Below are 56,430 nucleotides of genomic sequence, written 5' to 3' on the forward strand. Positions count from 1 at the left end.
GTGCCAGGCTCTTGTGCAAGTCTGGCCGACCATTCCGACAGCAACTCCCGCAATTCCTTTGGCTGCACCTCGCTGACCGGCGCTTCGCTTAGCGCCAGCCCGAAAGCCGCCCACCGCAAGTCGGCATTCTCCGTGCGCACCATGCAACTGCGGTCATCGATCGGATCGATCTCGAACCACCGGCCAATGAGGGGTGCCAGCGCTTTCGCGCTGGCGTGCACCCGTGCGCTGACTGGTTGCACTCCGGAGCCGCGCAGCCCATTGCGGACAAACTGGGCTGCATCGCCGCCGGGGATCTGCCGCGGCGCAAAGCGCAACGCCCGCGGATCTGCGTTCTCGGCGCGGTCCACGCGGAAGCTGCGCCAATCATCGCGATCCAGATCAAAGGCCACCAGGTAGTAGCGGTTGCCGACATTCACCAACTGGGCCGGCTCGACCCTGCGCGAGCTCGCAACTCCCTTGGCATCCTTGTAGTCGAAGGCGATTCGCTCATGGTCGCGGCATGCCTGGGCAAAAGCCACCAGAACTGCCGGGTCCACGGGATCAGGTGAGGACGACGGGGAGTTCAGCGGGACGGTGCTGGAAGCCAGCGCCTGCACCCGCTGCCGGAGCTTGGACGGCAGCACCGGGACCACCTTGGACAGGGCACGTAGCCCCGCCTCCGCAAGCGCATCCTCGCCGCCGTGGACCGTCGACTGCAGTCCGACAACCAGCGCGACCGCTTCCTCGTCGTCAAGCACCAACGGAGGCAGTGCGGCGCCAGAAGACAGCTGGTAGCCGCCGCCCACACCGCGATCCGCCTGCACCGGGTAGCCCAAGTCGCGCAACCGGTCAATGTCGCGGCGAACGGTGCGCAGGCTGACGTCCAGGCGTTCGGCCAGCTCGTCCCCGGACCAGTAGCGGTGGGTCTGCAGCAGGGACAGCAAGCGCAAGAATCTTGTACTGGTACTCATGCAACAAGTCTGCCTTGATTTAGGACAAAAACTGGCACTTTTAGCTTCTACTCTGGTTACTACCAGCTGGAAATACCCGCTGCAGCTTATGCCAGGAGGAAACCATGAGCACCATGGTCAACACCAACACCACCCTCACCGGGGAACGCGCCGACCTGTTCCAGGCCCTTGCCAATGCCCGGCATTTCCTGCGGTTCACCACCCAGAACCTCACCGATGAGCAGGCAGCCACTCGAACCACCGTCAGCGAGCTGACCCTCGGCGGGCTGATCAAGCACGTGACCGGAGTCGAGCAGCAATGGCAGGAATTCATGGTCAAAGGACGGGCCGCCATGGCCTGGGACGGCATTGACTTCTCCGAACCGACCTCGGAGATGATCGAAGCCTTCCAGAACGAATTCAACATGCAGCCACACGAGACGTTGGACGAGCTCCTGGAAAACTACGCCCTGATAGCCGAGCGGACCGATGCCCTGCTGGCAGAAATCGACCTGGACACGGTTTACGAATTGCCCTCCGCCCCGTGGTTCACCGACACGCACTGGTCGGTGCGCCGCACTTTGCTGCACATCATTGCGGAAACCACCCAGCACGCCGGGCATGCGGACATCATCCGCGAATCCCTGGACGGGCAGAAATCGATGGGCTAGCCCCCGATGTAGGACATTTCGATGCGCTTGCGGTTGCCCGGGGTCAGTGCGGCGCGCAGTTCCGAATAGTTGTCATCGCGCTTGCGCCAGTGTCCGGCCAGTGCGTTGGCCAACTCCTCATCGCTGATGCCGTCGCGCATCAGGGCGCGCAGGTCATAACCGGAGCCGGCGAACAGGCAGGTGTATAGCTGGCCTTCGGCCGAGACCCGGGCGCGCGAGCAATTGCCGCAGAAGGCATTGGTGACACTGGAGATCACGCCGATTTCCCCGGCGCCGTCGGTGTAGCGCCAGCGGTTGGCGGTTTCACCCGGCTCGGTCTTGCTGACCGGTTCCAGCGCCCAGCGCTTATTGACCATGGCCACAACCTCGGAAGAGGGCAGCACCTCGTCCAGCTTCCAGCCGTTGGTGGTGCCCACATCCATGTATTCAATGAAGCGCAGGATCGCACCGGTGCCGCGGAAATGCTCGGCCAGCGACAGGATCTCCGAATCGTTGACCCCGCGCTTGACCACCGTATTGATCTTCACCGGGCCCAGGCCCACCTCTTGAGCCACATCGATGGCGTGCAGCACCCGGGACACAGAGAAATCCACGTCATTGATCGCCTTGAACTTCTCGTCATCCAGAGAATCCAGCGAGATGGTGACACGGCGCAGCCCCGCGTCCTTGAGCTGCTGGGCCATGACCGGCAACGCCGAGCCGTTGGTGGTCATCGCCAAATCCACCGGCTGTTCCTCGGGGGTCTTCAGCTTCGAAAGCATGCTAACCAAGTCCACGATTCCGCGGCGCAGCAGCGGCTCGCCTCCGGTCAGGCGCAGCTTGGTGACCCCCAGCGAAACGCTGATACGAGCCAGCCGCTCGATTTCCTCGAAGCTGAGCAGCTCGGAGCGCTCGCGGAAGACGAAATCGCGCCCGAAGATCTCCTTGGGCATGCAATACACGCAGCGGAAATTGCAGCGGTCAGTCACCGAGATCCGCAGGTCGTGCAGGGGCCGTCCACGGGCATCGCCCAGAGCGCCGGCCGCTTGTGCTTTCATACTCTCCACAGTAGCTTCCGGCATCCTCGCGTGGAAGACGGTTAACCTGAAAGTAACAAATCAGCTACGCAAATGGATCGGCATGGCAGGTGCGACGGTAGCATTGGCACCAGCCCCGATTTCAAGGAGAACCCATGCAGCACCGCCCTTTCCCACGGTTCCGAGCCCTTGCCGGGCTGGCGGTGGCCGTGCTGGCGGTGGCGGGCTGTTCGGCCAGCGCGCCTTCCGAGAATGCAGCAGCCGAACCCATCACCATCTCCGCGGCGGCCTCCCTGCAAAGCGCCTTCGAGCAGATCTCCGAAGAATTCAGCGCAGAACACCCCGAGGTGCAGATTTCCAGCATCTCCTACGACGGCTCCTCGACCCTGGCCACGCAGATCCTCGAAGGCGCCGACGTGGACGTCTTCGCCTCGGCCGATGAACGCAACATGTCCGAGGTAACCGAGGCCGGGTTCGGCCACGAGCCGGTGATCTTTGCCAGCAACACCCTGGTGATCGCGGTGCCGCAGGACAACCCGGCGGATATCGATTCGCTCGATAACCTGGCGCAGGCCACCACGGTGCTGTGCGCGCAGCAGGTGCCATGTGGCTCGGCCTCCCGCCAGCTGCTCGAAGACCAAGGGGTTCAGGTGACCCCGGCCAGCGAGGAGCAGAACGTCACCGCGGTGCTGCAGAAGGTGGCCGCCGGCGAAGCGGATGCCGGGCTGGTCTACGCCACCGATGTGCTCAACGAAGAAAACGTCGCCTCGATTGTCCCGGACGGAGCCGAGGACGTAGTGAACACCTATCCGATTACGACGCTCGGCGAGAATCCCGGCGCGCAGGCGTTCATGGATTTCGTGATCAGCGAGCGCGGCCAGCAGATCCTTGCCGAGCACGGCTTCGGCACCGGCGCTGAGCAGGCCAATGGCTAGCGATACCGGGGTACGGGTTCCCGGCTTCGCCATCGCGCCGGCCCTGCTGGGCGTCGGGCTGCTGGTGCTTCCGCTGCTGGCGCTGATCACGCGCGCCAGCTGGTCCACGCTGGTGGACGATGCAACCAGCCCCCAGGCCCTTTCGGCGCTGTGGCTGAGCCTGCGCACCGGGGTGGCGGCCACCGTGCTGTGCGTGCTGCTTGGCGTGCCGCTGGCGGTGCTGATGGCCCGCAGCCCGGCCCGGATAGCCCAGCTGTTGCGGGCGCTGATCGCAGTCCCGCTGGTGCTGCCGCCGATGGTAGGCGGCGTCGCCTTGCTCTTCCTCTTCGGACGCACCAGCCCCATCGGCCAATTCATCGATTCCCTGTGGGGGATCACCCTGCCCTTCTCCACCGCGGCGGTGGTCATCGCCCAGAGCTTCGTGGCCCTGCCCTTCCTGGTGCTCTCCGTGGAGGGCTCGCTGAGAGCCGCCGGCGCCGGCTACGAGCAAGCCGCCGCCACCCTGGGCGCCGGACGCTGGATGGTGCTCACCCGCATCACCTTGCCGCTGGCCGCCCCGGGCCTGGTAGCCGGGGTGATCCTGTGCTTCGCGCGGGCCATCGGCGAATTCGGGGCCACCGCGCTGTTCGCCGGCAACGCGCCGGGCATTACCCAGACCATGCCGCTGGCCATCTACACCGCATTCAACGGGGCCGGCACCGGACGGGATTCCGCGGTCGCCCTGTCGCTGCTGCTGCTGGCCACCGCCGTGGTGGTGCTGCTGCTGGTGCGCGCCTGGCGTCCGGGAGCGGTGAAATGACACTGGAGGTTGCCCTGCGCGTGCCGCGCACCGGATTCGACGTGGACGTCGAATTCCAGGTGCCTGCCGGCAGCACGCTGGCGATGATGGGACCCAGCGGCTCAGGCAAGTCCACCATTGTGCATGCCATCGCCGGGATCCAGAAGATTGCCGCCGGGCGCATCGAGCTCTCCGGCACCGTGCTGGCCGATAAGACGCAGCACCGCCCGCCGCACCTGCGCGAGGTCGGCCTGCTGGGCCAGGACCCGCACCTGTTCCCGCACCTGGATGCGCTGAAGAACATCGCCTTCGGCGCCCGGGCCGGGGGACTGGACAAGGCTGCCGCCAAGGCCGCGGCCGCCGAATGGATCGCGCGGCTGGGCTTGGAAGAAATAGCCACGCACCGGCCCGAGGCCCTCTCCGGCGGCCAGCGCCAGCGCATCGCGCTGGCGAGGGCCTTGGCCGCCGCGCCCAAGATCCTGCTGATCGACGAGCCGTTCGCTTCGCTGGATGTCGAAGCGGCCATGGACATGCGTGCCCTGGTGCGCGAAGAGCTGGAACGCACCGGAACCAGCGCCATTGTCGTCTCGCATTCGGCCGCCGATGCCCTGGCGCTCGCCGATGACCTGCTGGTGCTGGAGCGCGGAAGAATCATTGCGCAGGGAACAGTGCAGCAGGTTTTCGCTGAACCTGCCAACCGCTTTGTGCGTGCGGTGGCGGCCACCTTGCCAGCACAGCATCCGATGAGCATCCAGGAAGAGCAACCATGAGTACCGGCATCCAACCAGTGGAACTTGAAGTGCACCGTGAGCGGCTTTTGTCGCAGGTTGTGCCGTTGGCCCCGCGGCGGATTGAGGTGGCTGGAGGCTTCGCCGCACTGCACGGCGCGGTGCTGGCCGAGGATGTGCGCTCCACGCATCCGCTGCCGTTATGGGACAACTCGGCCATGGACGGCTATGCGGTGCGCTCCGTGGATACCGTTGCGGCGCCAGTTGCGCTGGACGTCATTGGCGAAGTGCCGGCCGGAAGCGGCTGGGACCCGAAACTGGAACCGGGCCAGTGCGTGAAGATCATGACAGGTGCCCCGATCCCGAGTGATGCCGATGCGGTGGTGCGCATCGAGGACACCTCCGCCGCGGTGACCGGCTGGGATGCGGCGACCGTGCAGATTCACGTGCCGGTGCAGCCGGGCAAGGACCTGCGCCGCCGCGGCGAGGACAAAGCCGCAGGCCAGCCGGTGGCCCATGCCGGCGAACAGCTCACCGCCGCCCGTCTTTCGGCCCTGGCGGCCGCCGGGGCCAGCCGCTTGCCGGTGCGCACCGCTCCCAGGGTGGCGGTGCTGATCACCGGAGCGGAATTGCTTGAACCCGGCACAGCGCTGTCGCGCGGGCAGATCCCGGAAACCAACTCGCTGCTCATGGCAGGGCTGCTGGCCGAATCCGGGATCCAGGCAACCACCGTGGTGCACTGCGTGGATGACATCGGCGCGGTCCGCGAACAGCTGGAGGAGCTCGGCTCCACGCATGACGCCATCCTGAGCACCGGGGGAGTCGGCCCGGGCGCCTATGACGTGATGCGCCAGGTGCTGGATGCCGAACCCGGGGTGCAGGCGGCCCGGGTGAAGATCCGCCCCGGCCAGCCGCAATGCGCTGGACGCTTGCAGGTTGGCGCGATGGTCTTCGCGCTGCCGGGCAACCCGGTCAGCGCTGCGGTCAGTTTCGAATTGTTCGTGCGCCCGTGCCTGCGGGCCATGCAAGGGCACGGCGAGGTGCTGCGCCCAACGTTGCGTGCTATCGCCGCGGTGGGTTGGAAAGCTGCGGCGGGACGCCTGCAGGTGATCCCGGTGGTCTTCGAGCATGGGGAACAATTGCGGTGCGCCCCGGCAGTCCAAGCCAGCAGCATCTCCCACTCGGTGGGCGGTTTCGGCGCCGCCGAAGGCTATGCCCTGGTCCCGGCGGGCATCGACCGGGTCAATCCGGGCGATGAGGTCGAAGTACTGAGGATGATCCCATGAGCGCCGCACAGGTTCTCGGCTTCAACGCCCTGGTGCTGGCCGGCGGCAGGGGCACGCGTCTCGGTGGCGAGGGCAAAGCTGAAATCCAGCTGCACGGCCAGCGCTTGGTTGACCGCGTGGTCGCCGCGGCCCGCAAAACCGGCGCACGACGAGTGGTTGTGATCGGTCCGGAATCCACCGGTATCCAAGCCGATTCAGTCGTCCGGGAGGACCCGCCATTTGCCGGTCCGCTGGCGGGAATCGCCGCCGGGCTTGCCGAACTTGCTGGCAGCGTCCACGCGGAATGGACCATGGTTTTGGCTTGCGACCTGCAACGGCCGGTCGCTGTGGCCAGCGCGCTGCTCAGGGGCTTCGGGCAACGCGCAGACGACGGCCTGCTGCTGGTTGACGCGGAAGGACACACCCAATGGCTGGCAGGAATCTACCGCACTTCGGCACTGGCGGCCATCTGCGCCCAGCTGGGCGCGGACTTGGTCAATGCCCCGGTGCGCCGGGCTTTGAATCAGCTGCAGTTGGCGCGGGTGCAGGTGGATGATGGAATCAGCAGTGACATCGATACGCCGCAGGCGCTGGAAAGCGCCCGCATGAACCGAAGGGAAGCCATGGCACAGCATCTGCCGCCAGAAGCATTGAACGATTGGCTGGAAGCAGCCGCCAAGGAATTGGGCTTGGACTCCGGCGAGGTTGACATCGCCACCGTGCTTGATGTTGCCAAGCATGTAGCCCACGAGGTTGCCCGGCCGGCAGCCCCGTTGAGCACCTTCCTGCTCGGACTGGCCATGGGCAGCGGCAAGGGTGAGCTTTCTGGCTTATCCGAGCAGCTGGTCTCGCGCGCCCACCGCTGGGCTGACGAGCACCCGGACGAATAGCCTAGTCCGGCTGCTCGCAGCCTCTCCGGAATCGCAATTCTCCGGACAGCCGGCAACCCGCGGTACTACCGGCTGCGCCGGCCGCGGGGCTGCGGCGGCGTGGTGATTGGATCCCAGCCGCGGCGGATCGGACGGCTGCCGGCGCCGCGGGAATCATCCCGCGAGCGGTACACGATGTAGGGGCGGAAGAAGTACGGGATCGGCGCCGAGAACACGTGCACCAGCCGGGTGAACGGCCACAGAGCGAACAACAGGCAAGCGGTGATCACGTGCAGCTGGAAGAAGAGCGGCACCTCCAGCATCATTTCCGGGTGCGGCTGGAAGATGATCATCTGCCGGACCCACGGCGAGATCGATTCGCGGTAGGAATAGCCAGGCCCGAAGACCTGGTACACGACCGTCGCCAAGGTGCCGAAGAACAGCGTGGCTCCCAGGAACACGTACATGATCTTGTCCATCGGGGTCGTTGCGAGGAACACCGGCCCTACCGTGCGGCGGCGGTAGACCAGGATCGCCAAGCCGGCCAGCGTCAGGATGGCCGCCGCGGTACCGAGCCAAGTGGCCCCGAGGTGGTAGATATGCTCGTTGATTCCGATGGCGTACAGCCATTCGCGTGGAATCAGCAGGCCGACCACGTGCCCGGCGATCACCATCAGGATGCCCAGGTGGAACATGGGCGAGCCCCAGCGCAGCAGCCGGTTCTCATAGGTCTGGCTCGACCGCGTGGTCCAGCCGAATTTGTCGTAGCGGTAGCGCCAGATATGCCCGACGATGAACACCACCGCGCAGGCATAGGGCAGTACGACCCAGAGTAGAATCGCTGACGTACTCATCCGTTCCCCCTCGGGTTGAATGGCGGAAGATTTCCCAGGAAGGACAGACCGACGGTTTCCGTCGGCGGTCCCTCGCTGACCAGGGCCAGCACCCGTTCCTGGGTTTCCTGGTCGACTGGCGGCAAGGACAGGGTGATGCAGCGGACCAGGACAGCCCAGTGGCTGTCCATGGATTCAAGTGCCGCGCGCAGCACCTCGATGCCCTCGATGTGCGCCGCGAGGAGTGCCTCGGCGATCGGGTCATCGCTGCGTGCGGAGAATTCCAGCACGGCCGGCAAATAGTCCGGCAGCTCCTCGGCCTCGAATTCCCAGCCCGCGGCCCGGTAGGCCTCGATGAAGGTCACCAGCGCGGTGCCGCGCTTGCGGGTATCCCCGGTGGCGAAATAGCTCAGGTACAGGCTGCACTTGCGCTTCAAATCGAAGGTCTGCACGTAGCGGCGCTGCACCTCGGCGGCACCCAGCTCGGTGGCGGCATCGATGAATTCGGCCAGCAGGCCGGCCAGCGGCTTCGGCACCGCGCCCAGATGGCGCTCCAGTTCGGGCAGCCGGGCGAACCATGCCGCGTCCGGGTAATCCAGCAGCAGGGAGACCAGCATGTGCACCTGGGCGCGTTCCCCGCGGGCCATGGACACCGGTTCCAGGGCGCCCGGCAGCCGGCGGCGCGGGGTGCCCCGGTTGAACAGTCGTGGAATCACTTTTCATCCTCCGGTGGAAAGAGTCCCTCGGGCCGGCCGTTGCCGTCCCAGTTCAGCAGGTTCACGCGTCCCGGGCTGGAAGGCCGGTCCGCGGTCTGCCGGTTCTTCAGCGAGTGGAAATTCTCCACCGCCACCGGCACCGAGTCGCCCGACGAGGAACCGAACGGGCCTGCCCCGCCCATGCCAGGGCCGCCCTCGAAGTCCAGCGAGCAGCCCATTTCCTCCAGGTCGTGCGCCTGCTCTGCGTGGGCCGGCGGGATCACATAGCGTTCCTCGTACTTGGCGATGGCCAGCAGCCGGTACATTTCCTCCATGGCCGGCCCGTCCATTCCCACCGCCAGCGCGATGGACTCGTCGCGCACATCATCCAGCGAGATGCCGCGCATGTAGGAGCGCATGGCTGCCAGCTTGCGCAGGGCCAGGTCCACCGGGGCGGTGTCCCCGGCGGTGAACAGCTCGGCCAGGTAGCCGATCGGGATGCGCAGCTTGTCGATGGCGGCGAAGAGGTTGTTGGCATCCTCGCCGTCGTTGCCGGTATTGGTGACCACGTCCACTACCGGGGACAGCGGCGGGATGTACCAGACCATCGGCATGGTGCGGTACTCAGGGTGCAGCGGCAAGGCTACCTGGTAGTCGCGGATCAGCTTCCAGATCGGGCTGGCTTGGGCGGCGGCGATCCAGTCTTCCGGGATGCCTTCGGCGCGGGCGGCCTCGATGACTGCCGGGTCGTTCGGGTCCAGCAGGACATTGCGCTGGGCGTCGAGCAGCTCGTGCTCGTTCTTGACGCTGGCCGCGGCGGCTACCGCATCGGCATCGTAGAGCACCAGTCCGAGGTAGCGCAGGCGGCCTACGCAGGTTTCGGCGCAGACGGTCGGCAGCCCGACTTCCACGCGCGGGTAGCAGAAGGTGCACTTCTCGGCCTTGCCGGTGCGGTGGTTGAAATAGACCTTCTTGTACGGGCAGCCCGAGACGCACATCCGCCAGCCGCGGCAGGCGTCCTGGTCCACCAGCACAATCCCGTCCTCGGCCCGCTTGTACATCGCCCCGGAGGGGCAGGAGGCCACGCAAGAGGGGTTCAGGCAGTGCTCGCAGATGCGCGGCAGGTAGAACATGAAGGCCTTCTCGTATTCGGCCTTCACCTCTTCGCTCATCTTGGCCAGCAGCGGATCCTGGTCCATGGTCTCCAGCGAGCCGCCCAGGTTGTCGTCCCAGTTCGCCGACCAGCCGATCTTCATATCCTTGCCGGTGAGCAGCGACTTCGGGGTGGCTACCGGGGTGTGTTCGCCGGAGGGCGAGTTCAGCAGCATGTCGTAGTCGTAGGTCCACGGCTCGTAGTAGTCGTGGATCTCGGGCAGCTTCGGGTTGGAGAAGATGCGGCTGATCTTCTTGAAGCGCCCGCCATCGCGCAGGGTCAGCCGGCCGCGCTTGTTCAGCGTCCAGCCGCCGCGCCATTTCTCCTGGTCCTCGTAGGTGCGCGGGTAGCCCACGCCGGGACGCGTCTCGACATTGTTGAACCAGACGTATTCCACGCCGGTGCGGTTGGTCCATGCCTGCTTGCACGTGACGGAGCACGTATGGCAGCCGATGCACTTGTCCAGGTTCATCACCATGGACATCTGGGCCATGACCTTCATCGGTACTGCACCTCCTGGTTGCGGCGGCGGATCGTGGTGACCTCGTCGCGCTGGTTTCCGGTGGGTCCGAGATAGTTGAACGCCCAGGCCAGCTGGCCGTAGCCGCCAATCAGGTGGCTGGGCTTCATCAGGATGCGGGTCAGCGAGTTGTGGATGCCGCCGCGCTTGCCGCTGGTCTCCGCGATCGGCACATCCACCGTGCGGTCCTTGGCGTGGTACATGTACACCGTGCCCTCGGGCATGCGGTGCGAGACGATCGCGCGGGCCACCACCACGCCGTTGCGGTTGTAGGACTCGATCCACTCGTTGTCCTTCACCCCGATCTTCGCCGCGTCCTGCGGGGACATCCAGATGGTGGGCCCTCCGCGGGAGAGCGAGAGCATGAACAGGTTGTCCTGGTACTCGGAGTGGATGGACCACTTCGAGTGCGGGGTCAGGTAGCGCACGGCGACCTCGGCATTGCCCGACTCATGCTGGCCGGTGGCGCCCAGCTTGGCGTCGTTGAACAGCCGGTGCATGTCCAGCGGCGGCCGATAGACCGGCAGCGACTCGCCCAGTTCCTGCATCCAGTCGTGGTCCAGGTAGAAGTGCATCCGCCCGGTCAGCGTGTGGAAGGGCTTGAGCTGCTCGACGTTGATCGCGAACGCGGTGTAGCGCCGGCCGCCGTGCTCCGAGCCGGACCACTCCGGTGAGGTGATGACGCTACGCGGCTGGACCTGCACATCGTGGAAGGAAATCCGCGAGCCCTCATGCTCCTCGGCCAGGAAAGCCAGCTTCTGCCCGGTATGCTCTTCGAGCTGCTTGAAGCCCGCGGTGGCCAGGCGCCCGTTGGAGGTGCCGGAGAAGGCGAGGATCATTTCGCAGGCCTTCTTGTCGGTATCCAGCAGCACCGCGCCGGTGGCCGAGACCCCGTTGGCGTGCTTGAGCGCCTCGATCTCAGGCCCCACGCGGTAATTGATGCCCTTGGTGACCATGCCCAGTTCCTGCGTCAGGGGACCTAAGGTGCTCCACTGCCGGTAGAGGTTAGGGTAGTCGCGTTCCACGACCTTGAGCTTGGGCATGCTCAGTCCCGGAACCAGTGGGGCGTCCTGTGCCACCTTGCCCTTGACGGTGGCCATGGCATCGGGGGTGTCATGCTGCAGCGGGGACGCCACCAGGTCCTTGCGCACACCCAGGTGCTTGGCGGAGTACTCGCCGAAGCGCTTGGCCATGGACCCGAACAGCTCGAAGTCGGTCTTCGTCTGCCATGGAGGGGCAATGGCCGGGTTGAAGGAGTGGATGAACGGATGCATGTCCGTGGAGGACAGGTCGTATTTCTCGTACCAGGTGGCCGCCGGGAAGACCAGGTCGGAGAACAGCGTCGTGCTGGTCATCCGGAAATCCGCGGTGGCCAGCAGATCCAGCTTGCCTTCCGGCGCCTCATCGTGCCAGGCGATGTCCGCCGGGCGGTGGCCAACGGCAGCTTCCGGGGCGCGTACCGACGCATCGGTGCCCAGCAGGTGCTTGAGGAAGTACTCATTGCCCTTGCCGGAGGAGCCGAGGATGTTAGCCCGCCAGATCAGCACGACCCGCGGGAAGTTCTCCGGGGCGTCGGGGTCCTCGCAGGCGAAGGACAGCGAGCCGTCGTTCAGCGAATCGACCACATGCGCCGCCGGATCCTTGCCGGCCGCTTCGGCCTCATCCACCAGGTCCAGCGGATTGCGGTTGAAGGTCGGGTAGTCCGGCATCCAGCCGCGCTTGATCGACTCGACCAGGCAGTCCGCGGTGGTGCGCCCGTCGAATTGGCCCTTGGCCAGCGGCGAGGCCAGCTGGTTGGCCGGCAGGCCGTCGTAGCGCCACTGGTCGGTTGCCAGGTACCAGAAGGCGGTGCCGATGGTGTGGCGCGGCGGGCGGTTCCAGTCTCCGGCCGAAGCATATTGCTGGTAGCCGGTGAGCGGGCGAACCTTTTCCTGGCCCACATAGTGCGCCCAGCCGCCGCCGTTCACGCCCTGGCAGCCGGTCATCATGGTCAGCGCCAGGAAGGTGCGGTAGATCGTGTCCGAATGGAACCAGTGGTTGGTGCCGGCACCCATCAGGATCATCGAACGGCCGCCGGATTTCTCTGCGGTATCAGCGAATTCGCGGGCAATGCGGATGGCCTGCTCTGGCGGGACCCCGGTGTGCTCTTCTTGCCAGGCCGGGGTGCCGACAGTGGAGGCGTCCATGAAATCAGTTGGCCACTGGCCGGGAAGGGATTCGCGGCCCACACCGTACTGGGCGAGCATCAAGTCGAAGACCGTGGTCAGCGTCTTCCCGGCAAGCTGCACCACCGGGACGCCACGCTGCACGACGCCCGAGCCTCCGGCATGCTCCTGCCCGGTCTCCGGTGCCAGGTCGAAGCGCGGCAGGCTGATTTCTGCCGTTGCGCCATCCCAGCTGTCCAGGTCCATGACCGACAGGGCAGGGGTGATATCGCCCAGGTCCAGATTCCACTGCCCCTTGTCCTTTTCGGAGTAGCGGTGGCCCAGGGTGCCGCGCGGAACCCGGGCGGTGCCATCGAGATCAAGCAGGGCAGGCTTGAAGTCTGCGTTCTGCTCGTCGGACAGCCCGAGGTCGGTGGCGGTAAGGAACTTGCCGGGTATCGCTGTGCCCGTGGCCGCATCGATTTCCACCAGGAACGGGGAATCGGTGTAGGCGCGCATGTAGTCCTCGAAGGCCTTGGTGCGCTTGTCGACGTAGTGCTCCTTGAGGATCACATGCCCCATGGACAAGCCCAACGCCGCATCGGTGCCGGGCTGCAAGGCCACCCATTCGTCGGCGAACTTGGTGTTGTCCGTGTAGTCCGGGGACACCGTGACCACCTTGGTGCCCTTGTAGCGCGCCTCGGCCATGAAGTGGGCATCAGGGGTGCGGGTCACCGGCACATTTGAGCCCCACATGATCAGGTACTGCGAATTCCACCAGTCGGCAGATTCAGGCACGTCGGTCTGGTCGCCGAAAACCTGCGGGCTGGCGACCGGAAGATCTGCGTACCAATCGTAGAAGGAGAGCATGGTGCCGCCGACCAGGTTCATGTAGCGAGAGCCGGCCCCATGGGAGACCATCGACATGGCCGGGATGGGGGAGAAGCCTGCAATGCGGTCCGGTCCGTACTTCTTCACCGAATAGACCTGCGCCGCACTTGCGATCTCCAGTGCTTCATCCCAGGTGGTGCGGATCAGCCCGCCCTTGCCGCGGGCCTTCTTGTAGCGCTTGGCCTTGGCAGGGTCCTCGACAATCGATGCCCAGGCATCGACAGGATCCGGATGCTCCTGCTTCGCGCTGCGGTACAGCTCGGCGAGCACATCGCGGATGTAGGGGAAGCGCACGCGGGTCGGGGAATAGGTGTACCAGCTGAACGCCGCGCCACGCGGGCAGCCGCGCGGCTCGTATTCGGGGGAGTCCGGGCCAACCGAGGGATAGTCGGTCTGCTGCGTTTCCCAGGTGATGATCCCGTCTTTGACGTAGACCTTCCAGGAGCAGGAGCCGGTGCAGTTCACCCCGTGGGTCGAGCGCACCACCTTGTCATGGGACCATCGGTCCCGGTAGAAGACATCGCCCTTGCGCCCTCCCTGGAGGAACATGGCACGCAGGTCGTCACTGGTGTCACCGCGGCGCAGGAACTTTCCCATCGAAAGCAGTGAATCAGCAACCGGTCCATCAGTGGCAGGCTGTGTGTGGTTTGGTCTATCGCTCATTGCCGGATCTCCTCCAACTGTGGCTAGTATCCCTAGCTTCGCCTTTTGGATCGCGAGTTTCAAGAGTATTTTCCAGAATTACCCGTTAATGTTTTTCCCTGTCATTCGGTAAATAATTAACCGGATCAACTCTTCCAATTCGGTGATGGAAAGGAATAGAATACTGGCTTAAAAGGCTCTTCGACGTTACTTGAACCGTGCGACCAGGGGGTCCAATGAGCGCAGGATCTGACGCAAACACCACTGTGAATGAGCCTGATTTGCGGGGAGGATTTTTCCAACTGCTGCTGGCCGCTTTTGCAAGCGCCGTGGGCTTCTGGGCATGGATGCTGATTTCACCGATCCAGCGTTTCTATGCTGAGGGGATGGATCTGAGCGAGGGACAGGTGTCGCTGATGCTGGCAACACCGGTGCTCGTAGGCGCTATCGGACGCATTTTCACCGGTGCGCTGACTGACCGCTTTGGTGCCCGGAAAATGTTCACCGCTGTGCTGCTGGCGACGATTCCGGCGGTGCTGCTGGTGGCGCTCGCCGGCAGCATTGGCAGTTTTGCGCTGCTGATTATCGCCGGAACCTACCTTGGTGTTGGCGGTTCGATCTTTGCAGTGGGCGTCCCCTTCGCCAGTGCCTGGTATCCGGCCAATAGGCGCGGCTTCGCCAACGGCATCTTTGGCATGGGAATGATTGGCACCGCCATTTCGGCCTTCCAGACACCTCGTCTGCTACAAGATTTCGGCTACTGGGGAACCCACCTGTTCCTGGCCGGTCTTCTGCTCGCCGCCGCGATCCTGGTGTGGTTCTTGATGCGCGAGTCTCCGGCATGGAAGCCGAGCAGCCAACCGCTGTTCCCGAAGGTTTTCGGTGCATTGAAGCTGGCTATTACGTGGGAAATGTCCTTCCTCTACGGAATAGTCTTTGGCGGTTTTGTCGCATTTTCGACCTTCTTGCCCAAATACCTGATGACCATCTACCCGGAGAATGTCGACCCGATCGGTGCCGGTACGCGTACGGCGTTGTTCGCTGTGGCCGCAGTGATTGCTCGACCTGTCGGCGGCGTGCTGGCCGACAAATTCGGTCCGAAAGTCATTGCGCTGATTTCGCTGGCCGGCATCGTTTCGCTCGCCTATATTGTTGGACAGCAACCTGCTGAAGGCATCCTGACCGGTGTTATCTTCATCTTGATGGCTTCGGCCATGGGCCTTGGAATGGGCGCGGTCTTCGCTTGGATAGGCCCGTCGACACCTCCGGAAAAGGTTGGCGCGGTTTCCGGTGTCGTGGCGGCTGCCGGTGGCCTGGGCGGTTACTTCCCGCCGCTGGCCATGGGCGCCACCTACCATGCTGAAACCAATTCCTACGCATTGGGTCTCTGGCTGCTGGTGCTCGTGGGAACTTTCGCCTTGGTGGTTGCCGGCATGCTGCGCGGCACCAAGGCCCGTGATGGAAAATGAATCGTGGAAGAACAAGCAGCGTTATTCGATGAGCACGGGCAGGTAATCGGGCAAGCCCCGCGCTCACGCGTCAGAGCGGAAAATCTGCGCCATGGCGCTACCGGGATTCTGGTGTTCAACCCGCAGGGCGAGGTCTTTGTGCATCAGCGCACGATGAGCAAAGACGTGTACCCCGGACTCCTCGACTTCACCGCTGGCGGTGTGATTCAAGCAGGCGAAGATCCCGATGAATCAGCAATACGCGAAGCTCAGGAAGAATTGGGCATCGACAGCGAGCTCGTGCGCTTGGAACCAGAGAACTACGCAGATGCGCATACCCGGTACCGGGCTTTTCGGTATTGGACGGTTGCCCGCGGGGAGCTCAGCCTGCAAGCTGAGGAAGTCGCTAGCGGACGCTGGATGGAGCATCGTGAGCTGCTGGCAGACATTGAGCGGAATCCCGGCAGCTATATGCCCGATGCTGTTGAGCTCTTTGGCCAATGGCTCAAAGACCTGGATGGAAAGTTCCCACCTGCTGGTTAGATCAATCATTTGCGCGCTGGGTCAGTTAGGGTCTAGTTATGAAAACCCTGTTCATTGTTTCCGCGATCCTTTTTGCTGCGTTTTCGGTACTTTCGATTGGCGGGAATCTGCTGGTTGGCATAGTTGCAGCCGTGGCCAGCTTGTCTTCGCTGGCAGGTTTCTTCGTAGTTCGAAGCCGCGGGGCGAAAGCCTAGAAAGCCGGCTGCTCGTCGGACGGGCCATGGCATTCGCGGTAAACTCGATGACTATGGCTATCGGCGCGACTATGCACACCTTTGAAATCCAGCTTGCTGATGTGGATCGCGGGGTTTACGAGGATCTTTCCCTGCGGGTTGCGCAGCACCCTTCGGAAACCGATGCCTATCTGGTTACCCGCGTGCTGGCCTACTGCCTCGAATATGAGGAAGGCATCGCCTTCTCGGCCGGAGGCGTTTCCACCGGAGAAGAGCCTGCCATCTTGGTCAAGGACCTGACCGGCCTGATCACCGCGTGGATTGAAGTGGGTGCTCCTGATGCCTCTCGGTTGCATACGGGAAGCAAGCGGGCAGGGCGCACCGCGGTCTACACGCATCGCGACCCTGCCAAGCTTCTGGCCTCCTGGCGTGGAAAGACGATCCACCAGTCGGAACAGATCATGGTGCGTTCCTTCGACCCCAAGTTCGTCGATGCGGCAACCCAGGCATTGACACGTCGCAACACCATGTCCGTCTCGGTGACCGAGGGGCAAATCTATCTTGAATTGAACGGAACGAATCTCGAAACACAGTTCAGCTTGCATGAGATTGAGTAGCAAAGGTTAATCTCTGATTTAGCTCAGTGTGCCGCCGCTGTCATTAGCGAGCGGAAGCATGGCCGGTGTACATCAATGTCACCAACGGAAGAGCTCCATGAAACTGCGCAAAATCACCCTCGGCACAGCAACCCTGGCTTTGGCCGTCACCTTGGCCGCTCCTGCAGGCGCCGCACCGATTGAACCGACTGGTTCCGATCCACTGATCATCGGCCACCGCGGAGCAGCAGGCGTGGCCCCGGAGAACACTTTGCCAGCCATTAAGGCAGGTAGCCAGTCCGGCGCCGAATTCATTGAGATCGACGTGCAACTGTCCAAGGACGGGGTGCCGTTCATCTTCCATGATGGAACTCCTTCGCGCACCACGAACGTGGCAGAGGTATTCCCTGACCGCGTCAATGATCCCATCACGTCATTCACTTGGGAAGAACTGCAGCAGCTCGATGCAGGATCCTACTTCTCGGACGAGTTCAAGGGAACCAAGATTCCGCATTTCGATGAGGTCCCAGGTGCACTGGCCGGTGGCACCGGTGTCTTCATCGAAATCAAGGATCCAGCCAAGTCCCCTGGCGTGGAGAAGTTGGTAGCGGACGCGTTGGCCGAGGATCCGGAGTGGAAGGCGCTCGCCGACGCGAACAAGATCGAGGTGCTCAGCTTCGACGCGGCATCCAACCAGATCTTCGCCCAACTGGCTCCAGAAGTTCCGTTGCAGCAGCTGACCGGAACCGTGCCAACTGCCGCGGAACTGGCAAACTACGCGACCTATGCTGACTCCTTCGGCACCAACTACCGCACGCTTGATGCTGCCGGTGCCCAGCGCGTGAAAGACGCAGGCTTGGGCCTGGGCGTCTACACGGTCAACGCCACCGAAGCTGCCGACGATGCCATGGCTCTGGGCGTCGAGCGGATCACCGGCGACTTCCCAACGCAGATTAACCGCCATATCGGTGGACAGAAGGACTTCCCGGCCAACAACGGCGTGGTGATTGCCGACGCTGTCAACGACGTGCCTGGAAACGACGTCGCTCCGGAAAATGGCGAGCACGTGATCCTGGAGAACACCGGCAAGCGCACCATCGATGTCAGCGGCTACGTCATTCGCGATGCCGCCAACAACATCCTGGAAATCGGCAAGGGATACGAGCTTGAGCCAGACGAGCAGCTGCGCGTGTACTCGGGTCCGGGCACCAATAGCGAAGAAGCCTTCTACATGGATGGTCCGGGCATCTTGAACAATGCCGGCGATTCGCTGGCACTGTGGGATGCCAAGGGCAAACTCACCGATACCTTCGCGAACTAGCGCAGGACAAGGCAAAACCCCGGTTCTCTTTGTGCTGTTACCGTTGGAACAGACTGCATCATCTGCGTAGCTGGTTTCCCCGCTGTTGCTGGCGCATCCGTAGGACAGTGCCTAAGCGGTGTCAGTTAGGCACGAGAAAGGTAACGGCTAATGACAAAGCAACCTAGCAATTCGTCTGCCGCCAGGAAGAGCACCGCAGTGGTGTTTCTGTTCCTTGCGGTAGCCGCGATCAACTTGCCTCGGGTCCCTCAGCTTACTGACTACGCCGTGGTTGGATGGGCTGTCGGCGGAGTACTGCTGCTCGCAGCGCTGATCCTTGCTTTCACCAACTACCGGCACCACTCGAAGACCAGCACTTCAGGGTAGTAGGTAACGCCGGCTCGTTCGTCGAATGGGACGAGACGAGCAATGTCCAGATCCGCTGAGCCTAACCCGAAGAGATCCCCTTGCCGCATCCAGCAGCAAGGGGATCTTTCTCTGTGCCCGGCTTCCTGAGGGCAAGCGCGCGTAGCGCGTTCGGCAGCCCGTTCTTTTTGATAGCCCCCCCAACAAGGGGATCATGGGGACTGTCGGCCGACCAGCCTCGGAATGGTGTCTTGTCCCTGTCTAACCAATGATACGGGTGTTGCCACCGAGGCCGGGATGGCAGCGAGGTGATTGCTATTTAGGGGCGCGGCGCCAAAACTGGACGCCTGTCATAACGTGGGTGTAAGACTTTGCTACCTGCGGTTGGCCGACCAAATGAGGGACCATGCGCAAAGGAGCCAGCCTCATGAAAAACGTAACCTGCACTGATTTTCTTTGGAAGCGTCATTGTGTAACACGCGATAGCGTAATTGTGCGCACAGTGATTGATTATCGAAACAATACGAGCGATACGAAGTCGTTTGGCGTAGTTACGTCCCACTGTCTTACACGGGTTGTGAAATGCCCTAATTACGTCAAGAACGCAATCAACCAGATTTAGGGATTCAAGAAAGATCTTCGATTTGGCCATCTGTTCATGGAGCTCTCTGCTCTCGAACGAACGCAGGGCGATTTCCTACTTGAGTGGGTTTAGTGTCACTGAATTAGGATACGTTGCTGTTAAAGTTTACAACGAGTGGGTTCCATGCTCCCGTGAAGCTAGTAGGTCCGACATTGAATCCCTGTTACTCCGAGCGGGCTACACCGTTAGGCCAGCGTGGATCCAGGAATTACCTCCGTTGAATCTGGAACCTAAAATCCACGATTTTTGGGTCGAACTGCTGCAGGATCTGGGCAGCTAAGAAACCGAGATGAAAGACATCTCTCCTGGATTGTCGTATCAGCGGATCGAAATCTTTGACCTCACGGTTAAGATCTCGCTCAGCAATGGGGAAAGAACTAAAATTATTCAAGTCAGGTTAGATCGTGGAGAGTATCCGGCGGCCCTACCTGTCGATTTCGCTTTTGAATTTTATAAATGATCGAAAGTGCTACCACGATGGTGAAGCCCATGCGCGTCTTGTCGATGGCTAATATTGCGATCTCTGGTAACCCGCCTGGCTGATTTGCGACGATCGTCTTTCCCTGAAACCTGCACGCTCTTGCTCACGCGCTGTGCGACCCGCTCGCCGAAATGGTTGCACCACTCTGCGTCGGCATTCCGAAAGCCCCGCGATTGCTAGAAATTTCATCTAAGAACAATTAGATCAGCCGCGCGCCCAACGCGTGGCACGAGTGTCGCCGAATGGTGGAATCGGATTTACCCCAAGGGAGCAAAGAACTGCTTCAAAAGCACTTCTGTCCCTCGGAGTCAAGCACCCAACCTTCGTGTTTTTGGATGATATACAATTCGCTTTATTAATGAGAAGCTGTAAAAGTCCTAGTTGGCATGAATATCTCATTGGAGGAAAATTGAAAATTCGAAAAGCGGTTGGTGCATAAACTGCAGTCATGGTGGCTTCGGCGCTCATGATGACAATTATCGGTCCGGCTAATGCCGCGCCACGAGTTGCGGAACTTCCGGCGCAGCCCGTCACCTCTGTAGTGGGTTCGTCTGTCGGCGAGGCCCAGCAGGTTGAAGAGTTGTTGCGGGCGATCGACCAGATCCCCGAGTCGGTTCTTCTCCAGGGAGACGAGGCGACACGACTCTGGGTGGCTCAGAACCTCCAAGAGAAGCCATCGACTATCGGTGGTATCTTTGTGGGCAAACCCGCTGGCTTCCTAGAGTGCTCGGGTGCCATTCTGCTGGCAATTGGCACCACCGCAATCCCGGTTGCCAAGATCCTGAAGATTAAGAAGCTGATGGATTCTTTGGGCGGTGTGACCAAGGCAATTAAGCTCATGTGGGGAGCAAGCTTCTCCCACGAGAAGCTGAAGGCGCTCGGTGGTGCAGCCGCTGCGCTGGGAGCCGAACTGCTCGGCATTGCGGCTGTCAAGAAGGCCTGCACCTAATTAGGGGCGAGAAAGTAGGGGCAAAATGAAACAGAACCTCAGATACACATTGGTGTTCGCCTGCCTCGCGGCGGCAGCTGTCGCCTTTGTATTGCTTGATATCTGGCTCGTGCCGGCGATCTTTGGAGCGTGGGCCATTATGATCCTGGCGTTCTTCGGAGGCAAGCAGGAGGAAGTCAGGCCAGGCGCTGCCGATGGCATCGATCCAAAAGCTGTCAAGGAATACCGGAAGCAGCATCCAGAAGTTTCGATCGTTGAAGCCGTGAACGCAATCGGCTCGTAAGAGTTTGTACGACAGACCCCGGAGCGGATTATAAGACCGCTCCGGGGCTTCGTTGTACGTGGGCTCATTGCTGGGCGATGGCTCCTGAAATAGCTCGACCGAGCTGGGTGCCACTGCTATAGGGCAAGCGTCGCGGAGCGATGTGCGGCAGCCCGCCGGGAGGCTACTGGTCTTCGAGATTCTGCGCGCGATGAGACGCCCAATAGGGGCATTCTTCGTCATGGTTGCCCCAGTCGCGGGCGTGCGGCCCTGCATGGTGGTGGAAGCCGTGTTTGCAACGCGTGACAGGCATGTCTCGACTACCTTCCGCTGAAATTTGCACCATAAGTGCACCACGGCAGATTCTTAAAAAAGAAAACCCCTGGTTGACCAGGGGTTTTCGTTGGCGGTGACGGTGGGATTTGAACCCACGGTACGGGGTTACCGTACACAACATTTCGAGTGTTGCACCTTCGGCCGCTCGGACACGTCACCAGACCTGATAACTCTATAACGAACAACAGGTGAAAACAAAAACGAGAGCGCCATTTTTGGTCTGAAGTGGTCCGAAACACATCAACGTCAGCTTCTACCGCGTTTGCCTCGGAAGAATTCACGCAGCAGGTCGCCGCATTCGTCTTCCTTGACCCGCGAATGCACCTCGACCCAATGGTTCAAGCGTGGTTCGCGGACGATATCGAAGACCGAGCCGCACGCGCCGGCCTTTTCATCCCACGCCCCGAAGACCAGCTGGGGAATGCGCGAGAGGACGATGGCCCCGGCGCACATGGCACAGGGCTCCAGGGTTACCACCAGCGTGCAGTCCGATAAGCGCCAGCCATCGTCTTGTCCCGCGGCTTCCAGGGCTTTGACCGCATTGCGGATGGCGACCACCTCGGCGTGCGCTGTCGGATCCTTGACCGCCTCGCGCTCATTTCGCCCGGTGGCCAGCACTTCGCCTTCGGGGGAGAGGATGACGGCGCCGATGGGCACATCATCAGTAGCCAGCGCTTTGCGCGCTTCAGCCAAGGCGAGGTCCATCCAAGCATCAAATTCGTGCACCATAGTGCTTTCACTTTACGTGTTTTGCGACGGTTGCCGGGAGCAGGGAGTCTGCTGCGCTGCCCACTACGCCGAAGTTTGCTGTTTCCTTGGGCACACCAAAGACCTTTAACAGCGGGAAATCGAGGATTTCTCTCGATTTGCCTGAGGCGGTGCTGATAGATTTCTACTTATGCGCGTACAGGTAGTCGACCACCCACTGGTGGCACACAAGGTTTCGGTTCTTCGTGATAAGAACACCCCATCCTCGATTTTCCGCCAGCTGACCGACGAACTGGTCACCCTGCTGGCTTATGAAGCCACCCGCGAGGTGAAAACCGAAAACGTTGAGGTGCAGACCCCGGTCGCCACCACCATCGGCACCTCGATTGCCAAGCCAACCCCGCTAGTTGTCCCGATCCTGCGTGCAGGCCTGGGCATGCTTGAAGGCATGACCCGCCTGGTTCCAACGGCTGAAGTCGGTTTCCTGGGCATGGCCCGCAATGAGGAAACTCTGGACATCATCACCTACGCCGACCGCGTGCCAAACGACCTGACCGGTCGCCAGGTCTTCGTGCTGGATCCGATGCTGGCCACCGGCGGCACCTTGGCCGAGTCCATCAAGTTCATTTTCGAGCGAGGCGCGGAATCCGTCACCTGCATCTGCCTGATCGCCGCTCCTGAGGGCGTCGAGCGCCTGAAGGAAATCCACGGTGGCGACGACCGAGTGCACATCGTGCTGGCGGCGATGGACCAGAAGCTGAACGAGAAGTCCTACATCATCCCAGGCTTGGGCGATGCCGGCGACCGCCTGTATGGCGTGACCCCGCCGATTGCCTAGCATCAGCTAAGCCATGCGCCCGGAGGCCGCGGTGATTACACCGCAGCCTCCGGCGTTTCTTCATCGGTTTCGGGTTCGTCCAGCGGCAGGCGGACCTCGAAGACGGTGTCTCCCGGCGTGGACGCAACCGTAATGCTGCCGCCATGGGCTTCGACGATGCTCTTGGCGATTGGCAGGCCCAGCCCGGTGGTGCCGTCCGAGCCGGAGCGCGCCTTGTCGGCTCGGGTGAAGCGCTCGAATACCCGGGGCAGGAATTCGGGGGCAATGCCTTCGCCGGTGTCGTGCACCCGGATGACGGCTTCATCGGCGTCCTCGTCGCGGTCCACCGATACGGTGACGGTGTTCCCGGCGGTCGTGTGCTTGCGTGCATTGGCCAGGAGATTGGTAATCACCCGCCGCAACGAGGACGAATCGCCGTAGACGAAGGTCTGCGGCGCCTGGCAGTCGAACTCCCAATGGTGGTCGCTCGCGGTGAGCTTGAAGTCTTCGGTGATATCCGCGGTGAGCGAGCACAAATCGATCTTGCTGCGCTTGAAAGCATTCTCTTCGTCCAGGCGGGCCAGCAGCAGCAGATTCTCCACCAGCGAGCTCATTCGGCTGCTTTGCTGCAGCACCCGATCCACCGAGCGCTGCCCGTCTGGGGAGAAATGCTCGGTAGCGGAGAGCAGTTCGGTGTAGCCACGGATCGCCGAGAGCGGCGTGCGCAGCTCGTGCGAGGCATCGGCGACGAACTGGCGCATCTGGGCCTGGGATTTCTCGCGGGCGGTCAGGGCTGTGGCGACGTTGCTGATCATCGCATTCAGCGCATTGCCGACATTGCCCACCTCGGTGCCGGGGATGGCATCGCGTGCGGGCACACGCTGGGTCAGGTCCACTTTGCCCGAATCGAGATCTTCGGCGGCGACCGAACTTGCCACGGCGGCCACACGCTTGAGCGAGGCCAGCGAACGCGAGATGAGCCATGAGCCGGCCAGGCCTGCACCGGCGATCAGGATCAAGGCAATGAACAGCGTCAGCCACGCCATGCCGCGCAGTGCCAGATCGGTGCCGTGCAGGGGCAAACCGACGATCAGGATGCCGTTGGAGCCGGAGTCCTTCACGGCGACCAGGTAGTAGTCTCCCACGGTCAGGTGGGCGCGTACCGGCTTGAACTGCCCTCCGGCACGCAACGTGCTCAGTTCGAGATCCACCATCGGGATGGCGTCTTCCTGGCTCAGCTGCTTCAGTTCGCCGGTGCGTTCATCCAGCACGCCACCGTTGAAGACGTACTTGTCGACGAATCGGGCGGTCAGCGTGCCGGCCGCCTGGCCCGGGGCGTCCAACCGGGAGTTCACCGCTGGCGCGCCCTGCGAATAATTCAGCGCGCGTTCGGTGGTGAGCCGCAGCTGGCTGTTGAGCTGGTCCATCAACGTCTGGCGCATGCCGGCGTTGTAGAGCAGGCCGAGCAATACGGATACTGCGGTGACCGAGGTCAGCAGGATGAGCAGCAGCTTGCGTTGCAGCGCGTGCGGCGAGCTCACCCTGGTATTCGGGGAAAAGAAACTCATGCAGCCGGCTTCAGCACGTAGCCGACACCACGCACGGTATGGATCATCGGCTCGGCATCAACATCGATCTTCTTGCGCAGGTACGAGATGTACAACTCGACGATGTTCGCCTGCCCGTCGAAATCGTAGTGCCAGACGTTGTCCAGGATCTGCGACTTGGACACCACACGGCGGGCATTGCTCATCAGGTAGCTGAGCAGATCGAATTCGGTGGCGGTCAGCGAGATTTCGCGGCCTGCACGCGAGACATCGTGCGAGTCCATGTTCAGCACCAGGTCGCCAACTACTAGTTCAGCGGAATCCGCGGTGGCCGCGCCTGAACGTTCCACGAGCCGGTGCAACCGGATCAGGACCTCTTCGAGGCTGAAGGGCTTGGCGACATAGTCGTCTGCACCGGCGCCCAGGCCTTCGATGCGATCCTCGACCGCGTCCTTGGCGGTCAGGAAGAGAACGGGGATCTCCGGGAAATGGGTGCGCACCTTGCGCAGCACTTCCGGGCCGTCGAATCCGGGCAGCATCCAGTCGAGAACCAGGACGTCAGGGGCCAAGGAGCGGGCGGTTGCTACGGCTTCCGGCCCATCGTGGGCCATCGTGGCTTCCCAGCCGAGCATGCGGGTTCCCATGGCGACCAATTCTGCCAGCGAAGGTTCATCATCGACCACGAGAACTTTGATTGCCGTGCCGTCAGGGTGGGTCAGCCGAGGCAATTGCGAAGGTGAAAATCGAGATTCATTCATGTTTATCAGCTTGTCCTATTGCCATGGGCTGAGAATATGTTTTTGCTGTGTGCGAGCTATGACTGTATGTCAATTTTATGCGGAGAAAACCGAAACCGATAGTGGTTAATTTGGTCAACCCCTAAGAACGACGAATGATTGAAGCGTGGACAAGCCGTAGTGATGAATGGATATTCAGGCCTCTGAGTGGGCTAGGCAAAATGACGAAGATCAACTGATGGCTTGAGCATATTGTTTAGTTAAGCGCTTGGGCAGTCCAGAATTGCCTAAAGTGGCGTGTGTCACGTTTGGAAACATTCGTCTCACTATGTGGACATGAGTGTCCATTGTTACTTGCAAGTTGCCAATGTTACGAGGAAACTAGAGATGTGAGTACGGCGCAGAACAGCAAAGGCACCTCGAATAACCACCTCGAATTGCCCGCGATTGTTCTCAAAGAATGCTCGGCATCCTTGGCGTCCAGATCGAATTGCGAGTGATTCGCAATCCGGATTCTGGGTGTTATTGACGGGAAACCCAACTGCTGAACGTGGACGAAGGCCGCGGACAGCGCAAGCAAAACCCGAAGCATGAGCGCCAAACCACTTGGCCTTCGCACTAAAAGAGGAAAAAGATTATGTCGGCTGGTTCCGGATACGTCCACGTTTCAATTCGCAATGCGCAGAACCGCGCAGCAGCTGCCCAGCGTGCAGCTTCTGGCAACTATGCACCAGCGGGCTATCGCCCACTGCGCGCAGTTTCCAATGTTCATGAAACTCGTGATCCATCGCATCAGCCAGCTCAGGCTCCAGTGCAGCCAATCGGCCAGCCGAGCGCCGATACCTCAGCGCGCGGCTTCGTGCTCTACGTAGGCCTGGATGAAACCGCAGCTCAGGCGCAGGGCACCTCGCTGGGCAAGCTTGCCACCCAGGTGCGCGCCTTCCTGGCCACCCTGTCGCCGCAGGCGCAGACCCACGCTGCCGTAGCGCTGGCACCAACCAGTGCGCAGGGCGAGCCAATCGATGTTGTTCGCCAGGCACTGGGTGACCCGACGGTTTCCCGCCGGCCTCGCGCTGAAGCCCGCCCATCCACCCCGCGCCCATCGGGTGTGCTGATTGACCTCTCGCGCCGCGAAGTCTACCTCGATGGCGAAACTCTGAACCTGACCTTCAAGGAATTCGAGCTGCTGAACTTCCTCGTGGAAAACGGCACCCGCACCGTAGGCCGCGAAGAGCTGCTGGAAAACCTGTGGCGCAACGCCGAAGAAGTCCCCAACGAACGCACCATCGACGTGCATATCCGTCGCCTGCGTTCGAAGCTGGGACGCCTGGCCAACACCGTGCGAACCGTGCGCGGCCAGGGCTACCGCTTCTACGAGCACCCAGAAGTAGTTGTCTGGGCTGCTCCGGAATACTCCATCTAGTAGTTGCCGACAGCAGTGGCGGGCAAACCGGGTTCGGTTTGCCCGCCACTGCTGTCTTAAGCTGGGACAATGAACACCATTCACTCCCGCAAGCTCATTCTGATGCGCCACGCCAAAGCCGACTACCCGCTAGGCGTCGCAGATCACGACCGGCCGCTGGCAGCCCGCGGCCACCGCGAGGCTCCCGCTGCCGGAGCCTGGCTTGTGGAGAATGACCTGATCCCGGACTACATCATCTGCTCCGATGCGCTGCGTGCGCGCGCCACCTGCGCGTGGGTGCTGTCCGAGCTTGGGGAAAAGGGTCCAACCCCCTACATTGACTCGCGCATCTTCACCGCGGGCGTCTCCCAGTTGTGCTCCATCATCAATGAGGTGCCGGATACGGTCAGCTGCCTGCTGGTGATCGGGCATCAGCCGGTGCTGCAGGAATTGGCGTTGCGCTTGGCCGCTATGGACTCGGATGAAGAAGCCGTCTACGAGCTGGCAATGAACTATCCGACCCTGGGGACCACGGTGCTGGAAACTTCGCACCCGTACTCGCATTTGGATGCCCGTGATGCGCGCGTCACACATTTCACCGCACCCCGGCCTGCATGAGGGAAGTCTCATAAAGATTTTTCTAACGCACTAGTCAGCCTGTAAATAAGTGATGATCTGGATGTATGAGAAGCAGATGATAACCCTCTCATCGAATCCACCTCGTCGTCTCATGAACCGTTCATTTTGAGTTCACTATTGCTCGTTTCACTAGGAATCGTTGGCAGCACAGCCAGCACCGGCACACGGAAACCGCAGGCCGGAAACAGTGAAAGAGGAACAGGCAAATGGCCATCATCGCAGAATCGCTTCCAACGCAGACCACCGCAGCCCGCAATGAAGTGCAGCAGCAGATCGATGCACAGCGTGCTCGCGCCATCCGCGCCGCCTACACCACCCGCTTTGTCGCAGCCGAGCTGCAACGCAACCCCCAGGATTTCCAGGTCGTGCGCCGCACGAACATGGCGCCTCGTGCCGGCGACGTCGTGATTGCCACCGTCACCGAGCTGGGCAAGCACACGCGCCTGCAGTCCCCGGTCTCCCGCCGCCAGCTGATGTTCGTCGGCCAGGAGATCATGGTCGCCTACGGCGACCGCTACGCACCGGACCAGTTCCTTGCCCACGTGCCGCAGAACCTGGGCCCCTGCCAGCTGGTGGCAGGCGGCGGCGTCGCCAGCGAAGTCATCGAGCAGCACGCCTCGATCGACATGGCGACCCAGCTGCAGCCAACCGGCCTGCTGATGCGCCACGGCAAGGTCGTGAACCTGGCGGACTTCGCACCGCTGGGCATCCAGGACGATTCCCCGCGTCCAGTGCAGGCCGGCGCCCAGCGCCCGCCGGTGATCGCGGTGCTGGGCACCTCGATGAACTCCGGCAAGTCCACCACGCTCGGATGCCTGGTCAACGGCCTGGTCAACTCCGGCATGGCAGTTGCCGCCGGCAAGGCCACCGGCACCGGAGCCGGCAACGACCCGGACCTGTTCACCGATGCCGGCGCCTTCAGCGTCTGCGACTTCACCGACTTCGGCTTCCCGACCACCTACCGCCTGGACTACGAAACCGTCCGCGACCTGCTGGTGGCGATGATCCGCGAGCAGAGCGCCACCGGAGCGGACGCGGTGGTCATCGAGATCGCCGACGGCCTGTTCCAGGGCGAAACCTCCCGCTTGCTGCTCGACCCGGTCTTCTCCGAGCACGTGGACCGCGTGCTGTTCAGCGCCCAGGACGCGCTGGGCGCACTGGCCGGCGAACGCATCCTGCGCGAAGCAGGCCTGGATGTTGCCGCGGTGTCAGGAGTGCTCACCGCCTCCCCGCTGGCCGCGAAGGAAGCCCAGGCGAAGCTGGCCACCCCGGTCATCGGTACCTTCGACCTGTGCCAGGCCGAGGTTGCCGCCGCGCTGCTGCCAACCCGCTAGGAGCCGCAATGCTGGACCAGAAGACCGCCGCCGCGCAGGTGGCCCAGCCCGAGCGCCTGCCGCCACTGGTAGCTCCCGGACGGCGGATGCTCCTGGCCGGATTGCTCAGCCTAGGGGTTCTCGCCGGCCTGCTCTCGATCGCCATTGGCTGGCTGATCGGACAGCTTTCGGCCAGCCTCAGCGCCGGGGCGCTAGCCGCGGTGCTGGGCCTGGTCGGCTGTTTCTTCCTGGCCAAATACGCTGAACGGGTGCTGGCCGAAAAGCTGGGCCAGCACTATGTGGCCCAGCTGCGCCGCGGGCTGGTAGCCCACGCTTTGCGCAGCGCCCGCGGACCGTCCATGGGCATCACCATCGCCCGTTCCACCAACGACCTGTCCTCGATCCGCAACTGGATAGTGCAGGGCATGGTCCCCCTGGTGGCCGGCCTGCCGCTGCTGCTGGTCAGCGGTGCGGGCCTGGGGTTCTTGCATCCGCTGCTGGCCGTCAGCCTGGCCGTGACACTGGTGCTGGAAGGCATCTTGCTGGCGGGCCTGGCCGGCGGAACGTTCCTCAGCGCCCGGACCCTGCGCCGGCACCGCGGGAACCTGGCCGCGCGCATTGCCGATACCGTGGCCGCACGGACCGCGATTGCCGCCGGCGGCGGCATCGAGAGGGAGGTGCAAAGGGTGCAGGACACCTCGCAGAAGGTGGTTGACGCGTCCGTGCATCGCGCCCGGTTCGCCGCAGCCCTGCGCGGCGGAGCTTTGGCCATTCCGCTGCTGGGTACTGCGCTTCTCGTGGCCGCGGCCGCGCAGGCGCAGCTTCCGGCAGCCGCCGTGGCGACCGCGCTGACGCTGATGGGAATCTGCGCGGGAACCCTGGGTGAATGGGGCCGCGTGGTGGAGTACAGGCAGAATTACAAGGCTGGCCGGCGCATCATCGCGCCGCTGCTGGCCGAGCAGGATCGCTGGCAGGCCAGCGAAGCATCGCCGGTGAGCACCCGCGATGCCAAGGAGCTGATGCTCCAGTCGTCCTCAGTGCGCATCCAGCTTCCGGAATCGATGGCCGGGAATTTCCCCACGCTGCGCGCCCAGCCCGGGCAGCGCATCGCGGTGCGCGGAAACCAGGGGGACTGCGCCACATTGCTCGCGGCCATCGCCACCGGCAGCCTGGCGCACGACGCCGACCCGCAGGCAGGGGTGTGGATCGCCGAGGGGCGCAGCGAGGATTTACCCGCGACCGGCCGCCGCAAGCTGATCGGCGCCGCCTTGGAGTCCATGGTTCCCGAGCGCGGCAGCGTTGCCCGCGCGCTGCGCTACCGCCATCCGGGCGCGTCGCTGCGCAAGGCAGTGGCTCTGGCCGAAACCTGCGGGCTCCAGATGGCCCACCTGCCCGATGCGGAGGAAACCCGCTTGCGCCGGGGCGGAGAACCCCTGAATTCCGCGCAGCAGGCCTCGCTGCTGGTGGCGCGGGCGCTATTGCGCGAACCGCCGCTGCTGGTTCTCGATTCGCTGCTGGCCCGCCTGCCCGATGATGCCTATGCCACGGTGGCCGAATTGCTCAACGACTATCCCGGGGTGCTGATCTTCAGCGGCGAATTGCCGGGCATCAGCGAAACCGCCAGCTGGGACGCGCGGGCCTAATTGCTGGCTGGTGGACGGGTGGCACGCAGCCCGTCCACGGTTAGCAGCACGGCGCGCACCGTCTGCTCGCGGTCCAGATCAGTCCGTCCCGAGGCGCGCATGCGGGCGGTGAACAAGGCTGAGCCGAAAATGCTCGTGGCTACCGACAGCTTCTGCTCCGGAGCGAGCACCACGAGGCGCTCGAGGACCTCGATGATCAGCCCGGTCACCTGCGTATTCAGCGGGGTGCCGGCGAATGCATTGGCGGTGTCGGCATCCAGCTGCTCCTGCATCCACAGATGGGCGAAGGCCGGGTAGCTGGCCACGAAATCCATGGCGAATTCCAGCATCTGGCGCAGCGCCAGGTAGGGGTCTTCCGCGGAAGCAACGCGTGCCAGTTCGCCCATGAGCTTCTGCGCGCCGTAGCTGAGCAGCTGGCTGACCAGCTCGTCCTTGGAACCGAAATTGTAGTAGACGGTGCCCTTGGAAACGCCGGCGGCCGCGGCGATCTCGTCCACCGAGACGGACTCGGGGGAGCGCGAACCGAGCAGCCTCATGGCCGCTTCGAAGAGCTTTTCCTTCGAATCCGTGGCGCGCACGCGGCGGCGCTGGCCGGTTAGCGTTGTCATTCCTTCAACTCCGGCTGCAGTGTTTTCAGGGTCCAGGTCTTGCCCTTACGTACCGCAAGCATGCTCAGCAAGAGCCCGATCGCGGTGTAGATGAGCAAGGAGCCTGCGACCGCGGAGAGCACATTCAATTCCGCTCCGTACACCAGGTGACGCAGTCCGACGACCACATTACCCATCGGCAAGATCTGGTGCAGGAAGTGCAATGGCGCTGGCAGGGTCTCCCACGGGAAGGTACCGCCGGCGGTGACCAGCTGAAGCACCATCAAGACGAGCACCACAAACTTGCCGGCAGTTCCTAGCAGGGCGAAGCAGCCTTGGATGAGGGCGCTGAAGCACAGGGCGGCGAATACCAGAAGGAACCATGCCATCCATGGGTGCGCGGTGTGTAGACCCAGTCCGAAGTGCACGACCGCGTAGAGCAAGCTGGTCTGGATCACGGCAACGGCCGCGAATGGTATCCAACCACCGAGCGAGATCTTCCAGTTGCTGCCGTTGGACAGCAGTGCGCGCTTGGTAATGGGGCGCATCACCTGGGTGAGGATCAGTACACCGATGAAGGTCGCCAGCGTCATGAAGAATGGGGCTAGACCCGCACCATAGACTTGGGCTTCGGACTGCTTGGTGTTCTCTACCGTCACCGGGTTACCGATCACATCGGAGAGCTCTTCACTGGTCTTCTTATCGGGGTTAGGAACCTGCTTGACGCCGTCATCCAGGCCCGTGGCCAGCTCGTTGGAGCCATCTTGGAGCTTGGTGGTACCGTCGGACAGATCGCCGACACCATCGGAAAGCTGGACCAAACCGCTGTGGAGCTGGTCGGCGCCGGTCACCAGGGAACCGGCTCCGGAATCCAGCTTCTTGGCACCCTCGGAGGCCTGGGTCGCACCGGTCAGCGCGGACTTCTGGCCTTCGGCCAACTGCTTGGCACCGTCGTGGGCGCTGTTCGCGCCGGTGGCAAGTTTCGCTGAGCCGTCAGCGGCCGAGGAAATTCCGTCAACGAGGCTTGGTACCGCAGCGTTCAGTGTCTTGGTGCCCTGGGCAAGGGTGCCCAGGCCGGTAGCGAGCTGTTCGTTGCCATCGGCGACCTTGTCGGCACCATCCGAGAGTGTGTGCAGATTATCTTGCAGTCCTGCAAGGCCGGTGTTGACCTCGTCCACCTTGTTCTTCAGGGTGTTGCTCAGCGTCGAGTTCTCCACGCTGTCGCTGACCTTGGACTTGATGGTGTCTGCCTGCTCTTGGGTCAACACTCCGTCGGTCACCAGCTTGTCCAGCTCGGCCTGCGTATCGGTCTTGACGTTCTGCAGCTGCTTGCCGGTTTCGTCCTGCAGCTCGTTGATCACCGAGATGGCGTCATCGGCGGTGTCGGAGAGCTGCTTATTTCCGTCGGCGACCTGGCGTGCGCCGGTGGCCAGCTGGTCGGCAGCGCTCTTGGCGCTTTGGGCACCGTCATTGAGCTGTTTGACCGAGCTTGGCAGGGTCTTGGTCTTGGACTTCATGGTGCTCAAACCATCGCTGAGCGTATCTGCACCGGTGGCTAGCTCTCCGGTGCCATCGGCCAGGGAATTGCTGCCATCGAGCAGTTTCTTCTGACCGGTGACCAGCTGAGAAAGGCCACTGGAAAGTTCGCTGGTTCCATCCTTGAGCTGGACAGCACCGTCGGAGAGTTCACTACTGCCATCAACAAGCTTGGTGGTGCCATCGGCCAGGGTCACGATGCCATCACCGAGGGTGATCGTGCCGTCGTAGAGCTGTTGTGCGCCGTCCGCGGCTTTATCCATAGAGCTGTGAATGTCTACAAAGCCGGCGATCATCGCCGATGCGGTTTCGGTGCCGACTTCTTCGGAGACCGAAGTGCGCACCGAGGTGGTCAGGGTCCGTGCGAAGTTGGAGACCATGAAGTTATTCGCGTCATTGGTCAGCAACTCAATATTGGCCTGGCTGGCATCTTTGAAGTCGCCGGGGGACAGCAGCGCAGCGGTGAAATTATCGGGTAGAACGAGGGCGAAGGCGTATTTGCCGCTGGCCACCGCGTCGGCGGCTTCGTCTCTCGAATCGAGATGCGCCCAGCTGAAGGTCCCATCGTCTTCGAGGTTCTCAACGACATCGTCGGCGACACGGGTGAATTTGCCGTCCTTTTCCCCGCCGTCATCGAGATTAACGACGGCCGCGGTGACCTTGTCTAAGTTTCCCTGGGGGTCCCAGTTGGCGTAGAGGTAGAGAGCACCATAAAGCAGAGGCACACAGGTCACCGCGATGAGCGCCAGCTTTGGCAGGGTGCCACGGGTCATGCGCTTTAGCTCGGAGAGCGCAAGTTGCAAAGTGGTCATTCTTTTTCCTTCGCGTCGCTATCCTCTGCGACAGTTGGTACTGCGTCGCTGTGTTCTGTCGGTGTGGATTCTTGCTCCGCGGACTTGGGCTCCACTGTTTCTGGAACGTCTAGATCCAGCTCATCTTGAACAGATTCTTGCGACAAAACCTCTGTTTTATCGGGTTCCTCTAGTTCTGCAGGCGCTTCAGAATTTTCGGGCTCTTCTGGCTCTTCTAGTTCTTCGGGTTCTTCTGGCTCTTCAACCAGAGGTTCTCCGGAGATGAGCGCGGTGGCTTCTTCCGGTGATTCAAATTCTTCGTACTCGTTGGATCCCAGGTAAGTGATCGGTCCATCCCACTCGTAAGGGGCGTTACTGACAATGGCGACGATCGCGAATGCGCGGTTCGAGCCAGCAAATTCAAGCAGGAGATCCAGCCAGACATCATCTTGCATGTCGTGGCGATCAGGGGAGTCAAGGACTATAAGTTCGATGCGGGAGTCTTCTGCGGCCAGTAAAAGTTGCAGTTCCAACCGGCGGGCGGGATCTAGGGAATCTGCCCAATCCTTGGCCACATCATCGAATCCGTGCAGTGCCGTCCACTTTTTATTGCGTGGTTTTTTCCAGATCGGGCCCGGCAGAAGGGCGAGGTCTTCGGCGATGAGATCGCGGACCTTCATATGTGATTCAGGTTCGTTGACCTCTGGAGAATCCAGGAGGGCAGTGTGCTGGCGCAGGGTTTTCAGGGAGTCAGCGTGACCCCACGAGACGGTCCCCGTAGATGGTTTCATGCGCCCGCTCAGGGCTAGGGCCAAGGCGGTACGTGAGATTTGCGGGTCGGCCACCACAAGGTGTACCTCTCCGCGAGTTACTTGAAGCGAGGTGGGGGACACCAGTAAATCGTGGCGTCCCTTGACGGAAACTGAATCTGCGATAAGCACAAAACAAGACTAATTGAACTGACCGGTCAGTTCAAATAGGGAAAATATTCCTTTAATCACGTCTAGACGTAAACCGCTTGATGCTCTTGGATGGTTCTTGGCTAAGCCTTATAAACGCGGTGTGGAGTTCACGAGTAGTTCACTGAACTCTGATTACCTCGAAGCCTAGTCGCCATTGGCGGTTCTGACTACCGCCCAACGATCATCAACCGAGGGAAACTATGAGCAAGAGACGAACTACCAGTATTGCGGCAGTTCTGCTGTCCGGGGCTGTTGTTGCATCCACCTTCACCGCAGCTCAGGCTGACACGGTGGAGATCACCCCCATCGAGCAGGTGCAAGGTACGGGGGATACCTCCCCATTGGTCAGCCAAAAGACCACCGTGCGTGGCGTGGTGACCGCCGCCTATGCAGAGGGTGGAATTCGCGGATTCTACCTACAAAGCGCCGGTAGTGGGGCACAGATTCCAACAGACGGAAGCTCGGCGGTGTTCATTTACGCCCCGGACGATGTAGCTTCAGTTGAGGTCGGGGACCACCTGCAGGTCTCTGGAACGGTCAGTGAGTACTACGGGCTCACCCAGATCAAAGCCCAGAGTGTGAAGTCCCTGAGTGAGCCGGCCGAAAGCATTAAGCCATTGGCCATCACCTTGCCTAGCGACGAAGCCGGGCGCGAGCAGATCGAATCCATGCTCATTGAACCTCAGGGTGAGTTCGCTGTCTCGGATAACTATTCGCTGAACCAATATGGTGAACTGACCCTAGCCATGGGAACAAGCTCGATCCTCCCAGGCGAAAAGCTGCTGCGTCAGCCCACCGACGTCTTTGCTCCGGGCAGTGCGCAGGCCGCTGAGCTGGGGAAAGAAAACGAGCAGCGCTCGATCGTGGTGGACGATGGTGCGACCTTGAATTTCAGCACCGCCAAAAACACCACCGTTGCCCTGCCATATATTGATTCTGCCCATCGCGTCAGTGTTGGAGCGGAAGCCACTTTCACCGGACCGATGATTCTGGACTACCGGTATGACCTGTGGCGACTACAGCCTCAGGGGCAGGTGATCGGCTCCGATGACGCAGATATCGCCTTGCACTTTGAGCAGATCGATAATAGTGCCCCACAGGATGTCGGCGGCAACGTGTCCGTAGGTAGCTTCAACGTACTGAACTACTTCACCACTACCGGCGATGAACTTTCCGGTTGCAGCTACTACTCGGACCGCGAAGGTAATCCAGTGACCGTCCGTCAAGGATGCGACGCTCGTGGAGCTGCCAACCAGGCCAGTTTTGAACGTCAGCAGTCCAAAATTGTTGCTGCGTTGAGCAAATTTACCGCGGATGTCGTGGTGCTTGAAGAAATTGAAAACTCGGCCCGTTTTGGTCAGGATCGTGATGCTGCCCTAGCTCATCTGGTTGATCAGTTGAATTCGGCAGCCGGTTCAAAGATCTGGAAATTTGTCCCAAGCCCGGATGCTACCCCGGCTGATGAAGACGTGATCCGCACCGCGATCATCTACCGCAACAAAGCTGTGAAGCCGATCGGCGAATCGGTCATTCTCGAAGACGAGGCCTTTGATAATGCGCGCGAACCACTGGGCCAAGCCTTCCAGAAGGTCGGCGGAAATCAGAAGACTCGTTTTGTGGTCGTAGCCAATCACTTCAAGTCGAAGGGCTCAGACCCGAAAGACGGTTCGGGCAACGCTGACTCCGGCGATGGCCAGGGTGCCTGGAACGCCGATCGAGTAGATCAGGCTAAGGCGCTGGTCAGTTTTGCTGATCAGCTGAAGAAGTCACGCAACACCCAGAAGGTCTTGCTCGCTGGCGACTTCAATTCCTACGCTGCCGAAGATCCAATTCGAGTGCTCGCCGAGGCGGGCTACGTTGATCTCGGTGCCAAGGCTGACTCGCAGAGCTACGTTTATGGTGGGCTGAGCGGTTCCTTGGATCATATTCTGGCTTCCCCAGAGCTGGCTTCCAAGGTCACCGGCCAGGATATCTGGAATATCAACGCCATCGAATCCGTCGGCTATGAATACAGCCGCTACAACTACAACATCACCAACCTGTTTAGCTCGAACCAGTACCGTTCATCGGATCATGATCCGGTTCTGGTTGGATTGCAGTTGAACAAGAAGGGCTAGTTTCAGCTAGTTTTATCGGCCAGGCAACTCCCAATGGGGCAGTTGTCTGGCCGATTCTTTCGTTAAGGGTTGACAAGCAGAATCCATTGTGGAAAATTATGGAAGAAGTTTTGTGAGAGCGCTCACAAAATAGCTAAGCGGAGTTGCTGTCATTGCTATGGCAAATGGGGTTCAGGAAGAACCCTCATATTTTTGCCACATTTTGAGAGCGCTCTCAAAATATGTTGGTCTCACCTCACTCGCACAAACAAGACTTGAATGGAGTCACCGTGAACCCCTCACGAACAGCTCGGCTAGCCAAGGTTGTAGCCCTGAGCTCAAGTATTGCCCTGCTCGCAGCAGGCTGCGCATCGGGCGATAGCAAGGACGCCGCCCAGCCAGCCTCCGCGGATAATCCTGTCACCCTGACCATCACCACCTTCGGCACCCAGGGTTTGGATCCTCTGTACAAGCAGTACGAAGCCGATAACCCAGGCATCACCATTGAAGCCACCAACATCGACACCGGTGGCAACGCACTGACCGACTGGAAAACCAAACAAGCCGCGGGCGCAGGCCTGCCGGATGTTCAAGCTGTGGAAGAAGGCTGGCTCGGCCAAGTCATGACCGTTTCAGATAGCTTCACCGACCTCAACGAATACGGTGCCAAAGATATCGCCGGCGACTGGGTGGACTGGAAAGTACAGCAGGCCACCGACGCCGATGGTCGCACCATCGGCTACGGCACCGACATCGGACCTATGGGCTTGTGCTACAACAGCAAGCTCTTCAAGGCAGCCGGTCTGCCCAGCGATCGTGAACAGGTTGCCGAACTCTTCGGCGGCGCCGACTCGACGTGGGATGACTTCTTCTCCGTGGGCGAGGACTACGTGAAGAAAACCGACAAGGCCTTCTATGACCAGTCCGGCTTCGTCTGGAACGCCATGGTCAACCAGCTCGATGAAGGCTACTACAAGGCTGATGGCTCACTGAACATTGAGGGAAACACCGCACTGCGTGAGCGGTGGGATCAACTGTCGGCTGCAGCGTCCAAGGGCCTGTCCTCGGCGCAGACCCAATGGGACTGGGGCAAGGGACAAGCATTTGTCGACGGCTCCTTCGCAGTGATGCCATGCCCAGGCTGGATGTTGGGCAACGTCAAGGGTCAGGTTGAAGGCGCCGGTGGCGACGCATCGGACGGTTGGGACTTTGCCGATGTCTTCCCTGGCGGCGCAGCCAACTGGGGCGGTGCATTCCTGACGGTGCCAAGCACTTCCAAGCATCCCGCTGAGGCGGCCAAGCTCGCGCAGTACCTGACCAACGCCACCTCGCAGGCGACTTCCTTCGAAGAAGCAGGAGCCTTCCCAAGCAACATCGAAGCACAGAAGTCCAAGGCTGTGACCGGTGAGAACGACCTGACCAAGTTCTTCAATGGTGCACCGATCGGTGAAATTCTCTCGAACCGTGCCGAGGGCGTAAAGGCACAGTACAAGGGCGCGGATGATTCGGTGATTCAGGAGCAGGTCTTCGGTCCAGCAACTATCGCCATTGACAAGGGCACTGACGGGGACACCGCGTGGAACACGGCTCTGTCAACGCTGCAGGAACTGGAAATCAAGTAATCGGATTGGCCGACATAGCGCCCTGTGGGGTCAGCGTTCATCACTGACCTGGCCCCACAGAGCGCAACTGCAGCAGAAAAGAAGACACCGATGAGCACCACGACACCCATGTCACGGCCGAAACTACGGGCCGAAAAACCCAGTACGCCCACCCCAGAAAGGCTGCAGGAAGCCAAGGCAGAACGCAAAATGCGACGCCAGCACCTGCGTGGCCGACTGGATTTTAAGTACTCCCCATACCTTTATATCTCGCCCTTTTTCATCCTCTTCGCGCTGGTTGGGCTCTTCCCACTGATCTACACCTTCGTGGTATCAATCAACGACTGGGACCTGCTAGGTGGAGCCGGTGACTGGGTGGGGCTGAAAAACTACCAGGCAGAACTAGCCTCACCGCTGTTCTGGAATTCGCTGTTCAACACTTTCAGCATCTTCCTGCTCTCTGCGATCCCGCAGCTGGTGGTCGCCACCTTCATCGCAGCGATGCTTGATCAAAATATCAGGGCCAAAACTTTTTGGCGGATGAGCGTGCTGGTTCCCTACGTGGTGACTCCGGTGGCTGTCACGCTGATCTTCTCCACTGCCTTCGACGAGAAATACGGACTGATCAACAACCTGCTCGGTGCACTGAACCTGGACACGATTGCCTGGAAAACCGATGTGTTCCCCTCCCACATGGCTATTGCCACCATGGTGAACTGGCGTTGGACTGGGTACAACGCGTTGATCTTGCTGGCGGCCATGCAGGCCGTACCTCGCGAATTACACGAATCGGCGGCGATCGATGGGGCAGGAATGATTCGCCGTTTCTTCTCCATTACCCTGCCAAGTATCCGTCCCACCATGATCTTCGTGATCATCACAGCGACCATCGGCGGTTTACAGATCTTTACCGAGCCCAAACTCTTTAACCCCAGTAGTTCGGTTCCGGGCGGACCTGATCGGCAGTATCAAACCACGGTGCTTTATCTGTGGGATCTGGCCTTCAACCGCGGGGACTTTGGGCGGGCCTCGGCCGTGGCTTGGATGCTGTTTTTGATCATCATCGTGATCGGAGTGATCAACTTCTTGATCTCCGGCACCATCGCCTCGTCTTCAGATAAGCGCGGACCTCGACGGATTCCAGGCCGAAAAGCCAAACGTATCAAATCCCATCCTTCCGGTTCACTCAGAGAAAGTGCCAACGATGAGTAACGCTACCTTGCAATCAACTGCTAGACCCAAGTTGATGCGCCAGGCCCGAAACAAGAACTTTTCTGCCGACCGGCGTCCAGGATTTCTCACCTACGGCATCCTGCTGGCCTTCCTTATCGGAAGTACCTATCCGCTGTGGTATTCCTTTGTGATTGGTTCTTCTACTGGTGCAGTCTTTTCTTCGGCATGGCCACCGCTGCTTCCGGGCGGACAGTTCTGGACTAACGTGGCTGAGGTCTTTGACTCGGTGGAGTTCTGGGCTGCGCTGGGTAACAGCTTGATTGTTTCTTCAGTTATTACCTTCTCGGTGGTGATGTTTTCTACCCTTGCCGGTTACGCCTTCGCCAAGCTGCGCTTCCGCGGGCGCCAGGGACTGCTGGTTTTTGTCATTGCAACACTGGCGGTGCCGACTCAGCTCGGGATTATCCCGATGTTCATGATGATGAAGGAACTGGGGTGGACCGGTTCTTTGGGAGCGATCATGATTCCAACCCTGGTGACAGCCTTTGGCGTCTTCTTCATGCGCCAGTATCTGTTGGATAATATCCCCGACGAGCTCATCGAGGCTGCCCGAGTGGACGGCGCCTCCATGATCGGCACCTTCTGGCATGTCGGTGTCCCAGCGGCCCGGCCCGCGATGGCGATCCTGTCGCTGTTCACCTTCATGACCGCGTGGACCGACTACCTGTGGCCGATGCTGGTGGCGCCGCAGAACCCGACCTTGCAGGTGGCGTTGAGCCAGCTGCAGTCTGCACGATACGTTGACTACACCATCGTGATGAGCGGAGCCTTGATGGCGACGATCCCGCTGCTGGTGCTTTTCATTCTTGCAGGCAAGCAACTTGTATCCGGAATTATGGCAGGAGCTGTAAAGGGCTGATGATGAACCACCTATCCCAGCAATTCGCATGGCCGAAGGACTTCTTGTGGGGCTCTGCCACCGCGGCAGCCCAGATCGAAGGGGCGGCGCACTCCTACGGGAAGGAGGATTCCGTCTGGGACGCCTTCGCCCGCAAGCAGGGGGCCATCGCAGGCGGCGATAATCTCGACGTTGCGGTGGACCACTACCACCGCTACCGCGAAGATGTGCAGCTGATGCGCGAATTGGGCCTGGACTCCTACCGCTTCTCCACCAGCTGGGCCCGCATCGTTCCGGGCGGGCGCACGGTGAACCCCGAGGGCCTGGACTTCTACTCGCGGCTGGTCGACGAGCTGCTGGAGAACGGCATCCTGCCGTGGCTGACCCTCTACCACTGGGATCTGCCGCAGGCCCTGGAAGAGCGCGGCGGCTGGGCCAACCGCGAGACCGCGTACAAGTTCCTCGACTACGCCGAAGCGGTGCATGGAAAACTCGGCGACCGGGTGAAGCACTGGACGACCTTCAATGAACCGCTGTGCTCCTCGCTCATCGGCTACGCCGCCGGCGAGCACGCCCCGGGACGCCAGGAGCCCGAGGCCGCGCTGGCCGCGGTGCACCACCAGCACCTGGCCCACGGGCTGGCCGCATCCCGGCTGCGCGAATTGGGCGCCGAGCAGATCGGTATCACGCTGAACCTGACCAACGCGGTGCCGAACGACCCGAAAGATCCTGTGGACCTGGAAGCCGCGCGCCGCATCGACGCGCTGTGGAACCGCATGTACCTGGATCCGATCCTGCGCGGCGCCTACCCGGAAGACCTGCTCGAGGATGTCAAGGGATTGGGATTGACCGAAGCCATCGAGCCCGGGGACCTGGAAATCATCGCGCAGCCAATCGACTTCCTGGGCGTGAACCATTACCACGACGACAACGTCTCGGGCCATCCGCTGCCAGCCGGCCAGCCGCCGGCCATCGTGCCCACCGATGCGCCGAAGTCCTCGCCGTTCGTCGGGAGCGAGCATGTGAACTTCCCGGCCCGCGACCTGCCGCGCACGGCCATGGGCTGGGAGGTGAATCCCGAGGGGCTGCGCGTGCTGCTGAACCGCCTGAAGCGCGACTACAGCAATATGCCGGCGCTGTACATCACGGAGAATGGCGCGTCCTACACGGATACGGTCACCGAAGCCGGAACCATTGAAGACACCGAACGCGAGGAATACATCCTCAACCACCTCGATGCCGTCGCCCGCGCGATCGGCGATGGCGTGGATGTCCGCGGCTACTTTCTCTGGTCCTTGCTGGATAATTTCGAATGGGCCTGGGGCTACGCCAAGCGCTTCGGAATCATCCACGTCGATTACCAGACGCAGGAACGGACGATCAAGAATAGCGGCCGGACCTACGCGGGGTTGATTGCCGCGAATCGTACAATGGCATAAGACCTGAGCATGGTGGCCCGCAGCCCGCTGCCGGTGCTGCGGGCCATCATCGCGTTTCCACGAAGAACTAATGCAAGGCAGCTGGGTACAGAACATGAGCATGCACGAAGCGCGCAGCCCGAAGCCGACTCTCGAGTTGGTGGCAGAACGCGCAGGTGTCTCGCGCGCCACGGTTTCCCGCGTGGTCAACGGCTCGGATCGGGTGAAGCCCGGTGCCCGCAAGGCTGTCGAATTGGCGATTCGCGAATTGAATTATGTGCCCAACCGCGCTGCCCGTTCCCTGGCGCAGGGCCGGACCAATTCCGTTGCCTTGGTGGTTCCCGAGAACACCGCGAAGTTCTTCGCCGACCCGTACTTCGCCAAGGTGGTCCAGGGCGTGGCCCGGTATTTGGCCGGCACCGAATTCATGCTCACCTTGCTGCTGTCCACCGAAGCGGATCCTGCAAAGACCACCCGCTACCTGCAAGGAGGCAACGTGGATGGCGCACTGGTGCTCTCGCACCACGCAGATGACCGCTCCTATGCTGATCTCGGAAACGTGCTGCCCATGGTCTATGGCGGGCGCACCATGAGCACCGACCAGAAAGACATCTATGTTGTCGATATCGACAACATTGCTGCAGCCAGGCAGGCGACGGAGGTCGTCATTGGGCAGGGCCGCACCAAGCTGGCAACGATTGCCGGGCCGCAGGACATGGGCGCGGGACTGGACCGGCTGGTGGGATTCAGGCAGGCGGTTGAAGACGCTGGCCTGGAACCTGTAGCTATCGAGCTCGGCGACTTCACCCCGGCGAGCGGACGGCGCATCATGCAGCACCTGCTGGATGCTAATCTCGCGGTCGACGGCCTGTTCGCCGCCAGCGCCCAGATGGGCTTCGGCGCCCTGCAGGCGCTGGCCGAAGCAGGTGTGAAAGTTCCCGAGGACATTTCGGTCACCTCGGTTGATGACGATTCCTTCGCGCGCAGCTCGACCCCGCCGTTGACGACTATTGCGCAGAACCCGGAGCGCCAGGGCGAGATCATGGCGGAGCTGCTGATCAAGCGCATCAACGGGGAACAGGTGCCCGAGTGGAGCATCATGGACACGAAATTGGTGCTGCGCGCCTCGCACTAGTCCCTCGCGGTGCCTGCGTTGAATCAGCAGGAATAACAAAAAAATTCCCACTCGAATGAGTGGGAATTTCAATTTGTGCGCCCAAAGGGATTCGAACCCCTGACCTTCTGTTCCGTAGACAGACGCTCTATCCAGCTGAGCTATGGGCGCTTATACAATTGCTTGCCGTCTTGACGACTTGAATAACTTTACACGAGATTTTCCGGGAGCAATAACCAAAACGGCCAAAAGTGCGGTGTTTCACAAAATAACTAGTCGACTTCGGAATCGACGGAGCTGGAAGCCTACTAATCGTGCAAGATCGCCTGGTAGAGGTAATGATCCTGCCAGCGTCCGGCGATCTTCAGGTAGTTCGGTGCCATCCCTATGCGGACGAAGCCGTTCTTCTCGAGAACGCGCTGCGACCCGTGATTGTAGGGGAGCGTGCTGGCTTCCAGCCGGTGCAGCCCCAGGTCGTTGAGCGCTGCGCTGCGCAAGGCGGCCACGGCCCGGGAAGCCAAGCCGCGGCCTGTGTGCTCATGATCGATCCAGTAGCCCAAACTGGCGCTTTGGAATGCGCCGCGGACCACGCCGCTGATGTTGAAGCGACCGATGAGCTTCTTGTGCTCGAAGAGCCCGAAAGGGAAGGCTAGTCCGCTCCGCCGCGCTTCTGCGGCTGCGGCGAGGCTTGCCGCCTGATGGGCTTCGGTAAAGAACTCGGCGGGACGGGCCGGTTCCCAGGGCTGAAGGTGCTGCCGATTGCGCCGGTAGGACTCGGCGAGTTGCCGCGCGTCGGCAATTTCCAACGGGCACAGGCTGAGGTGGCCATCCAAGGCGACGTGGTTCATCGGCTCATTCCTTGCGGGAAACAAAAAATTCCCACTCGATCGAGTGAGAATTTCAATTTGTGCGCCCAAAGGGATTCGAACCCCTGACCTTCTGTTCCGTAGACAGACGCTCTATCCAGCTGAGCTATGGGCGCATATTCTTTTGTCCAGCTCGTTCTCACGAACCTCGAATAACTATACAGGTCGATTTGGCGCTGTACAAATCGACGGGCAAAGCTACTCGGCGCGGGTGAACAGAAGGTTATGTGAAGACATTGAAAGGGTACCGGTCTACGTGACCTTGGTCACTTAATGCGTGTGCGCTGGTTAGCCTAACCTCCGGAATTACGGGAATTTTCTCTTTTTGGTCCCCGGGGTTTCACTTTCATGAGGTTTCGATCACACGGCGCGGGCGTCGAGCACACCCTAGCCTTGATTTATTGCAAGTTCAGCCCAATGGAGGGAATGGATAATGAGCACGAGCTCGGATCAGAACGTTATCGACGCAGCACCTACTTCGCACGCGAAGTTGGCATCCTGGGTCGAGGAAGTTGCCGCACTGACGAAGCCGGATCGTGTTTATTGGGTTGATGGGTCTGTCGAAGAGAATGATCGCCTGACTGCCGAACTGGTTGAAGCCGGTACCCTGGTCAAGCTGACCGATCCGAACTTCCCCAACTCCTACGCCGGTTTCTCGGACCCCAAGGACGTGGCCCGAGTTGAAGAGCGCACCTTCATCTGCTCCGAAAAGGAAGAAGATGCGGGCTTCACCAATAACTGGGAAGACCCGACCAAGATGAAGTCCATGCTCAACGGCCTGTTCGATGGCTCGATGCGTGGACGCACCATGTACGTCATCCCATTCGTCATGGGCCCGCTGGACGCAGAAGTACCTGCCTACGGCGTGGAAATCACCGATTCCGCCTACGTTGTCGCCTCGATGCGCATCATGGCCAAGATCGGCAATGAAGTGCTGCGCAAGATGGAATCCGAGAACGCCTTCTTCGTTCCGGCTCTGCACTCGGTCGGCGCACCCCTGGAACCAGGCCAGGAAGATGTTCCATGGCCATGCAACGAAGACAAGTGGATCGTGCACTTCCCCGAAGAGCGCGCCATCATGTCATACGGTTCGGGCTACGGCGGCAACGCGCTGCTGGGCAAGAAGTGCTACTCGCTGCGCATCGCCTCGGCCATGGCCCGCGATGAAGGCTGGCTCGCAGAGCACATGCTCATCCTGAAGCTGACCAGCCCGCAGAACAAGTCGTACCACATTGCCGCGGCTTTCCCATCGGCCTGCGGCAAGACCAACCTGGCGCTGCTGGATCCAACCATCGAAGGCTGGAAGACCGAAACCCTGGGCGATGACATCAACTGGATGCGCATCGGCAAGGACGGCGAGCTTCGCGGCGTCAACCCTGAGTACGGCCTGTTCGGCGTGGCTCCAGGCACCGGCTGGTCCACCAACCCGAACGCCATGCGCGCCATCTCCAAGGGCAACAACATCTTCACCAACGTTGCGCTGACCGATGAGGGCGGCGTCTGGTGGGAAGGCATGACCGACGAGGCCCCTGCGCACCTGACCGACTGGCTGGGCAACGACTGGACCCCGGAGTCCGGCCGTCCCGCAGCGCACCCGAACTCGCGCTTCTGCACCCCGATCGGCCAGGTCGACATGCTCTCGGACGATTACTACTCGCCAAACGGCGTGAAGATCGACGCGATCCTGTTCGGTGGCCGCCGCAAGACCACCATCCCGCTGGTGACCGAAGCCCGCAGCTGGACCAACGGCATCTTCATGGGTTCGACCCTGTCCTCGGAGACCACCGCGGCCGCTGCCGGCGCAACCGGCGTAATCCGCCGCGACCCAATGGCGATGCTGCCATTCATCGGCTACAACGCAGGCGACTACCTGAACCACTGGGACAAGATCTCGGACAAGCTCAACCCGGAGCAGATGCCGAAGATCTTCCTGGTCAACTGGTTCCGCCGCACCGCTGACGGCGGCTTCGCATGGCCAGGCTTCGGCGACAACTCGCGCGTGCTGAAGTGGGCCATCGAGCGCATCGAAGGCACCGCTGACGCCCGCGAAACCATCATCGGCAACGTCCCGACCGGCGAGTCCATGGACCTGACCGGCCTGGAAGGCTTCACCCCAGCCGACGTCGAAGCAGCAGTTGCTGTCAACAAGGACGAATGGGCCGTGGAAGTCGAGGGCATCGAGGAATGGTACGCCAACTTCGGCGACGCCCTGCCGTCCTCGCTGCGCGCAGAACTCGACGGCCTGAAGGCCCGCCTGAGCGCCTAGCAAAACTGGATCTCCCGCAGATCCGCTCACGAGAATGCCCCGGCCACTGGACTTCCAGTGGCCGGGGCATTCCCATGCGCAGCCAAGGAATTGTCACAATCTGGGTACAGTTTCCACACGCCGGGTTGAAGTGGGTGCAAAATCAACTATGTGTGAAAAGATTGCCCTATGGTTTTGGCACGATTGATTCTCGGGCTGCTGTGCTTGTCGCCCATGACTGGCTACGAGCTCAAGAAGCACTTTGACTCCTCTATCAACCACTTCTGGAACGCAGACAAGGCGCAGATCTACCGCACGTTGGCGCAGCTGGTGGACAAGGGATACGCCACCGTGCGCACCGTCGCGCAATCGAACTACCCGGACCGCCAGGAGCACCACATCACCGAAGCAGGACGCGAGGCCTTGGCCCAGTGGCTTTCTGCCGGGGCAGTGCAGTCTCCCGAACGCGACCCCTTCATGGGGCAGGTGTTCTTTGCCGCCGAACTCGAGCGCGATGAGATCCAGAATCTGCTGGAGGAACGCCGCCAAGCCACGCAGTACACCCTCGATGACTACCTTTCCCAGCGCGAAGGCATTGACATGCGCGCCGCTGCGGACCGTCGCAGCTTCCTGATGGCTGCCACACTTGACCATGCAATCCGACAACAAGCCGCGGAGCTGGAATGGCTCGACGCGGTATTGGAGTACTTGCCATGACTGCAGCCAAAGACCAGAACAAGACCCCTGCAAGCAGTGCGGCACGCGATGCCACCGATTATCCGGAAGTGCATCCCGGCCGGCATCACGATGCCCAACGCTCGATGCAGACGCTGGTGTTCCTCCATGGCGGAAACGTCGGCAACTGGAGCTGGGACCCGCAGGTGCTGGCCTTTGGCGACTACAACATCCTCACCCTCCATCTGCCGGCCTTTGGCGCCCGGTTCGAGGAGACCTGGGAAGGCCTGGAATCCGCCGCCGATGACGTCGCGGCCTTGATCGCCGACGAAGTTTCCGAAGGCGGCGTGCACCTGGTGGGCATGTCCCTCGGCGGCGTCATCGCGCTGCACGTTGCGGCACGGCATCCGGAACTGGTTGAATCCGTGATGATCACCGGAACACCGGTGACCGGTGTGGGCCAGGCGGCCAGGGCCTTCCAGCGGATGCAGCTCAAGCTCATCGGCAGCGAGTGGTACTGGCGTTTCCAGGCCGGAGCCTACGGGTTGGTGGATGACGAGCGGGAGCTGTTCACCGAACACGGGGTGAAGCTGAAAGCCGAGAACCTGCGGGCCATCATGGACGAGATGGAGCCCGGGGGACTTCCGGAGAAGCTCGACTCCTACCAGGGTCCGGTGCTGGCCCTAGTCGGAGCCAAGGAGCCGAAGGTGGTGCAGAAATCCTTCGTGGCGCTGCGCGCCAAGCTCCCGCAGGTGATCACGCGCGTGGTCCCTGGCATGCACCACCAATGGAACATCGAGAACCCAATCCTGTTCAACTCGGTGCTGCGCAAGTGGATCTCAGAGGAAGGGCTGCACCAGATCCTGGTGGACCCGCAGGCCGAGAAACCGGCACGCGGCGCCAAGGCTGCGCCAGTCGAGCAGCCTGCCGAAGCTCCGGAATCCGAAGACCGCGATGCCGATCTGCCGGCACCGCCAGTCCAGGGAGCGGAGGCGAGTAAGCCTGGAAAGCTCGGCGGCAAAATCTATCCGCGGAAGCTGGATCCGAAGAAACTCGACTTCAAGAAAAAGGCTCCGCTGCAGGGTGATCACCCGGAATCTGCCGCGGATACCGGAAAATAGCGGCAAAAAAAGTGCTGCAGGTGGATTCCCCATGATTCCACCTGCAGCACGGTTGCAAGACCTGGATGCTAGGCGGCCAGCCATACATCCGGGCCGAAGACCTCATAGTGGATCCGCTCGGCTGGGATGCCGGCTTCCAGCGCCTGGTTGCGCACCGCATGCATGAATGGCAGCGGGCCGCACAGGTATACCTCGGCGTCCTCGGCCAGTGCATCGGTCAGATCCATGTAGCCGGCCTTGGCGTTCAGCTCTTCCGGCAGTTCGCCGCGTTCGAACCAAGTGCCCAGGGTGGCCTGGGGCAGCTTGGCGATGGAATCGAGCATCTGCTCGCGCAATGGCCAGGCGCCCACTTCCTGGTCTGCATGTAGCACGGTGACCTTGCGGTTGGAGCCGCGTGCGGCCAGTGTCTGCAGCGCGGCGGCGCTCGGGGTGCAGCCGATGCCAGCGGTAGCGATCACCAGCGGCAAGCCATCCTCATCGATGACCAGATCGCCATACGGATTCGACAGCTCGAGCACGTCGCCGAGCTTCAGGTCATTGTGGATGACCGGGGAGAATTCGCCGTTCACATCCAGCTTGACGGTGATGGTGCGGCGGTTGGTCTGCTCGATATCGCCGCTCAGGGTGTACTGGCGAACCTGGCGGATGCCGTCGGCCATCGGCATGCGGACCGAAACGAACTGCCCTGGCTTGGCGACCGTTGCCGGGGTGTCGTCAGCTGGTTCGAAGCTGAAGCTGACCGAATCGACACCGGTTTCGGTGCGTTCGACAAGCTTCCACGGGGTGTAGATCTCGGCGTTGGCCTGCTGCGCGTACAAGCCCTTCTCGATCTTGATCAGCGCATGGGCCATCAGCCAGTACACCTCGGTCCAGGCCTCGGCGATCTCCGGGGTCAGTGCATCGCCCAGATCTTCGGCGATGGCATCGAAGAGGTGCTTGTAGACGATCGGGTACTGCTCCTCGACGACACCGAGGGAGGTGTGCTTGTGGGCCACGCGGGCGAGCATGGTTTCCGGGGTGACGCCCGGGTGCTTGACCAGGTAGGTTGCGAAGACCGCGATGGATCCTGCCAGGGCCTGCTGCTGGGTGCCGTTCTTCTGGTTCGAGCGGGAGAAGATTCCGTCGAGCAGTTCAGGGTGGGCGGCGAACAGGCGGTTGTAGAAGTTCGGGGTAATGCTGGAAATGCGCTCTGCGATGATCGGCAGCGTGGCTTCAATGACCGGGAAGGACTTGGTGGACAGCATCGGGTCTCCTTGGGCGTAGGTGATTACTTGTATTTGAAATACAAGATTTATGATTCATTTCTACGCTCAGTAGAAAAGGATTGCAAATCGATTGGCCGGTTTCGCAACAGAAGTGACCGGTATCACTTCATGGGTGAAGTGGAACTAGGAAATGCTGCGCACGGTAGGGAAGGGGAGCAGCGTGATGGGCTCCGCTGCTGACGTCGGGCAGATATCCCTGATAGTCAGCGGATCCAGCGAGGCGTAGAAGGCTTCGCGTGCCTGGCGGAAGACCGCCCGCAGGCGGCAGTTGCCCGAGAGTGGGCAGTTGGATTGCGCGTCATGATCGGTGCAGTCCACGATATCGGTGCGCTTGTCCAATTTGCGCAGCAGCCCGCCGAGGGAAAAATCCAGCGCTTCTCCGCTCAAGGCGGCGCCGCCGTTGCGGCCGCGGCTGACCTGCAGGATGCCCAGCGTGCGCAGTTCCAGCACTGCCTTGGCAACGTGGTTGTAGGGAACCCCGACCGAATCGGCGATCTCGCGGCTGGTCAGTTGCCCGGTGCCGGGAGTTGCCAGGACCATCACGGTCCGCAGGCACACGTCGGTGAAGGCACTGAGTTTCATGCTTCCCACTCTACGCGGGAAAAGCGCTTCGGGGTCGGCATAGTGACTATGCCGACCCCGAAAGCACCCGAAGCGGGCTAGAGCGCGTTGGCCCAGATGGCTTCCGCCGACTCCGCCGCCGGCTCGTCGAAGTGCCATTCTCCGCCTGGCTCGGCAGGCATGGTGTACGGCTGCACGATGGCCAGCGCGGCACCGATGCGGTGCTCGGCAACAATGTGGATGGCGTCCTGGTCATTGTCCTGGAGTAGCACGTCAGAGGCGACGGCGATGGCCTGGAAGTGGGTGCCCTGCTGGTTCAGCACCTGCATCAGGTCGGCAACCATGGCTTCGGTGTCGATGTCGGCTTCCGGATCCTCGGGATCGTCCGTTGGCGGAACCGCAATCAGGCGCAGCTCCGGCTCGTCTTCGCCTTCCTGCGGTTCCAGCGCGATGGCGAAAGGCAGGAACACGCCCTGCTCTTCGAGCTGTTCGCGAGCTACGCCCAGGGCGGTGCCCAAGACCTTGTTCAGCGCGTCCTTGACGCCTTCATCCAGTTCTTTGAGGTTCATGTCTTCCCTTTGCTAGTTGGCGACGGTGTTCTCACGCACGATAGCCAGCACGGCATCGCGAATGGGCTCAATGATCTGCGCGGTCCGGCCCTCGCCGTTGAAACGCAGGTACGGTTCGGTGTTCGACGGGCGCAGATTGATCCACCAGCTTCCGTCGGCTGCCGAAATGGTCGTGCCGTCCATGGTTGTCACGTCCACTGGCTGGTCCTGGAAGTGGGACACCACGCGGGCGGTGGCTCCGGCCTTGTCCTCCACCTCGGAATTGATTTCACCGGTGGCAACGTATGGCTCATACTCGGCACCCAGCTCGGAGAGCGGCAGCTGCTGTCCGCCCAAAGCGGCCAGCACATGCATGGCGGCGAGCATCCCGGTATCGGCATTGTAGAAGTCGCGGAAGTAGTAGTGGGCCGAATGCTCGCCGCCGAAGACCGCGCCCTGGGCGGCCATCTCGGCCTTGATGAAGGAGTGGCCCACGCGAGTCATCACCGGGGTGCCGCCGGCCTTGGCGACGAATTCCGGCACCGCCTTGGAGGTGATCAAGTTGTGGATGACCACCGGGGATTGTTCGCCGGCGACCTGCACTCGCGCGATTTCGCGCACCGCAACCAGCGCGGTGATGGCCGAAGGGGACAGCGGCAGGCCGCGCTCGTCGATCACGAAGCAGCGGTCGGCATCGCCGTCGAACGCCAGGCCGAGGTCGGCGCCGTGCTCCAGCACCGCTGCCTGCAGGTCCTTGAGGTTCTCCGGTTCCAGCGGGTTGGCGGGGTGATTGGGGAACGTGCCGTCCAGCTCGAAGTACAGTGGGATGATCTCCAGCGGCAACTCGGCCAGCACCGTGTCCCCGAGGACTGCAGGGGTGGTCATGCCGCCCATGCCATTGCCGGCGTCCACCACGATCTTCAACGGGCGAATGGCTGACAAATCCACTAATTCCCGCAGGTAGGCTGCGTAGTCGGCCAGCACATCGCGTTCGCTGATGCTGCCCTGCGGGGCATCGCCGGAGACCGGCAGGCCCTCGTCCAGGTACTGCTGGGCCAGATCGCGAATGTCGAAAAGGCCGGTTGCCGAGGAAATCGGGCGGGCGCCGGCCTTGGACATCTTGATGCCGTTGTACTGGGCGGGATTGTGGCTTGCGGTGAAGACGACACCGGCGGCATTGAACTTGCCCGAGGCGAAATACAGCTCATCGGTGGAAATCAATCCGAGCATGACCACGTTGGCACCGCGGTAGGTGGCGCCGCGGGCGAAGGCCTGGGCGAATTCCGCGGAGGACGGACGCATATCGCCACCAACCAGCACGTCCTTGCCGGACAGCGACAGCACGTCGACAAAGGCAGCGCCAATAGCTTCAATTGCTTCGGCATCCAGGGTCTCGCCGACCACGCCACGCACGTCGTAGGCCTTAAAGCTCTGATTCAGGTTAATCTGTTCACTCACGCCTTTCAGCCTACCGGCTAGGCCGATTCAAATCATTGAGATGCAAGCGAATCCAGGTGGGAAATGCCTAACATTTCTGCTGATGGATACTGGCCGCACCTCCGCCGGGCAGAGCCCATCCACAATCAGCGGGCGCCGCGAGCCAAATCGTAGGCGGGAACTGAAATACTGGAGGCATGGATGGCTCAACGCAAGTGGATCTGAAAACGCTGGCACTGCAGAAGCTGCGCGCCCTGGTGCAAAACCCGGACGCGCAGTTCCATGACGGACAGTATGAAGCGATCAGCGCGCTGGTGGCCCAGCGGCGCCGTGCACTCGTCGTCCAGCGCACCGGCTGGGGCAAATCCGCGGTGTACTTCATCGCTTCCCTGCTGCTGCGCGAACAGGGCTACGGGCCAACACTGATCGTTTCGCCGCTGCTGGCCCTGATGCGCGACCAGGTCGCGGCCGCGGAGCGGGCGGGCGTCCGCGCCGCGGCCATCAACTCGGCCAACGTGCTCGAATGGCGCGAGATTCTCGAAAAGCTGCAGCGCAATGAGCTCGATGTGCTGCTGGTATCCCCGGAGCGCTTGAACAATCCATCCTTCCGCGAGCAGCAGTTGCCGATGCTGATGCAGCGCTTGGGCCTGCTGGTGATCGACGAAGCGCATTGCATTTCCGACTGGGGCCACGATTTCCGTCCCGACTACCGCCGCATCCGGGATCTGATTGCCCGGTTGCCCCAGGGCCTGCCGGTGCTGGCGACTACCGCCACCGCGAACAGCCGAGTCGTCCAGGATGTGGCCGAACAGCTGGCAGGAGGCACCGAAGAGGTCTTCACGCTGCGCGGCACCCTGGCCCGCGACTCGCTGCGCCTGGGTGTCCTGCGCCTGGCTTCGCTGCGGATGCAGCTGGCCTGGCTGCTCAGCCACATCGAGGACTTCAAGGGCTCGGGGATCATCTACACCCTGACGGTTTCTGGGGCAGAGGATATTGCCCGACTGCTCAAGGACGCCGGGCACGAAGTTGCCGCGTACACCGGACGCACCGATCTGGAAGAACGCGAACGCCTTGAGCAGGCATTGAAGAACAATGAAGTGAAAGCGCTGATCGCCACCAGCGCCTTGGGCATGGGCTTCGACAAGCCGGACCTCGGCTTCGTGCTGCACGTCGGTGCGCCCAGCTCGCCGGTGGCCTACTACCAGCAGGTGGGCCGTGCCGGACGTGGAAGCGTCAACGCGGATGTGCTGCTGCTGCCCGGGCCCGACGACTCGGAAATCTGGGAATACTTCGCCACCAGCTCCATGCCGGACCAGGAGCGTGCCACCCAGGTGCTCGAGGCCCTGGCCAAGGACGACGGGGCGATGAGTGTCCCGGCGTTGGAAAGCGCGGTGAACCTTCGGCGCTCGCCGCTTGAGCTGCTGCTGAAGGTCCTGGCGGTGGACGGCGCAGTGGAGCGCGTGGCTGGCGGCTGGATGCGCACGGACATGCCGTGGACCTATGATGCCGATCGCTACAAGCGGGTGGCGCAGAGCCGGGTCCATGAGCAGAACCTCATGGTCAGCTATGAGAACACGCGTGGCTGCCGCATGCAGTTCCTGACCGATGCGTTGGATGACCCGCAGTCCGCGCCGTGCGGCCGGTGCGACAACTGCGCCGGCGTGTGGTTCGACGACCATATTCCCGACGACTCCAAGGACAGTGCGCAGGCGGCCCTGGGCCGGGTGGGTGTGCCTATCGAGCCGCGCAAGCTGTACCCCTCCGGACTGGATCGGCTGGGCTACGCGCTCAAAGGCAAGATCCCTGTTGACGAGCAGGTGGCCATGGGTCGTGCGCTGGCCCGGTTGACTGACCTCGGCTGGGGCAACCGCTTGCGCCAGATCTTCGCCGACCCTGCCGACAACCCGATCGACAAGGCGATGTTCGAGGCCTGCGTCAAGGTGCTTGCCGAATGGAACTGGGAGGAACGCCCGGTGGGTGTGGTGGCCATGCCATCGAATAAGCGCCCCCAGCTGATCACCTCGCTGGCCCAAGGCCTGGCCGAAGTAGGTCGGCTGCGCTATCTGGGCCAGCTCGAATATCGCGGTACCGGACCGCAGAATGGTCCGGGAGGAAACTCGGCATTCCGTGTTGCCGCGGTGGCTGATGCGTTCGAGCTTCCAACGCAGCTTGAACAGCTCATTGCCAATGCACCAGGGCCGGTGCTGCTCGTTGACGACCTGGTCGATTCGCGGTGGTCTATCGCGATGGCTGGACGGGCCTTGCGGATCGCCGGCGCTCCGGGTGTCATGCCTTTCACTTTGGGCGTAGCTGGGTAATCGCACAGTTAAACAAAGTAGTCTGGAAGTATGGAATTTCTCATCTGGCTCGTTGTCCTCATTGCAGTGATTGCCTTGGGCTACTTCGGTCTGCAAGCGCTTCGCAAGAAGAACACTGCGCAAATCGCGCAGGCGATTTCCCGTGAGGCGGCACAGGCCGCGAACGCGAGACTAGATGATGCTTCCCGTAATTCGGTGTACCGCAATTTGGCCAAGGGCGACATCATGGGCGCGGTCAAGGACTTCCGCGAGGCTACCGGCGACTCGGTTAAGAATTGCGTGATCGCAGTCCGCAGCCTCGACAAGTACCCGCAGACTGCCCCTGCCAAGGAATTACCGAACGATGATACCGAGCTCAAGGCCCTGGGCGACAAGCTCGAAGCCCAAGTTGAGCGCGAAGATCGAGAAGCGGCGGCAACTGCCGCTGCCGAGTCAGCGCCAGCATCGGCCGATGATCCCTGGGTTGTTCCCCAGGAATGGAGTGAGCAGTTCAGTTCCCTCCAGGAACCCAGTGCCACGCATTTCAAGATGGCATTTGAGCTTGATGGCGAGAGCCGTGAGTTTTCCAGCGAGCAGCTGCCGCCCAATGAATACGACCAGCTGTTCTCGATGCTGCGGGATTCCAACTTTGAAGCAGCGGCAAAGATTCTTCACGGCTATACGGACCTGCCGGTCGAGGATTTGGAACGCATGATCTCCACATCCCCAATGTCTGGCGCGAACGCCAACGGGAATGTCGCAGACTTCCGTTTTGAAGGACAGGGACCGGATGGCCCTGTGCATTTTGATGCTGCCGAGCTTCCGGAAGCTGAACGCGAAGCGCTCTTCGATGCCATCGCAGATACCGATCTGGAACGGATGTCGGAAATTATCGTCCGCCATACGTCGTTGCCGGAAGATATCGTGCAGAACATGCTGCGGACTTTCGTGAAGCGCGAGGATTAGCAGCGGCAATCCAGTGACGTTGGATGGTCAGCCATTTGCGCCCCCGACTGGACCGGCAACTGGCCGAAGTCGATGCGGTGTGCTCGCCCGTTCGCGTTTTCTGCTCGCAAGCTATTGGCACTGCAGGTCAGTGCGACGGCGAAAAAGAACGTCACCGCAATCAGGCCGGCGCTTCGGGTGATTGTTTCTAGTGCCCTAGGATGCCCAACGTGTACTTGTGCCCGGGTGGCGCATGGACGTGCCTAAGGCGCGCCAAACGACTGTTGGCGATTCCCAGGGCATGTTTCCCGAAACGGACCACTTTACGAAATGCTGGTCAACTTTCAATGCGCCAGTCGGGAGTTTTCTTCGTTAAGCAGGCAACCCGCCAGTTTTGGGGGAGACTGACGGGCTTCACCATTTCGAGGTCGCGTTTGGGGGCTGCGAACTCAATGCCTGACTGGTGATTCTTTGATTGGCATAAGCCAATGGCAACTGTAATACCAGAAGAGCAAAATTAGAAGTGGAACGAAGAAATTAAATACTTTTCCCAGTGTGAAAAATTGCTAGGCGTTAAAGGTTTAACGACGTATCCTAAGCTTAGGTTTCACGCTGGGCAATCGTTTTTGGGGAATCGAAAGTTCTTGAAGAAACAGAATGGGGATTCTGTTTCTTGGCGCAAAACTCGCACCTGGCCCCCGCTGATGCATCATCAGCGGGGGCTGGACTAATTTAAACAGCAAATCTTGGGGCCAATATAGGCTTCCGTATGGCATTTAGTTGATGTCGAATGACGGTGAATTGAACTGCACCGGTTGTTCTCCATCTGGCACTGCATTGGGTGTGGCCAAGCAGTGTTGAGTATTTCTCGAGGTTCGCTGCGAAAACAGCATGGAGAAGTATTCCGACTGTTTTGACCCACGGGTCTTATTCTTGACCTGGAAACGAAAAAACCCCTAGTTGACTAGGGGTTTTTTGGCGGACACGGGGGGATTTGAACCCCTTGTGATTGCACTGATTCTATGCGGTTCTGCTCATTTCTAGATGTGTAATAGCGTGAATAAAGTGCAAGAGTGTGCAATAGTCGGAGCACCGAAGGTCACCATGACACATCGCCGGAAATTGTCACACCGCGCTCACGTAACAATCCAACTTCCAGAGCTCTCAGGCTCTGCAGCCGATCTTCCAGCACCAAATCAGTCACGTTCAATTCCTCCGCAAGCGTCGCCAAATCCGCGTGCTCGAACATGGCCAGCGATGGCCATGGGACTAGTAGGTGTGCTGTCTCCGTGCGGACCCGTCGTTCAATCTTAGGGGTCTGGCAAGCGTTGTGCTCGTATTGCAGGTGGATCAGCTCATGCGTGAGCACGCATCTGCGTTCACGTGCCGTCAATCGATCATCCAGCCAGATTGTCCTGGCGCCGTCCGTTGCACCAGGCTTACCGTCTGGCATCCGTACGTGATGTATTTCGATCCACGGGTTGGCCCCAATGATTTTCCAAGGGTCAAACATGAGCACAGCCTATAGGCCGGGTAGGACACTTAGCCCTGGGGGTCTTCGCCCAGATCGTCATACTGGGTGGACTCCATGCGTAGCGGTGGGTGGGCAGCGTGTGGCAGTGCTTCGTTGAACTCCGTCCGCAGCGGGGTGACGTTGCTTCGTGGTTCGCGGAGCTTGCGCAGTTCTGCATTGCGCTGGTGAAACCTGAAGGTCAATTCTGCAAGGAGCTCTTCGTCGGTCAGGTCCGACACGTAGCGTGGACGTTCCTTGCCCCATGGGTCTACTTCTACGTCTTCTAGGGTCACTTCGTCCGGGCTTTTGGTGGATGCTAGGAGTCGGGTGATTCTGTGCATGTCCCAGTTCAGCGCGTCGCTGATCGCTTTGAGGGTGGTGGACTGTGGCCATGTTTCGCCGTGCTCGAAGGAATGGAGGGTGCGGAGGGAGACGCCGCTTTCCTTGGCCAGCTTCGGACGGGACATGCCTAGGGCTGATCGCGCTTCGGTGACTAGTTTGCCGATGCGCTTTTGCAGTTGTTGTTCTTGATAGCTCATGGGTTATTTCTATCTGTGCTTTTTTGTGTAAGTAAATGCGCTCTATCTCCACTGTAAGTGCTGTTTCTGTGTAAGACTATGCAATTCTTTCAAGTTTATTTGCACCACTGACTAGGCGGTTTGCATCTTTCTGCACTTTTATACATGCGCACCGCTTGTAGTCCTGCACTTTTATACATAAGCTAAGTGCATGACAGTGAAACAAACGGGTCGGCCACTGAAGTCGAACCCAGTGACGAACACCAATGAACGGATCGGGTTGACACT

At 61.2% G+C, this 56,430-nt stretch carries 49 protein-coding genes and 3 tRNA genes (2 of these 52 cut by a window edge); 30 read left to right on the forward strand and 22 right to left on the reverse strand.

Annotated elements, in window-relative coordinates; translation table 11 throughout:
• Window positions 1-953, reverse strand: partial view of a helix-turn-helix transcriptional regulator gene (locus JOE62_RS03390; protein ID WP_204720346.1) — the 5' portion only. The gene continues 4 nt to the left of window position 1, outside the view; the window shows 953 of its 957 coding nt (coding positions 1-953); it begins with the start codon at window positions 951-953; its stop codon lies beyond the left edge, outside the window.
• Between the two features lie 104 nt (window positions 954-1,057).
• Between JOE62_RS03390 and JOE62_RS03395 the strand changes: the two genes are divergently transcribed.
• Window positions 1,058-1,603, forward strand: a complete 546-nt coding sequence (locus JOE62_RS03395) for a DinB family protein (protein WP_204720348.1) — start codon at window positions 1,058-1,060, stop codon at window positions 1,601-1,603.
• Here JOE62_RS03395 and moaA read toward each other — a convergent pair.
• Window positions 1,600-2,640 (reverse strand): GTP 3',8-cyclase MoaA, encoded by a 1,041-nt coding sequence (moaA, locus tag JOE62_RS03400; RefSeq protein ID WP_204720350.1) that lies wholly within the window; start codon window positions 2,638-2,640, stop codon window positions 1,600-1,602. The genes JOE62_RS03395 and moaA overlap by 4 nt on opposite strands.
• A 134-nt stretch (window positions 2,641-2,774) precedes the next feature.
• Between moaA and modA the strand changes: the two genes are divergently transcribed.
• From modA to JOE62_RS03425, 5 genes are read left to right on the forward strand one after another with little or no spacing between them, the layout of a single operon-like run.
• Window positions 2,775-3,554 carry a molybdate ABC transporter substrate-binding protein gene (gene modA, locus JOE62_RS03405; RefSeq protein WP_204720352.1) on the forward strand — a complete coding sequence of 260 codons (780 nt, stop codon included), beginning with the start codon at window positions 2,775-2,777 and terminating at the stop codon, window positions 3,552-3,554.
• Window positions 3,547-4,353, forward strand: a complete 807-nt coding sequence (locus JOE62_RS03410; RefSeq protein WP_204720354.1) for an ABC transporter permease — start codon at window positions 3,547-3,549, stop codon at window positions 4,351-4,353. The genes modA and JOE62_RS03410 overlap by 8 nt, the downstream gene beginning before the upstream one ends.
• On the forward strand, window positions 4,350-5,102 hold the full coding sequence (locus JOE62_RS03415; RefSeq protein ID WP_204720356.1) for an ATP-binding cassette domain-containing protein: 753 nt from the start codon (window positions 4,350-4,352) through the stop codon (window positions 5,100-5,102). The genes JOE62_RS03410 and JOE62_RS03415 overlap by 4 nt, the downstream gene beginning before the upstream one ends.
• Entirely contained in the window at window positions 5,099-6,346 is a 1,248-nt protein-coding gene (locus JOE62_RS03420) for a molybdopterin molybdotransferase MoeA (RefSeq protein WP_204720358.1), read from the forward strand. Before JOE62_RS03415 ends, JOE62_RS03420 begins: the two co-directional genes overlap by 4 nt.
• Window positions 6,343-7,215, forward strand: a complete 873-nt coding sequence (locus JOE62_RS03425) for an NTP transferase domain-containing protein (RefSeq protein ID WP_204720360.1) — start codon at window positions 6,343-6,345, stop codon at window positions 7,213-7,215. Before JOE62_RS03420 ends, JOE62_RS03425 begins: the two co-directional genes overlap by 4 nt.
• Window positions 7,216-7,280: 65 nt before the next feature.
• Here the strand turns inward: JOE62_RS03425 and narI are convergent, their stop codons facing one another.
• Genes narI through JOE62_RS03445 form a run of 4 tightly spaced genes read right to left on the reverse strand, consistent with a single transcriptional unit; the run spans window position 7,281 to window position 14,093 of the window.
• Window positions 7,281-8,048 (reverse strand): respiratory nitrate reductase subunit gamma, encoded by a 768-nt coding sequence (gene narI / locus JOE62_RS03430; protein WP_204720362.1) that lies wholly within the window; start codon window positions 8,046-8,048, stop codon window positions 7,281-7,283.
• Window positions 8,045-8,743 (reverse strand): nitrate reductase molybdenum cofactor assembly chaperone, encoded by a 699-nt coding sequence (gene narJ, locus JOE62_RS03435; protein WP_204720364.1) that lies wholly within the window; start codon window positions 8,741-8,743, stop codon window positions 8,045-8,047. The genes narI and narJ overlap by 4 nt, the downstream gene beginning before the upstream one ends.
• Complete coding sequence (gene narH / locus JOE62_RS03440; protein ID WP_038992366.1) at window positions 8,740-10,377, reverse strand: nitrate reductase subunit beta; 1,638 nt, start codon at window positions 10,375-10,377, stop codon at window positions 8,740-8,742. Before narH ends, narJ begins: the two co-directional genes overlap by 4 nt.
• Window positions 10,374-14,093: a nitrate reductase subunit alpha gene (locus JOE62_RS03445; protein WP_204720366.1), complete on the reverse strand. Its 3,720-nt coding sequence runs from the start codon at window positions 14,091-14,093 to the stop codon at window positions 10,374-10,376. The genes narH and JOE62_RS03445 overlap by 4 nt, the downstream gene beginning before the upstream one ends.
• A 215-nt stretch (window positions 14,094-14,308) precedes the next feature.
• Here JOE62_RS03445 and JOE62_RS03450 point away from each other — a divergent pair, with 215 nt between their 5' ends.
• From JOE62_RS03450 to JOE62_RS03480, 7 genes are all read left to right on the forward strand, one after another.
• Entirely contained in the window at window positions 14,309-15,541 is a 1,233-nt protein-coding gene (locus tag JOE62_RS03450; protein WP_204720368.1) for an MFS transporter, read from the forward strand.
• A 3-nt stretch (window positions 15,542-15,544) separates the two neighbouring features.
• Window positions 15,545-16,063 (forward strand): NUDIX domain-containing protein, encoded by a 519-nt coding sequence (locus JOE62_RS03455; protein WP_204720369.1) that lies wholly within the window; start codon window positions 15,545-15,547, stop codon window positions 16,061-16,063.
• A gap of 247 nt (window positions 16,064-16,310) precedes the next feature.
• Window positions 16,311-16,853 (forward strand): YaeQ family protein, encoded by a 543-nt coding sequence (locus JOE62_RS03460; protein ID WP_204723201.1) that lies wholly within the window; start codon window positions 16,311-16,313, stop codon window positions 16,851-16,853.
• Window positions 16,854-16,950: 97 nt separating this feature from the next.
• Window positions 16,951-18,153 carry a glycerophosphodiester phosphodiesterase family protein gene (locus tag JOE62_RS03465; RefSeq protein ID WP_204720371.1) on the forward strand — a complete coding sequence of 401 codons (1,203 nt, stop codon included), beginning with the start codon at window positions 16,951-16,953 and terminating at the stop codon, window positions 18,151-18,153.
• 150 nt (window positions 18,154-18,303) lie between these two features.
• The gene (locus tag JOE62_RS03470) at window positions 18,304-18,519 is read left to right on the forward strand and encodes a hypothetical protein (protein ID WP_204720373.1); all 216 of its coding nucleotides are present in this window, start codon (window positions 18,304-18,306) and stop codon (window positions 18,517-18,519) included.
• A 1,551-nt stretch (window positions 18,520-20,070) separates the two neighbouring features.
• Window positions 20,071-20,571: a hypothetical protein gene (locus tag JOE62_RS03475; protein ID WP_204720375.1), complete on the forward strand. Its 501-nt coding sequence runs from the start codon at window positions 20,071-20,073 to the stop codon at window positions 20,569-20,571.
• 25 nt (window positions 20,572-20,596) lie between these two features.
• Window positions 20,597-20,854: a hypothetical protein gene (locus JOE62_RS03480; RefSeq protein ID WP_204720377.1), complete on the forward strand. Its 258-nt coding sequence runs from the start codon at window positions 20,597-20,599 to the stop codon at window positions 20,852-20,854.
• A gap of 383 nt (window positions 20,855-21,237) precedes the next feature.
• On the opposite strand, the gene JOE62_RS03485 is transcribed toward JOE62_RS03480, so the two are convergent.
• Both JOE62_RS03485 and tadA read right to left on the reverse strand, forming a co-directional pair.
• Window positions 21,238-21,328 (reverse strand) — tRNA-Ser (locus tag JOE62_RS03485).
• Between the two features lie 87 nt (window positions 21,329-21,415).
• Window positions 21,416-21,898, reverse strand: a complete 483-nt coding sequence (tadA, locus tag JOE62_RS03490) for a tRNA adenosine(34) deaminase TadA (protein ID WP_204720379.1) — start codon at window positions 21,896-21,898, stop codon at window positions 21,416-21,418.
• Between the two features lie 169 nt (window positions 21,899-22,067).
• Here tadA and upp point away from each other — a divergent pair, with 169 nt between their 5' ends.
• Window positions 22,068-22,715: a uracil phosphoribosyltransferase gene (upp, locus tag JOE62_RS03495; RefSeq protein WP_204720381.1), complete on the forward strand. Its 648-nt coding sequence runs from the start codon at window positions 22,068-22,070 to the stop codon at window positions 22,713-22,715.
• Between the two features lie 35 nt (window positions 22,716-22,750).
• Here the strand turns inward: upp and JOE62_RS03500 are convergent, their stop codons facing one another.
• Complete coding sequence (locus JOE62_RS03500; protein ID WP_204720383.1) at window positions 22,751-24,262, reverse strand: sensor histidine kinase; 1,512 nt, start codon at window positions 24,260-24,262, stop codon at window positions 22,751-22,753.
• Complete coding sequence (locus JOE62_RS03505) at window positions 24,259-24,999, reverse strand: response regulator transcription factor (protein ID WP_038992352.1); 741 nt, start codon at window positions 24,997-24,999, stop codon at window positions 24,259-24,261. Before JOE62_RS03505 ends, JOE62_RS03500 begins: the two co-directional genes overlap by 4 nt.
• Before the next feature lie 616 nt (window positions 25,000-25,615).
• Here JOE62_RS03505 and JOE62_RS03510 point away from each other — a divergent pair.
• From JOE62_RS03510 to JOE62_RS03525, 4 genes are all read left to right on the forward strand, one after another.
• Complete coding sequence (locus tag JOE62_RS03510) at window positions 25,616-26,401, forward strand: winged helix-turn-helix domain-containing protein (RefSeq protein ID WP_204720385.1); 786 nt, start codon at window positions 25,616-25,618, stop codon at window positions 26,399-26,401.
• A 69-nt stretch (window positions 26,402-26,470) separates the two neighbouring features.
• Complete coding sequence (locus JOE62_RS03515) at window positions 26,471-26,998, forward strand: SixA phosphatase family protein (RefSeq protein ID WP_141358849.1); 528 nt, start codon at window positions 26,471-26,473, stop codon at window positions 26,996-26,998.
• A 227-nt stretch (window positions 26,999-27,225) separates the two neighbouring features.
• Window positions 27,226-28,353: a DUF1611 domain-containing protein gene (locus JOE62_RS03520; RefSeq protein ID WP_204720387.1), complete on the forward strand. Its 1,128-nt coding sequence runs from the start codon at window positions 27,226-27,228 to the stop codon at window positions 28,351-28,353.
• Window positions 28,354-28,361: 8 nt separating this feature from the next.
• Complete coding sequence (locus tag JOE62_RS03525; protein ID WP_204720389.1) at window positions 28,362-29,975, forward strand: ABC transporter ATP-binding protein; 1,614 nt, start codon at window positions 28,362-28,364, stop codon at window positions 29,973-29,975.
• Here JOE62_RS03525 and JOE62_RS03530 read toward each other — a convergent pair.
• From JOE62_RS03530 to JOE62_RS03540, 3 genes are read right to left on the reverse strand one after another with little or no spacing between them, the layout of a single operon-like run.
• Window positions 29,972-30,583 carry a TetR/AcrR family transcriptional regulator gene (locus tag JOE62_RS03530; protein WP_204720391.1) on the reverse strand — a complete coding sequence of 204 codons (612 nt, stop codon included), beginning with the start codon at window positions 30,581-30,583 and terminating at the stop codon, window positions 29,972-29,974. The genes JOE62_RS03525 and JOE62_RS03530 overlap by 4 nt on opposite strands.
• Window positions 30,580-32,910, reverse strand: coding sequence for a YhgE/Pip domain-containing protein (locus tag JOE62_RS03535; protein ID WP_204720393.1), 2,331 nt, complete (start codon window positions 32,908-32,910; stop codon window positions 30,580-30,582). The genes JOE62_RS03530 and JOE62_RS03535 overlap by 4 nt, the downstream gene beginning before the upstream one ends.
• Complete coding sequence (locus JOE62_RS03540; protein WP_204720395.1) at window positions 32,907-33,830, reverse strand: ABC transporter ATP-binding protein; 924 nt, start codon at window positions 33,828-33,830, stop codon at window positions 32,907-32,909. The genes JOE62_RS03535 and JOE62_RS03540 overlap by 4 nt, the downstream gene beginning before the upstream one ends.
• A 311-nt stretch (window positions 33,831-34,141) precedes the next feature.
• Between JOE62_RS03540 and JOE62_RS03545 the strand changes: the two genes are divergently transcribed.
• The 6 genes from JOE62_RS03545 (at window position 34,142) to JOE62_RS03570 (ending at window position 42,172) form a co-directional block, all read left to right on the forward strand.
• Window positions 34,142-35,968, forward strand: a complete 1,827-nt coding sequence (locus JOE62_RS03545) for an ExeM/NucH family extracellular endonuclease (RefSeq protein WP_338085737.1) — start codon at window positions 34,142-34,144, stop codon at window positions 35,966-35,968.
• Between the two features lie 269 nt (window positions 35,969-36,237).
• A complete protein-coding gene (locus tag JOE62_RS03550; RefSeq protein ID WP_038990247.1) occupies window positions 36,238-37,569 on the forward strand; it encodes an ABC transporter substrate-binding protein in 1,332 nt (443 codons plus the stop codon).
• Between the two features lie 90 nt (window positions 37,570-37,659).
• On the forward strand, window positions 37,660-38,760 hold the full coding sequence (locus JOE62_RS03555) for a carbohydrate ABC transporter permease (protein WP_121866123.1): 1,101 nt from the start codon (window positions 37,660-37,662) through the stop codon (window positions 38,758-38,760).
• A gap of 34 nt (window positions 38,761-38,794) precedes the next feature.
• A complete protein-coding gene (locus tag JOE62_RS03560; protein ID WP_239543577.1) occupies window positions 38,795-39,640 on the forward strand; it encodes a carbohydrate ABC transporter permease in 846 nt (281 codons plus the stop codon).
• The gene (locus tag JOE62_RS03565; protein WP_204720401.1) at window positions 39,640-41,058 is read left to right on the forward strand and encodes a GH1 family beta-glucosidase; all 1,419 of its coding nucleotides are present in this window, start codon (window positions 39,640-39,642) and stop codon (window positions 41,056-41,058) included. The genes JOE62_RS03560 and JOE62_RS03565 overlap by 1 nt, the downstream gene beginning before the upstream one ends.
• Window positions 41,059-41,152: 94 nt before the next feature.
• On the forward strand, window positions 41,153-42,172 hold the full coding sequence (locus JOE62_RS03570) for a LacI family DNA-binding transcriptional regulator (protein ID WP_204720403.1): 1,020 nt from the start codon (window positions 41,153-41,155) through the stop codon (window positions 42,170-42,172).
• A 76-nt stretch (window positions 42,173-42,248) separates the two neighbouring features.
• Here the strand turns inward: JOE62_RS03570 and JOE62_RS03575 are convergent.
• From JOE62_RS03575 to JOE62_RS03585, 3 genes are all read right to left on the reverse strand, one after another.
• Window positions 42,249-42,322, reverse strand: a tRNA-Arg gene (locus JOE62_RS03575).
• Window positions 42,323-42,459: 137 nt separating this feature from the next.
• Window positions 42,460-42,999: a GNAT family N-acetyltransferase gene (locus tag JOE62_RS03580; RefSeq protein WP_204720405.1), complete on the reverse strand. Its 540-nt coding sequence runs from the start codon at window positions 42,997-42,999 to the stop codon at window positions 42,460-42,462.
• A gap of 60 nt (window positions 43,000-43,059) precedes the next feature.
• Window positions 43,060-43,133, reverse strand: a tRNA-Arg gene (locus tag JOE62_RS03585).
• A 317-nt stretch (window positions 43,134-43,450) separates the two neighbouring features.
• Here JOE62_RS03585 and JOE62_RS03590 point away from each other — a divergent pair.
• From JOE62_RS03590 to JOE62_RS03600, 3 genes are all read left to right on the forward strand, one after another.
• Complete coding sequence (locus JOE62_RS03590) at window positions 43,451-45,283, forward strand: phosphoenolpyruvate carboxykinase (GTP) (RefSeq protein WP_204720407.1); 1,833 nt, start codon at window positions 43,451-43,453, stop codon at window positions 45,281-45,283.
• A 168-nt stretch (window positions 45,284-45,451) separates the two neighbouring features.
• Window positions 45,452-45,979 (forward strand): PadR family transcriptional regulator, encoded by a 528-nt coding sequence (locus tag JOE62_RS03595; RefSeq protein WP_038993803.1) that lies wholly within the window; start codon window positions 45,452-45,454, stop codon window positions 45,977-45,979.
• Window positions 45,976-47,058, forward strand: a complete 1,083-nt coding sequence (locus JOE62_RS03600; RefSeq protein WP_204720409.1) for an alpha/beta fold hydrolase — start codon at window positions 45,976-45,978, stop codon at window positions 47,056-47,058. The genes JOE62_RS03595 and JOE62_RS03600 overlap by 4 nt, the downstream gene beginning before the upstream one ends.
• 68 nt (window positions 47,059-47,126) lie before the next feature.
• On the opposite strand, the gene JOE62_RS03605 is transcribed toward JOE62_RS03600, so the two are convergent.
• The 4 genes from JOE62_RS03605 to JOE62_RS03620 form a co-directional block, all read right to left on the reverse strand.
• Entirely contained in the window at window positions 47,127-48,302 is a 1,176-nt protein-coding gene (locus JOE62_RS03605; protein ID WP_204720411.1) for a globin domain-containing protein, read from the reverse strand.
• Between the two features lie 144 nt (window positions 48,303-48,446).
• Window positions 48,447-48,905, reverse strand: coding sequence for an RrF2 family transcriptional regulator (locus tag JOE62_RS03610; RefSeq protein WP_204720413.1), 459 nt, complete (start codon window positions 48,903-48,905; stop codon window positions 48,447-48,449).
• Between the two features lie 77 nt (window positions 48,906-48,982).
• The gene (locus JOE62_RS03615) at window positions 48,983-49,453 is read right to left on the reverse strand and encodes a hypothetical protein (protein WP_204720415.1); all 471 of its coding nucleotides are present in this window, start codon (window positions 49,451-49,453) and stop codon (window positions 48,983-48,985) included.
• Between the two features lie 12 nt (window positions 49,454-49,465).
• A complete protein-coding gene (locus JOE62_RS03620) occupies window positions 49,466-50,890 on the reverse strand; it encodes a phosphomannomutase/phosphoglucomutase (RefSeq protein ID WP_204720417.1) in 1,425 nt (474 codons plus the stop codon).
• Between the two features lie 176 nt (window positions 50,891-51,066).
• On the opposite strand from JOE62_RS03620, the gene JOE62_RS03625 reads away from it, so the two are divergent.
• Window positions 51,067-53,187: a RecQ family ATP-dependent DNA helicase gene (locus tag JOE62_RS03625; protein ID WP_204720419.1), complete on the forward strand. Its 2,121-nt coding sequence runs from the start codon at window positions 51,067-51,069 to the stop codon at window positions 53,185-53,187.
• 30 nt (window positions 53,188-53,217) lie between these two features.
• Window positions 53,218-54,132 carry a hypothetical protein gene (locus tag JOE62_RS03630; protein ID WP_038993809.1) on the forward strand — a complete coding sequence of 305 codons (915 nt, stop codon included), beginning with the start codon at window positions 53,218-53,220 and terminating at the stop codon, window positions 54,130-54,132.
• A 1,078-nt stretch (window positions 54,133-55,210) separates the two neighbouring features.
• Here the strand turns inward: JOE62_RS03630 and JOE62_RS03635 are convergent.
• Together JOE62_RS03635 and JOE62_RS03640 are read right to left on the reverse strand one after the other, a co-directional pair.
• A complete protein-coding gene (locus JOE62_RS03635) occupies window positions 55,211-55,624 on the reverse strand; it encodes an ImmA/IrrE family metallo-endopeptidase (protein WP_204720421.1) in 414 nt (137 codons plus the stop codon).
• A 29-nt stretch (window positions 55,625-55,653) separates the two neighbouring features.
• Window positions 55,654-56,163 carry a helix-turn-helix transcriptional regulator gene (locus JOE62_RS03640; protein WP_204720423.1) on the reverse strand — a complete coding sequence of 170 codons (510 nt, stop codon included), beginning with the start codon at window positions 56,161-56,163 and terminating at the stop codon, window positions 55,654-55,656.
• A gap of 190 nt (window positions 56,164-56,353) precedes the next feature.
• On the opposite strand from JOE62_RS03640, the gene JOE62_RS16725 reads away from it, so the two are divergent.
• Window positions 56,354-56,430 carry the 5' portion of a helix-turn-helix domain-containing protein gene (locus JOE62_RS16725; RefSeq protein WP_204720425.1) on the forward strand. It continues 241 nt past the right edge of the window, so the window shows 77 of its 318 coding nt (coding positions 1-77); its start codon is at window positions 56,354-56,356; its stop codon lies off the right edge, out of view.

The sequence above is a fragment of the Glutamicibacter nicotianae genome, from assembly GCF_016907615.1.
Lineage (GTDB): Bacteria > Actinomycetota > Actinomycetes > Actinomycetales > Micrococcaceae > Glutamicibacter > Glutamicibacter nicotianae.

What these genes read in the sequence shown, in the direction of transcription:
- JOE62_RS03610 (WP_204720413.1), bottom strand. Translation starts at nt 48,905, where the DNA reads ATGAAACTCAGTGCCTTCACCGACGTGTGCCTGCGGACCGTGATGGTC.
- JOE62_RS03500 (WP_204720383.1), bottom strand. Translation starts at nt 24,262, where the DNA reads ATGAGTTTCTTTTCCCCGAATACCAGGGTGAGCTCGCCGCACGCGCTG.
- JOE62_RS03630 (WP_038993809.1), top strand. Translation starts at nt 53,218, where the DNA reads ATGGAATTTCTCATCTGGCTCGTTGTCCTCATTGCAGTGATTGCCTTG.
- JOE62_RS03395 (WP_204720348.1), top strand. Translation starts at nt 1,058, where the DNA reads ATGAGCACCATGGTCAACACCAACACCACCCTCACCGGGGAACGCGCC.
- JOE62_RS03595 (WP_038993803.1), top strand. Translation starts at nt 45,452, where the DNA reads ATGGTTTTGGCACGATTGATTCTCGGGCTGCTGTGCTTGTCGCCCATG.
- JOE62_RS03640 (WP_204720423.1), bottom strand. Translation starts at nt 56,163, where the DNA reads ATGAGCTATCAAGAACAACAACTGCAAAAGCGCATCGGCAAACTAGTC.
- JOE62_RS03470 (WP_204720373.1), top strand. Translation starts at nt 18,304, where the DNA reads ATGACAAAGCAACCTAGCAATTCGTCTGCCGCCAGGAAGAGCACCGCA.
- JOE62_RS03465 (WP_204720371.1), top strand. Translation starts at nt 16,951, where the DNA reads ATGAAACTGCGCAAAATCACCCTCGGCACAGCAACCCTGGCTTTGGCC.
- JOE62_RS03460 (WP_204723201.1), top strand. Translation starts at nt 16,311, where the DNA reads ATGGCTATCGGCGCGACTATGCACACCTTTGAAATCCAGCTTGCTGAT.
- narH (WP_038992366.1), bottom strand. Translation starts at nt 10,377, where the DNA reads ATGAAGGTCATGGCCCAGATGTCCATGGTGATGAACCTGGACAAGTGC.
- narI (WP_204720362.1), bottom strand. Translation starts at nt 8,048, where the DNA reads ATGAGTACGTCAGCGATTCTACTCTGGGTCGTACTGCCCTATGCCTGC.
- JOE62_RS03565 (WP_204720401.1), top strand. Translation starts at nt 39,640, where the DNA reads ATGATGAACCACCTATCCCAGCAATTCGCATGGCCGAAGGACTTCTTG.
- JOE62_RS03445 (WP_204720366.1), bottom strand. Translation starts at nt 14,093, where the DNA reads ATGAGCGATAGACCAAACCACACACAGCCTGCCACTGATGGACCGGTT.
- JOE62_RS03515 (WP_141358849.1), top strand. Translation starts at nt 26,471, where the DNA reads ATGAACACCATTCACTCCCGCAAGCTCATTCTGATGCGCCACGCCAAA.
- JOE62_RS03510 (WP_204720385.1), top strand. Translation starts at nt 25,616, where the DNA reads ATGTCGGCTGGTTCCGGATACGTCCACGTTTCAATTCGCAATGCGCAG.
- JOE62_RS03590 (WP_204720407.1), top strand. Translation starts at nt 43,451, where the DNA reads ATGAGCACGAGCTCGGATCAGAACGTTATCGACGCAGCACCTACTTCG.
- JOE62_RS03560 (WP_239543577.1), top strand. Translation starts at nt 38,795, where the DNA reads ATGCGCCAGGCCCGAAACAAGAACTTTTCTGCCGACCGGCGTCCAGGA.
- JOE62_RS03410 (WP_204720354.1), top strand. Translation starts at nt 3,547, where the DNA reads ATGGCTAGCGATACCGGGGTACGGGTTCCCGGCTTCGCCATCGCGCCG.
- tadA (WP_204720379.1), bottom strand. Translation starts at nt 21,898, where the DNA reads ATGGTGCACGAATTTGATGCTTGGATGGACCTCGCCTTGGCTGAAGCG.
- JOE62_RS03635 (WP_204720421.1), bottom strand. Translation starts at nt 55,624, where the DNA reads ATGTTTGACCCTTGGAAAATCATTGGGGCCAACCCGTGGATCGAAATA.
- JOE62_RS03600 (WP_204720409.1), top strand. Translation starts at nt 45,976, where the DNA reads ATGACTGCAGCCAAAGACCAGAACAAGACCCCTGCAAGCAGTGCGGCA.
- JOE62_RS03425 (WP_204720360.1), top strand. Translation starts at nt 6,343, where the DNA reads ATGAGCGCCGCACAGGTTCTCGGCTTCAACGCCCTGGTGCTGGCCGGC.
- upp (WP_204720381.1), top strand. Translation starts at nt 22,068, where the DNA reads ATGCGCGTACAGGTAGTCGACCACCCACTGGTGGCACACAAGGTTTCG.
- JOE62_RS03580 (WP_204720405.1), bottom strand. Translation starts at nt 42,999, where the DNA reads ATGAACCACGTCGCCTTGGATGGCCACCTCAGCCTGTGCCCGTTGGAA.
- JOE62_RS03615 (WP_204720415.1), bottom strand. Translation starts at nt 49,453, where the DNA reads ATGAACCTCAAAGAACTGGATGAAGGCGTCAAGGACGCGCTGAACAAG.
- JOE62_RS03420 (WP_204720358.1), top strand. Translation starts at nt 5,099, where the DNA reads ATGAGTACCGGCATCCAACCAGTGGAACTTGAAGTGCACCGTGAGCGG.
- JOE62_RS03520 (WP_204720387.1), top strand. Translation starts at nt 27,226, where the DNA reads ATGGCCATCATCGCAGAATCGCTTCCAACGCAGACCACCGCAGCCCGC.
- JOE62_RS03555 (WP_121866123.1), top strand. Translation starts at nt 37,660, where the DNA reads ATGAGCACCACGACACCCATGTCACGGCCGAAACTACGGGCCGAAAAA.
- JOE62_RS03535 (WP_204720393.1), bottom strand. Translation starts at nt 32,910, where the DNA reads ATGACCACTTTGCAACTTGCGCTCTCCGAGCTAAAGCGCATGACCCGT.
- JOE62_RS03605 (WP_204720411.1), bottom strand. Translation starts at nt 48,302, where the DNA reads ATGCTGTCCACCAAGTCCTTCCCGGTCATTGAAGCCACGCTGCCGATC.
- JOE62_RS03530 (WP_204720391.1), bottom strand. Translation starts at nt 30,583, where the DNA reads ATGACAACGCTAACCGGCCAGCGCCGCCGCGTGCGCGCCACGGATTCG.
- JOE62_RS03505 (WP_038992352.1), bottom strand. Translation starts at nt 24,999, where the DNA reads ATGAATGAATCTCGATTTTCACCTTCGCAATTGCCTCGGCTGACCCAC.
- moaA (WP_204720350.1), bottom strand. Translation starts at nt 2,640, where the DNA reads ATGAAAGCACAAGCGGCCGGCGCTCTGGGCGATGCCCGTGGACGGCCC.
- JOE62_RS03415 (WP_204720356.1), top strand. Translation starts at nt 4,350, where the DNA reads ATGACACTGGAGGTTGCCCTGCGCGTGCCGCGCACCGGATTCGACGTG.
- JOE62_RS03480 (WP_204720377.1), top strand. Translation starts at nt 20,597, where the DNA reads ATGAAACAGAACCTCAGATACACATTGGTGTTCGCCTGCCTCGCGGCG.
- JOE62_RS03570 (WP_204720403.1), top strand. Translation starts at nt 41,153, where the DNA reads ATGAGCATGCACGAAGCGCGCAGCCCGAAGCCGACTCTCGAGTTGGTG.
- JOE62_RS03625 (WP_204720419.1), top strand. Translation starts at nt 51,067, where the DNA reads ATGGATGGCTCAACGCAAGTGGATCTGAAAACGCTGGCACTGCAGAAG.
- JOE62_RS03525 (WP_204720389.1), top strand. Translation starts at nt 28,362, where the DNA reads ATGCTGGACCAGAAGACCGCCGCCGCGCAGGTGGCCCAGCCCGAGCGC.
- JOE62_RS03450 (WP_204720368.1), top strand. Translation starts at nt 14,309, where the DNA reads ATGAGCGCAGGATCTGACGCAAACACCACTGTGAATGAGCCTGATTTG.
- JOE62_RS03475 (WP_204720375.1), top strand. Translation starts at nt 20,071, where the DNA reads ATGGTGGCTTCGGCGCTCATGATGACAATTATCGGTCCGGCTAATGCC.
- modA (WP_204720352.1), top strand. Translation starts at nt 2,775, where the DNA reads ATGCAGCACCGCCCTTTCCCACGGTTCCGAGCCCTTGCCGGGCTGGCG.